Source organism: Pseudomonas sp. GWSMS-1, from assembly GCF_049847425.1.
Taxonomy (GTDB): Bacteria; Pseudomonadota; Gammaproteobacteria; order Pseudomonadales; family Pseudomonadaceae; genus Aquipseudomonas.
This window is the reverse complement of sequence record NZ_JBMHHV010000005.1, coordinates 2054433-2110049: the sequence shown is the minus strand read 5'-3', so window position 1 is coordinate 2110049 and position 55617 is coordinate 2054433. Positions and strand designations below refer to the sequence as shown.

Annotated in this window: 49 protein-coding genes and 10 pseudogenes (1 of these 59 cut by a window edge); 28 read left to right on the top strand and 31 right to left on the bottom strand. The window is 59.1% G+C overall.

What is annotated here, in order from left to right; genetic code table 11:
- The first annotated feature begins 104 nt into the window (after positions 1 to 104).
- A complete protein-coding gene (locus tag ACEPAJ_RS13465; protein ID WP_425915328.1) occupies positions 105 to 989 on the top strand; it encodes a bile acid:sodium symporter family protein in 885 nt (294 codons plus the stop codon).
- Between the two features lie 62 nt (positions 990 to 1051).
- Here the strand turns inward: ACEPAJ_RS13465 and cysB are convergent, their stop codons facing one another.
- The 5 genes from cysB to ACEPAJ_RS13440 all read right to left on the bottom strand — a co-directional run bounded on the left by cysB (position 1052) and on the right by ACEPAJ_RS13440 (position 4997).
- Positions 1052 to 2026 (bottom strand): HTH-type transcriptional regulator CysB, encoded by a 975-nt coding sequence (cysB, locus tag ACEPAJ_RS13460; RefSeq protein ID WP_425915326.1) that lies wholly within the window; start codon positions 2024 to 2026, stop codon positions 1052 to 1054.
- Positions 2027 to 2137: 111 nt separating this feature from the next.
- A complete protein-coding gene (locus tag ACEPAJ_RS13455; RefSeq protein WP_274088403.1) occupies positions 2138 to 2638 on the bottom strand; it encodes a universal stress protein in 501 nt (166 codons plus the stop codon).
- Between the two features lie 145 nt (positions 2639 to 2783).
- On the bottom strand, positions 2784 to 3689 hold the full coding sequence (locus tag ACEPAJ_RS13450; RefSeq protein WP_274088402.1) for a 5'-nucleotidase: 906 nt from the start codon (positions 3687 to 3689) through the stop codon (positions 2784 to 2786).
- A gap of 13 nt (positions 3690 to 3702) precedes the next feature.
- Positions 3703 to 4650, bottom strand: coding sequence for a putative 2-dehydropantoate 2-reductase (locus tag ACEPAJ_RS13445; protein WP_425915324.1), 948 nt, complete (start codon positions 4648 to 4650; stop codon positions 3703 to 3705).
- Positions 4650 to 4997, bottom strand: a complete 348-nt coding sequence (locus ACEPAJ_RS13440; RefSeq protein WP_274088400.1) for a thioredoxin — start codon at positions 4995 to 4997, stop codon at positions 4650 to 4652. The genes ACEPAJ_RS13445 and ACEPAJ_RS13440 overlap by 1 nt, the downstream gene beginning before the upstream one ends.
- 38 nt (positions 4998 to 5035) lie before the next feature.
- Here ACEPAJ_RS13440 and ACEPAJ_RS13435 point away from each other — a divergent pair, with 38 nt between their 5' ends.
- Together ACEPAJ_RS13435 and ACEPAJ_RS13430 are read left to right on the top strand one after the other, a co-directional pair.
- Positions 5036 to 5455: a PilZ domain-containing protein gene (locus ACEPAJ_RS13435; RefSeq protein ID WP_274088399.1), complete on the top strand. Its 420-nt coding sequence runs from the start codon at positions 5036 to 5038 to the stop codon at positions 5453 to 5455.
- Between the two features lie 168 nt (positions 5456 to 5623).
- Positions 5624 to 6700 carry a 3-deoxy-7-phosphoheptulonate synthase gene (locus tag ACEPAJ_RS13430; RefSeq protein WP_425915322.1) on the top strand — a complete coding sequence of 359 codons (1077 nt, stop codon included), beginning with the start codon at positions 5624 to 5626 and terminating at the stop codon, positions 6698 to 6700.
- Between the two features lie 269 nt (positions 6701 to 6969).
- Here ACEPAJ_RS13430 and ACEPAJ_RS13425 read toward each other — a convergent pair.
- From ACEPAJ_RS13425 to istA, 5 genes and pseudogenes are all read right to left on the bottom strand, one after another.
- Positions 6970 to 7080 (bottom strand): annotated as a pseudogene (locus tag ACEPAJ_RS13425) (IS5/IS1182 family transposase); the annotation flags it as partial.
- Between the two features lie 67 nt (positions 7081 to 7147).
- Complete coding sequence (locus ACEPAJ_RS13420; RefSeq protein ID WP_425915320.1) at positions 7148 to 8104, bottom strand: PDR/VanB family oxidoreductase; 957 nt, start codon at positions 8102 to 8104, stop codon at positions 7148 to 7150.
- Positions 8101 to 8460, bottom strand: coding sequence for a hypothetical protein (locus ACEPAJ_RS13415; protein WP_425915318.1), 360 nt, complete (start codon positions 8458 to 8460; stop codon positions 8101 to 8103). Before ACEPAJ_RS13415 ends, ACEPAJ_RS13420 begins: the two co-directional genes overlap by 4 nt.
- 114 nt (positions 8461 to 8574) lie before the next feature.
- The gene (istB, locus tag ACEPAJ_RS13410) at positions 8575 to 9378 is read right to left on the bottom strand and encodes an IS21-like element ISPst3 family helper ATPase IstB (protein WP_003459721.1); all 804 of its coding nucleotides are present in this window, start codon (positions 9376 to 9378) and stop codon (positions 8575 to 8577) included.
- On the bottom strand, positions 9371 to 10870 hold the full coding sequence (istA, locus tag ACEPAJ_RS13405; protein ID WP_139134708.1) for an IS21 family transposase: 1500 nt from the start codon (positions 10868 to 10870) through the stop codon (positions 9371 to 9373). The genes istB and istA overlap by 8 nt, the downstream gene beginning before the upstream one ends.
- Before the next feature lie 115 nt (positions 10871 to 10985).
- Between istA and ACEPAJ_RS13400 the strand changes: the two are divergent.
- The 6 genes and pseudogenes from ACEPAJ_RS13400 to ACEPAJ_RS13375 form a co-directional block, all read left to right on the top strand.
- Positions 10986 to 11444: pseudogene (locus ACEPAJ_RS13400) on the top strand (NAD-dependent epimerase/dehydratase family protein); the annotation flags it as partial.
- Positions 11445 to 11481: 37 nt separating this feature from the next.
- Positions 11482 to 11688, top strand: a pseudogene (locus ACEPAJ_RS13395) (cyclase family protein); the annotation flags it as partial.
- Positions 11689 to 11690: 2 nt separating this feature from the next.
- Positions 11691 to 12386 (top strand): CoA transferase subunit A, encoded by a 696-nt coding sequence (locus ACEPAJ_RS13390; RefSeq protein WP_425915316.1) that lies wholly within the window; start codon positions 11691 to 11693, stop codon positions 12384 to 12386.
- A gap of 2 nt (positions 12387 to 12388) precedes the next feature.
- Positions 12389 to 13018 carry a CoA transferase subunit B gene (locus ACEPAJ_RS13385; protein WP_425915314.1) on the top strand — a complete coding sequence of 210 codons (630 nt, stop codon included), beginning with the start codon at positions 12389 to 12391 and terminating at the stop codon, positions 13016 to 13018.
- A 234-nt stretch (positions 13019 to 13252) separates the two neighbouring features.
- Positions 13253 to 14104: a cache domain-containing protein gene (locus ACEPAJ_RS13380; protein WP_425915312.1), complete on the top strand. Its 852-nt coding sequence runs from the start codon at positions 13253 to 13255 to the stop codon at positions 14102 to 14104.
- A 29-nt stretch (positions 14105 to 14133) separates the two neighbouring features.
- Positions 14134 to 14421, top strand: coding sequence for a DUF2218 domain-containing protein (locus tag ACEPAJ_RS13375; RefSeq protein WP_425915310.1), 288 nt, complete (start codon positions 14134 to 14136; stop codon positions 14419 to 14421).
- A 16-nt stretch (positions 14422 to 14437) separates the two neighbouring features.
- Here ACEPAJ_RS13375 and ACEPAJ_RS13370 read toward each other — a convergent pair.
- A pseudogene (locus ACEPAJ_RS13370) lies at positions 14438 to 15882 on the bottom strand (MFS transporter).
- A gap of 11 nt (positions 15883 to 15893) precedes the next feature.
- Positions 15894 to 16613 (bottom strand): hypothetical protein, encoded by a 720-nt coding sequence (locus ACEPAJ_RS13365; protein WP_425915308.1) that lies wholly within the window; start codon positions 16611 to 16613, stop codon positions 15894 to 15896.
- Between the two features lie 826 nt (positions 16614 to 17439).
- On the opposite strand from ACEPAJ_RS13365, the pseudogene ACEPAJ_RS13360 reads away from it, so the two are divergent.
- The 4 genes and pseudogenes from ACEPAJ_RS13360 to zapE all read left to right on the top strand — a co-directional run.
- Positions 17440 to 17550: pseudogene (locus ACEPAJ_RS13360) on the top strand (IS1595 family transposase); the annotation flags it as partial.
- A 276-nt stretch (positions 17551 to 17826) separates the two neighbouring features.
- Positions 17827 to 18546 carry a protocatechuate 3,4-dioxygenase subunit beta gene (pcaH, locus tag ACEPAJ_RS13355; protein WP_425915306.1) on the top strand — a complete coding sequence of 240 codons (720 nt, stop codon included), beginning with the start codon at positions 17827 to 17829 and terminating at the stop codon, positions 18544 to 18546.
- 13 nt (positions 18547 to 18559) lie between these two features.
- Positions 18560 to 19153: pseudogene (gene pcaG / locus ACEPAJ_RS13350) on the top strand (protocatechuate 3,4-dioxygenase subunit alpha); the annotation flags it as partial.
- Positions 19154 to 20263, top strand: coding sequence for a cell division protein ZapE (gene zapE / locus ACEPAJ_RS13345; protein WP_425918037.1), 1110 nt, complete (start codon positions 19154 to 19156; stop codon positions 20261 to 20263).
- Positions 20264 to 20726: 463 nt separating this feature from the next.
- On the opposite strand, the gene ACEPAJ_RS13340 is transcribed toward zapE, so the two are convergent.
- The 3 genes and pseudogenes from ACEPAJ_RS13340 to ACEPAJ_RS13330 form a co-directional block, all read right to left on the bottom strand.
- Positions 20727 to 22151: an efflux transporter outer membrane subunit gene (locus ACEPAJ_RS13340; RefSeq protein ID WP_425915304.1), complete on the bottom strand. Its 1425-nt coding sequence runs from the start codon at positions 22149 to 22151 to the stop codon at positions 20727 to 20729.
- The gene (locus ACEPAJ_RS13335; protein ID WP_425915302.1) at positions 22148 to 25288 is read right to left on the bottom strand and encodes an efflux RND transporter permease subunit; all 3141 of its coding nucleotides are present in this window, start codon (positions 25286 to 25288) and stop codon (positions 22148 to 22150) included. Before ACEPAJ_RS13335 ends, ACEPAJ_RS13340 begins: the two co-directional genes overlap by 4 nt.
- 14 nt (positions 25289 to 25302) lie before the next feature.
- Positions 25303 to 26450: pseudogene (locus ACEPAJ_RS13330) on the bottom strand (efflux RND transporter periplasmic adaptor subunit).
- A gap of 236 nt (positions 26451 to 26686) precedes the next feature.
- On the opposite strand from ACEPAJ_RS13330, the gene ACEPAJ_RS13325 reads away from it, so the two are divergent.
- Positions 26687 to 27469: an IclR family transcriptional regulator gene (locus ACEPAJ_RS13325; protein ID WP_425915300.1), complete on the top strand. Its 783-nt coding sequence runs from the start codon at positions 26687 to 26689 to the stop codon at positions 27467 to 27469.
- 254 nt (positions 27470 to 27723) lie between these two features.
- On the opposite strand, the pseudogene ACEPAJ_RS13320 reads toward ACEPAJ_RS13325, so the two are convergent.
- The 5 genes and pseudogenes from ACEPAJ_RS13320 to ACEPAJ_RS13300 all read right to left on the bottom strand — a co-directional run.
- Positions 27724 to 27816: pseudogene (locus tag ACEPAJ_RS13320) on the bottom strand (hypothetical protein); the annotation flags it as partial.
- Positions 27817 to 28030: 214 nt separating this feature from the next.
- Entirely contained in the window at positions 28031 to 28555 is a 525-nt protein-coding gene (locus tag ACEPAJ_RS13315) for a cytochrome b (RefSeq protein ID WP_425915298.1), read from the bottom strand.
- 28 nt (positions 28556 to 28583) lie between these two features.
- The gene (locus ACEPAJ_RS13310) at positions 28584 to 28874 is read right to left on the bottom strand and encodes a DUF2218 domain-containing protein (protein WP_425915296.1); all 291 of its coding nucleotides are present in this window, start codon (positions 28872 to 28874) and stop codon (positions 28584 to 28586) included.
- Positions 28875 to 28932: 58 nt separating this feature from the next.
- Positions 28933 to 29727, bottom strand: a complete 795-nt coding sequence (locus ACEPAJ_RS13305) for an SDR family NAD(P)-dependent oxidoreductase (RefSeq protein ID WP_425915294.1) — start codon at positions 29725 to 29727, stop codon at positions 28933 to 28935.
- Between the two features lie 18 nt (positions 29728 to 29745).
- Positions 29746 to 30561: a DODA-type extradiol aromatic ring-opening family dioxygenase gene (locus tag ACEPAJ_RS13300; protein WP_425915292.1), complete on the bottom strand. Its 816-nt coding sequence runs from the start codon at positions 30559 to 30561 to the stop codon at positions 29746 to 29748.
- A 109-nt stretch (positions 30562 to 30670) separates the two neighbouring features.
- On the opposite strand from ACEPAJ_RS13300, the gene ACEPAJ_RS13295 reads away from it, so the two are divergent.
- A complete protein-coding gene (locus tag ACEPAJ_RS13295) occupies positions 30671 to 31600 on the top strand; it encodes a LysR family transcriptional regulator (protein ID WP_425915290.1) in 930 nt (309 codons plus the stop codon).
- 26 nt (positions 31601 to 31626) lie between these two features.
- Here ACEPAJ_RS13295 and ACEPAJ_RS13290 read toward each other — a convergent pair whose 3' ends face one another.
- The 3 genes from ACEPAJ_RS13290 to nhaA form a co-directional block, all read right to left on the bottom strand.
- A complete protein-coding gene (locus tag ACEPAJ_RS13290; RefSeq protein ID WP_425915288.1) occupies positions 31627 to 32493 on the bottom strand; it encodes an ADP-polyphosphate phosphotransferase in 867 nt (288 codons plus the stop codon).
- Between the two features lie 44 nt (positions 32494 to 32537).
- A complete protein-coding gene (locus ACEPAJ_RS13285; protein ID WP_425915286.1) occupies positions 32538 to 33281 on the bottom strand; it encodes a PRC-barrel domain-containing protein in 744 nt (247 codons plus the stop codon).
- A gap of 453 nt (positions 33282 to 33734) precedes the next feature.
- Positions 33735 to 35111 (bottom strand): Na+/H+ antiporter NhaA, encoded by a 1377-nt coding sequence (gene nhaA / locus ACEPAJ_RS13280; RefSeq protein ID WP_425915284.1) that lies wholly within the window; start codon positions 35109 to 35111, stop codon positions 33735 to 33737.
- A 308-nt stretch (positions 35112 to 35419) separates the two neighbouring features.
- Here nhaA and ACEPAJ_RS13275 point away from each other — a divergent pair, with 308 nt between their 5' ends.
- Complete coding sequence (locus tag ACEPAJ_RS13275; RefSeq protein ID WP_425915282.1) at positions 35420 to 36289, top strand: YihY/virulence factor BrkB family protein; 870 nt, start codon at positions 35420 to 35422, stop codon at positions 36287 to 36289.
- Positions 36290 to 36535: 246 nt separating this feature from the next.
- On the top strand, positions 36536 to 37033 hold the full coding sequence (locus ACEPAJ_RS13270; protein ID WP_425915280.1) for a hypothetical protein: 498 nt from the start codon (positions 36536 to 36538) through the stop codon (positions 37031 to 37033).
- A gap of 80 nt (positions 37034 to 37113) precedes the next feature.
- Here ACEPAJ_RS13270 and ACEPAJ_RS13265 read toward each other — a convergent pair whose 3' ends face one another.
- A complete protein-coding gene (locus ACEPAJ_RS13265; protein ID WP_425915278.1) occupies positions 37114 to 37515 on the bottom strand; it encodes a hypothetical protein in 402 nt (133 codons plus the stop codon).
- Positions 37516 to 37623: 108 nt separating this feature from the next.
- Between ACEPAJ_RS13265 and ACEPAJ_RS13260 the strand changes: the two genes are divergently transcribed.
- The 6 genes from ACEPAJ_RS13260 (at position 37624) to ACEPAJ_RS13235 (ending at position 42290) form a co-directional block, all read left to right on the top strand.
- The gene (locus tag ACEPAJ_RS13260) at positions 37624 to 38040 is read left to right on the top strand and encodes a hypothetical protein (RefSeq protein WP_425915276.1); all 417 of its coding nucleotides are present in this window, start codon (positions 37624 to 37626) and stop codon (positions 38038 to 38040) included.
- A 121-nt stretch (positions 38041 to 38161) separates the two neighbouring features.
- Positions 38162 to 38497: a hypothetical protein gene (locus ACEPAJ_RS13255; RefSeq protein ID WP_425915274.1), complete on the top strand. Its 336-nt coding sequence runs from the start codon at positions 38162 to 38164 to the stop codon at positions 38495 to 38497.
- A complete protein-coding gene (locus ACEPAJ_RS13250; protein ID WP_425915272.1) occupies positions 38490 to 39893 on the top strand; it encodes a TolC family protein in 1404 nt (467 codons plus the stop codon). Before ACEPAJ_RS13255 ends, ACEPAJ_RS13250 begins: the two co-directional genes overlap by 8 nt.
- 16 nt (positions 39894 to 39909) lie before the next feature.
- Positions 39910 to 41322, top strand: a complete 1413-nt coding sequence (locus ACEPAJ_RS13245; protein WP_425915270.1) for a multicopper oxidase family protein — start codon at positions 39910 to 39912, stop codon at positions 41320 to 41322.
- Positions 41323 to 41438: 116 nt separating this feature from the next.
- Positions 41439 to 41939: a cupredoxin domain-containing protein gene (locus ACEPAJ_RS13240; RefSeq protein WP_425915268.1), complete on the top strand. Its 501-nt coding sequence runs from the start codon at positions 41439 to 41441 to the stop codon at positions 41937 to 41939.
- Positions 41940 to 41966: 27 nt separating this feature from the next.
- The gene (locus ACEPAJ_RS13235) at positions 41967 to 42290 is read left to right on the top strand and encodes a copper-binding protein (protein WP_425915266.1); all 324 of its coding nucleotides are present in this window, start codon (positions 41967 to 41969) and stop codon (positions 42288 to 42290) included.
- 37 nt (positions 42291 to 42327) lie between these two features.
- Here the strand turns inward: ACEPAJ_RS13235 and ACEPAJ_RS13230 are convergent, their stop codons facing one another.
- A complete protein-coding gene (locus ACEPAJ_RS13230; protein ID WP_425915264.1) occupies positions 42328 to 42699 on the bottom strand; it encodes a glutaredoxin family protein in 372 nt (123 codons plus the stop codon).
- Positions 42700 to 42855: 156 nt separating this feature from the next.
- Here ACEPAJ_RS13230 and ACEPAJ_RS13225 point away from each other — a divergent pair, with 156 nt between their 5' ends.
- From ACEPAJ_RS13225 to ACEPAJ_RS13210, 4 genes and pseudogenes are all read left to right on the top strand, one after another.
- Entirely contained in the window at positions 42856 to 43092 is a 237-nt protein-coding gene (locus tag ACEPAJ_RS13225; protein WP_322948089.1) for a DUF3820 family protein, read from the top strand.
- A gap of 686 nt (positions 43093 to 43778) precedes the next feature.
- Positions 43779 to 44060: pseudogene (locus ACEPAJ_RS13220) on the top strand (PAS domain-containing protein); the annotation flags it as partial.
- 198 nt (positions 44061 to 44258) lie between these two features.
- Positions 44259 to 45344 (top strand): methyl-accepting chemotaxis protein, encoded by a 1086-nt coding sequence (locus tag ACEPAJ_RS13215; RefSeq protein WP_425918035.1) that lies wholly within the window; start codon positions 44259 to 44261, stop codon positions 45342 to 45344.
- Between the two features lie 43 nt (positions 45345 to 45387).
- A pseudogene (locus tag ACEPAJ_RS13210) lies at positions 45388 to 47093 on the top strand (putative bifunctional diguanylate cyclase/phosphodiesterase).
- A gap of 178 nt (positions 47094 to 47271) precedes the next feature.
- On the opposite strand, the gene folE reads toward ACEPAJ_RS13210, so the two are convergent.
- The 5 genes from folE to nhaD all read right to left on the bottom strand — a co-directional run bounded on the left by folE (position 47272) and on the right by nhaD (position 51195).
- A complete protein-coding gene (gene folE / locus ACEPAJ_RS13205) occupies positions 47272 to 47820 on the bottom strand; it encodes a GTP cyclohydrolase I FolE (RefSeq protein ID WP_425915261.1) in 549 nt (182 codons plus the stop codon).
- A gap of 86 nt (positions 47821 to 47906) precedes the next feature.
- Positions 47907 to 48464 (bottom strand): Smr/MutS family protein, encoded by a 558-nt coding sequence (locus ACEPAJ_RS13200; protein WP_274086499.1) that lies wholly within the window; start codon positions 48462 to 48464, stop codon positions 47907 to 47909.
- Between the two features lie 119 nt (positions 48465 to 48583).
- Complete coding sequence (locus ACEPAJ_RS13195; protein WP_425915259.1) at positions 48584 to 48904, bottom strand: hypothetical protein; 321 nt, start codon at positions 48902 to 48904, stop codon at positions 48584 to 48586.
- Positions 48905 to 49019: 115 nt separating this feature from the next.
- On the bottom strand, positions 49020 to 49616 hold the full coding sequence (locus tag ACEPAJ_RS13190; RefSeq protein ID WP_425915257.1) for a cysteine hydrolase family protein: 597 nt from the start codon (positions 49614 to 49616) through the stop codon (positions 49020 to 49022).
- A gap of 289 nt (positions 49617 to 49905) precedes the next feature.
- Complete coding sequence (gene nhaD / locus ACEPAJ_RS13185; protein WP_425915255.1) at positions 49906 to 51195, bottom strand: sodium:proton antiporter NhaD; 1290 nt, start codon at positions 51193 to 51195, stop codon at positions 49906 to 49908.
- Between the two features lie 223 nt (positions 51196 to 51418).
- Here nhaD and prmB point away from each other — a divergent pair, with 223 nt between their 5' ends.
- A complete protein-coding gene (gene prmB / locus ACEPAJ_RS13180) occupies positions 51419 to 52333 on the top strand; it encodes a 50S ribosomal protein L3 N(5)-glutamine methyltransferase (protein WP_425918032.1) in 915 nt (304 codons plus the stop codon).
- Positions 52334 to 52379: 46 nt separating this feature from the next.
- Here prmB and ACEPAJ_RS13175 read toward each other — a convergent pair whose 3' ends face one another.
- Positions 52380 to 55617 carry the 3' portion of a hybrid sensor histidine kinase/response regulator gene (locus ACEPAJ_RS13175; protein WP_425915253.1) on the bottom strand. Its footprint extends 239 nt past the window's final position, so only the last 3238 of its 3477 coding nucleotides appear in the window; the start codon falls outside the window, past its right edge; it ends in the stop codon at positions 52380 to 52382.

Genomic DNA, 55617 nt, shown 5'->3' with positions numbered 1-55617 from the left:
ATATAGGGTTACCCGGTCGGCTGATTGGCCGCTAAAGTCACTGCGAGCATCGTCATGCGCTCGCCAGAATCGTTGCGCTGTCCCGATCCCGGAGTAGAACAATAATGACTGCTGACCCGTTACTGACCCTGTTTCTTCCCATTGCCCTAGGCATCATCATGCTCGGCCTGGGCTTGTCGTTGACTCTGGCGGATTTCGCCCGCGTGGTGAAACTGCCCAAGCCGGTGCTGATCGGCCTGAGCTGCCAGCTAGTGCTGCTGCCACTGGTGTGCTTCTTCTTGGCTAAAGCGTTTGGCCTGGAACCCGCGCTGGCCGTTGGCTTGATGCTGCTGGCCGCCTCGCCAGGCGGTACCACGGCGAATCTCTACAGCCATTTGGCCCACGGTGATGTGGCGCTGAATATCACCCTCACGGCAGTCAATTCGGTGGTCGCGGTGCTGACCATGCCGCTGATCGTTAACTTATCGCTGGCCTATTTTATGGACGGCGATCAGGCGCTGCCATTGCAGTTCACCAAAGTGGTCCAGGTGTTTGCCATCGTGCTCGGCCCTGTGGCCATCGGCATGTGGATTCGCAGCCGTTTCGAAGGCTTTGCCGCCCGCATGGAAAAGCCGGTGAAAATCATCTCCGCGCTGTTTTTGCTGATCATCATTTTGCTGGCTGTGGTTAAGGACTGGCAGACGTTCGTTGACTACGCGCCCCTGGTGGGCGGCGCCGCGCTGGCCTTCAATTTGATCAGCCTGGCGGTGGGCTATTGGGTGCCACGGTTGATGAAGCTGAGCCTGCGCCAGTCGATTGCCATCGGTATGGAAATTGGCATCCACAACGGCACCCTGGCGATTGCCCTGGCGCTCAGCCCGATGCTGCTGAACAACCCGACCATGTCGATCCCGGCGGCGATCTACAGCATCATCATGTTCTTTACCGCCGCCGCGTTTGGCTGGTGGGTGAACTTCGCCCATGGCAAGGAACTGCAGCGCGGCGAGTGAGCGGCCGCTTATAGCGGGCAATAAAAAGCCGGTCATGTGACCGGCTTTTTGTTGAATCGATATTAGTGTAGCGGCAGTTCAACGCCTTCAAACAGTTCTTCCAGCTCGACCTTGCCGTGGCATTGCACGGCTTTGGCCATGACATCGCGGGTCAGGTGTGGGGCGAACTTCTCGATAAAGTCGCACATAAAACCACGCAGGAAGGTGCCGCGGCGGAAGCCGATTTTGGTCACGCTGGATTCAAACAGCTCGCCGGCATCCAGCACCACCAGGTCAGGATCAAGGGTGGCATCGACGGCCATCTTGGCCACGATGCCGACGCCGAGGCCCAGGCGTACATAAGTCTTGATCACGTCGGCATCGGCGGCAGTGAACACCACTTTTGGCGTCAGGCCGCGATGGCTGAAGGCTTCATCGAGCTTGGAGCGGCCGGTAAAACCGAATACGTAGGTGACGATGGAATACTCAGCCAGGGCTTCCAGAGTCAGCTTCGGCAGTTTGGTCAGTGGGTGACCCTGGGGCACCACCACGCAGCGGTTCCAGCGGTAGCAGGGCATCATGATCAGGTCGTTGAACAGCTCCAGGCCTTCGGTGGCAATGGCGAAATCAACCGTGCCATCGGCGGCCATTTCGGCTATCTGCATCGGCGTGCCCTGGTGCATGTGCAGGGATACATCCGGGTACTGCTTGATAAACGCGCTGATCACCGGCGGCAGGGCGTAGCGCGCCTGGGTGTGGGTGGTGGCAATCGACAAGGTGCCTTTTTTCTCGTTGGAGAATTCCTGGGCAATCTGCTTGATGCTTTCAACTTTGCGCAGGATCTCACCGGCGGTGTTGATGATGCGCTCGCCGGCTGGGGTGATGCGGGTCAGGTGTTTACCGCTGCGGGCGAATACTTCCACGCCCAGCTCGTCTTCCAGTAAGCGGATTTGCTTACTGATGCCCGGCTGCGAGGTGTAGAGACTTTGCGCCGTGGCAGAAACGTTGAGGTCGTGATGCGCGACTTCCCAGATGTAGCGCAATTGCTGAAGCTTCATAAAATTCCCTCAAAGCAGAAAGACAGCCGCTCAGGTCGTCGGCGTTTTTATAACCATAATGATTAGTTAAGCATTAAAAATAGACCAAAAAATAAAATCTGCTGCACTTCTTTAAAGATCACCTCGGTTGCGGTGCTGCAGCATCGGCACCAGGTACACCGGTACTTCGGCCAACTGCACCAGGCGGGACGCGGTACGGCCCAGTGGAATGTCCATATCTGTGCCGTGGCTGTGGCTACCTAAGACCAGCAGGTCGACGCCAAGTTGCTGCGCGGCATCGAGTATCACCAGCGGTGGATCACCCTGTACCACCCGTACCGCCTTGATCAGGTCAAGGTCATGCAAGGTCTCGCCCACTTCATCACGAAAGCCTTCCAGCACGCGCTGCTCGATGCTGGCCATCACGGTGCTCAGGCCGTTTTCACGCAGTTCTTTGAGGCGCTCTTCATCCAGATACGTCTGTAACACCGACTCGGCAAACAGGCCCATGGGCTCCACAGCGTGCACCACATAGAGGTTGGCATTGAAGGAGCGGGTCAGCTCCAGCGCGTGTTGCAATATATAAGGCGCGTAGAGGCCCAGATCGGTGGCATAGAGAATCGAACGGATCATGCGGCCTCCTTGACTGCCTGACTGGCGGGCCCGATTTGAGCTTAGCAGTGCAATTGGCAGGTCAATGAAGCTCAGGGTTTTGAGGACGAATGGTTATATGCGCAAGCGGGGCAGCGGGGCGCAGTGCCCCGCTTAGAAGGCTGGGTTAAGGCTGAGGTTCGTTGCTGATGCCATGCGGCACATGCCCGGTGGCGACCACTTCGCGGGCTTTTTCGCAGTGCCCGGCCTGGTCGTCGAAGAACACATCGGCGCCGAAGGTTTCCAGAATGGCGGCTTTCTCCAGACCGCCGAGGAAGTAGGATTCATCCAGGCGAATATTCCACTCGCGCAAGGTTCGGATCACCCGTTCATGGGCCGGGGCCGAGCGCGCGGTGACCAAGGCGGTCCGAATCGGGCATTGCTCTTCAGGAAACTCCTGTTGCAAGCGATGCAGGGCCGCGAGAAAGGGTTTGAACGGGCCGCCGCCGAGCAGCTCACGGGCCGACTGGCGTTCGTGGCTCTGAAAGGCCTCCAGGCCACCCTGCTGATAGACCCGCTCGGACTCATCAGAAAACAACACCGCGTCGCCATCGAAGGCAATGCGCAGTTCATTGCTGGCTGCCCGCCGCGCACCGCCGGAGAGAATGGTCGCCGCACCAAAGCCGGCGCGCAGTGCGCTGCGCACATCCTCAGCATGGGTGGAGAGGAACAGCTGGCAGCCGAATGCTGCGAGATACGGGTCCGGGCTGCGCCCGCCGACAAAGGCGGCGCGGGAAATGCCCAGGCCATAGTGTTGGATCGAGTTGAATGCCCGCAGCCCAGTGTCGGCACTGTTGCGCGACACCAGAATCACCTCTACCCGCTGTTGCTTGAGGGTGGTATTGAGCGCCAACAGCTTTTCGACCAGAGGGAAGGCGTCACCAGGGGCGAGGATCTCGTCCTCATGCTCAATCTGGTATTGGCGATAAGCTGCAACGCCCTGGCTTTCATAGATGTGATGGCTTTCGCGCAGGTCGAACAGCGCCCGCGAGGAGATCGCCAGTACCAGTTTGTCGCCTAATCCCTTGCTCATGGCTGCTCCCGTTTTACGGTTGGCGTTGTTCGAGATAACGCAGGCTCTGGTAGAGCATCTCAGTGCGCGGCATTGCGCAACCGACCTTGGCAGCGGCGGCCAGTGGGACGGCATAAATAGCGTGCAGCTCCAGCGGGCGTTGCAGGGCAAAGTCGTGGTACATGCTCGGTAAATAGTCCGGTGTGCGCTCGGTGGCCGCCAGCAATTTACCGGCAAACTCCGCAGGCAGTGGATAGCCACAGGCGCTGGCAGCTTCTACCACCTCTTGCATGAGGGCGGCGATCAGGGCCCGGCTCTCGGCGTTGCTCATCAGAGCGCTGGTACCGCTATTCAGCAGTACGGCCAGGCCGTTGAAGGGCGCGTTCCACACCAGCTTCTGCCAGCGCGCCTGCTTCAGCTCGGCCATCGCCTTGGAGGCCAGCCCTGCGGTTTGAAACAAGCCGGTGCCTTGCTCAAGGATCAGCTGGCGACTCTCCGTATCCAGCGCCGGGCCTGAGTGATAACCAAGGTTGACGCCGCCCAGGGCCTGATGCTCAACCACACCTGGCGCGCTGCGATGCGCGTAGATGTAGCAAAGGCCGCCGAGCAGGTGCAGCGAATCGGGTAACAGTGGGCGTAGTTCGTCTTCGACATCCAGGCCGTTTTGCATCAGCACCACTTTGGCGCCGGGCGCCGCCGCCTGGCTGATAAGCGGGGCCAGTTCGGCGTTGCTGGTGGTTTTGGCGGCGACTAGCAGCCAGTCGCAGGGCGGCATGTCGGTGACCGACAGGTACGCCTGCACGTTATCCAGATGCAGCGAGCCGTGCACGGTACTGTTGACTCGCAGGCCTTCACTGGCCACGGCCGTGAATTCACTGCGCAGCAGAAAATGCACATCAAAGCCGGCGCGGGCCAGCATCAGGCCATAAAAGCCGCCAATCGCGCCGCAGCCGATAATGCCGATACGGGGTGCTGCAGTCATCAGGGAAGCTCCTCAGCGGGGCGCGACAGGGCAGTGTCCAGCGCCAGGGTTAATTCGCTGCTCAGCAAGCGAGCTTGCACAGCGCCATAAAATTGGCCATCACGCACGGCAAACAGGGCCGGCAGATGGAAGACCTCGTAACGCGTAACCAAACCGCCATTGTTGCCCGCATCGACCCACGCTAGGCGCTGCACGGGCAGGTCCAGCTTGGCCAATTCACGGCGCGCCCAACGGCAACTGGCACAACCTATGCTGGTGAATATCAGCAATGACGTGCCGGGCAGGTCGAGCAGGTGACGATCCGCATCTAAATCGGTGAGTTCCAGTTCAGTCACTATACTGCTCATGTCTGATATCAAATTGATGGCATCTGAGGTCGTAAGCGATGCGTCACTTTCTGCGTCATCCCAGTGATATGCCGGTGGAGTTGGTGTTGCGCAAACAGGCGTGTGTGCCCAAACAGCGGCTCAACAATATCAGCCTCGGCGGCGTGGCTTGCAACTCCAGCCGTGCTTTTCGCCGCGGTACGGCTGTTGAAATGCGCATCCCGCTGTTCGGCGAGCAGGCGCGCTACCCGGGGCTGGTGGCGTGGTGCCGTAAACAGGGTGAGCATTATCTGGTGGGTATCGCCTTTATTGATGAGGACACCTTGTTTCGCGCCCGCATGGTCGAGCAGGTGTGCCACATCGAGCATTACCGCAAGCAATGTGAACAGCAGCAGGGCTGTAGCTTATCGATTGAGGCCGTGGCGCAAGAGTGGATCAGCCAGCACGCTGCCGAGTTTTCCCGCGACAGTTTGAATTAGTCAATCCAACCATCGGCACGGCTCAAGCCGCCAAGCCCATTGTCGAGCCGTGCCTTTACGCGCTAAGGTTCGGCTTCCCCGCAGTGCTCCTATTGCTGTGCTCCGCCACACGGGGATCGCTGGCGGCCGGCACCCGTGACCTGATGACTCTTACTGATGAATAGCACGATGGCTGATTTACCGATTGATGACCTCAACGTTGCCTCCAACGATACCCTGATAACCCCCGCACAGCTCAAGCGTGAAATTCCGCTGACTGACGCTGCCCTGCGCACGGTTGCCAGCGGGCGTGAGGTAATCCGCAATATTCTCGATGGCAAGGATCACCGCCTGTTTGTGGTGGTCGGGCCGTGCTCGATCCACGACATCAAGGCCGCCCATGAGTATGCCGAGCGCCTTAAAGCGCTGGCTGCCGAGGTGTCGGACAGCCTGTATCTGGTCATGCGTGTGTACTTCGAGAAGCCGCGTACCACCGTGGGCTGGAAAGGCCTGATCAACGATCCGTTTATGGACGACTCGTTCAAAATTCAGGACGGTCTGCATATCGGTCGCCAGTTGCTGCGTGACCTGGCGGAAATGGGCCTGCCAACCGCGACCGAAGCCCTCGACCCGATCTCCCCGCAGTACCTGCAGGATTTGATCAGCTGGTCGGCCATTGGCGCGCGCACCACTGAATCGCAAACCCACCGTGAAATGGCTTCCGGCCTGTCCTCCTCGGTGGGCTTCAAAAATGGTACTGACGGCGGCCTGACGGTGGCGATTAACGCCCTGCAGTCGGTCTCCAGCCCGCACCGTTTCCTTGGTATCAACCAGGAAGGTGGTGTCTCGATCGTCACCACCAAAGGCAATCCCTACGGTCACGTAGTGCTGCGTGGCGGCAACGGCAAGCCGAACTATGACTCGGTGAGTGTGGCTGTGTGTGAGCAGGAACTGACCAAAGCCGGCATTCGCCCGAACATCATGGTCGATTGCAGCCACGCCAACTCCAACAAGGATCCGGCCCTGCAACCACTGGTCATGGACAACGTCGCCAACCAGATTCTGGAAGGCAACCAATCCATCGTCGGCCTGATGGTTGAAAGCCACCTAGGTTGGGGCGCTCAGTCGATTCCTAAGGACCTGAGCCAGCTCAAGTACGGCGTATCCATCACCGATGCCTGCATCGACTGGGAAAGCACCGAGAAAACCCTGCGCGGCATGCACGCCAAGCTCAAAGACGTGTTGCCTAAGCGTCAGCGCGGCTAAGCGCAGCGGCTGTAATAAAAAACGGGCTTATGCGTGATGCATAAGCCCGTTTTTTTTGGCTGTGCTTTGCGCTGTCTGATCGGTTTTTCAGTAGGATGTGGTAAGCGTCCGCCAAACGCACAGCCCTAGAAGTCGAACAGATCAAGACATTTGCGAAGTCTGGTACTGTGTAACCATCATCGCCTTGGCGCCGCACTGTGCCGGATCACATCCCTACCAGCGACTGGGTTAAACGCTCGCCCGCACCTCGAAAAATGGAGTGCATCGAAGCCTTCTTTCGTTATTGAATATCGGCGCGCCATCCACAGATTCGACAGCGCAAACAGGGTTATAAGCTGGGAAATGTTATTGGAAAGGCCTGGGAAGTGCGTCTTCACGAAGACCACATTTTTTCAACATTTAGCAGCTTGTAAGCCGGATTAGCATCCGGATTCATAGGCTGAACAGTTAAAGATCCAGCACTAGGTATGGGCTTTTAGCTCTTGAGCAGCAAGGCGTAAATTGGTCGTTGCGGGCATGCTCTGCATCGCTCAAGAATCCGTCCCGGTGATCTGCTTCGCCTTCTAATACTCGTGTCAGGCACGTGCCACAGATGCCTTGGCCACAAGCGATCGGTATATCGAAGCCGGCTGATTCCAGTGCTTCCAGTGCTGAAATGTTTGGTGGTACCTGCAGCACCTGGCCGCTGCTGCGAATGCGTATTTCGAAGCTTTCGTCGTCTGCTCTGTTGGTGCTGGTTGCAGCGCTAAAGTATTCGCGGTGCAGGTGGCTGTCCTCCCAGCCTTGGTCGCGAGCACTGTTTAAAATATGCTCCATAAAACCGTTCGGGCCACAGACATACAGATGGTTGCCGGTTGCTGGCGAGTTGAGCAGGCTGCTTGCATTAAGCTTTTGCTGCTCGGGACCATCGTCGAAATGCAGGTGCACATGTTGGGCAAAAGCGCTGTGACTCAGAAGTTCTATAAAAGCGGCGCGCTCGGCTGAGCGTGCGCAGTAATGTAGCTCGAAGTTTTCACCTTGTTGGTACAGGCGCTGAGCCATGCACAGTATTGGGGTGATCCCGATTCCACCAGCGAACAGCAGGCTACGTCCGCTGTGCGGCGCCAGCGGGAATAGGTTGCGAGGTTGGCTGATTTGCAGGCGCTGCCCTACTCTCAGCGAGTCATGCACACTCTGTGAGCCGCCGCGGGAAGCCGGATCTTTGAGTACGGCAATGCAATAGCGCTGGCGCTCATCAGGATGGTTGCACAAGGAATACTGGCGCACCACATTGCCAGGTAGGTGAATATCGATATGTGCACCCGCCTCGAAGGCCGGTAGCGGCTCCCGGTTGGTTTGCACTAGCTCCAACCAAATAATGTCCTGTGCCTCTAAACGCATCGCGCTGATGGTGGCGTCAATCATGATGTGCTCCTGGCGATCACGGCTTCAGCTTGAGCTGCTTGTTCGCGGGCAATAATGCGTTCGAGAATTCGTCGCGACTGTACGCCGCCGGCATCAATGTTGAGCTTCAGCAGGGGGCGATCGGGGTAGGCCAGAAGGTTGTTTTGTTGCTGTTCGAGCATGTCCAGATCTTCGCCGAAGATCTTCCCCTGTCCTTCGCGAATCTTAGCGGTGAGTTCTGCATCCTCTGGCTTGAAGTCGCGCGCCATGCCCCAGAAGTACCAGATTGAGGTTTCGTGTTGGCGCTGATGGAAAATTGACCCACCCTGCCGATTGAAATTTGACCCAGGGCGGATTGCTGATTTTGTTACCAGCAACTGTGGATAAGTCTACCAGCGCAGCTGCTGTTGCCCCCACTCCTTCGCTAGCCCAGTTCAGTTGTTTAAGACCTGCCACATGCAGCCATGTAGCAGGCCGTCGTCGCCATGAAATCAGAACGGCTCATCGTCCTCCGGTTCTTGGCCGCCCTTACGCTTTCGCTCCCGTGATTTGATCTTGGCCTGGGCCGCCAAGCTACTGTGTTGCAGTCGATAGGACTCGTTACCGGTTTCGACGATGTGGCAGTGGTGGGTCAGCCGATCCAGCAGGGCGGTGGTCATCTTGGCGTCGCCGAACACGCTCGACCATTCGGCGAAGCTCAGGTTGGTGGTGATCACCACGCTGGTGTGTTCGTACAGCTTGGACAGCAGGTGAAACAGCAACGCACCGCCAGCCTGGCTGAACGGCAGATAACCCAGTTCGTCGAGGATGACCAGATCCATGCGCAGCAGTGCCTGGGCGATCCGCCCGGCTTTGCCGTCGTGTTTTTCGCGCTCCAGCAGATTGACCAGATCGACCGTGGAGTAGAAGCGCACGCGCTTACCGTGCCGGGTGATGCCGGACACGGCCAGCGCGGTGGCTAGGTGGGTTTTACCGGTGCCTGGCCCACCGATCAGCACCACGTTCTGCGCGGTGTCGGTAAAGCTCAGATTGGCCAGCTCGCTGATCAAGCGAGCGTCGGCGCTGGAGGCGCTGAAGTCGAAGCCGGCCAGATCGCGGTGCATCGGCAGCTTGGCCATGTTCATCTGGTGGCTCACCGAGCGCATGGCGCGATCTGTGTGCTCTTGTTCCAGCAGGTGTTCGAGCAGCCACTTGGACGAGGCTGTGTTCGACTCACCCTGTGCAGTTAACTCCGCCCAGGCCGTGGCCATGCCGTGCAGGCGCAGCTCCTTGAGTTCCGCCATCAAATCACGCATGACCGACCTCCTCGGCCTGGCCACGCAGGCGGTCGTAGCGCGCCGTGTTAGCGACGGGGGCTTCCTTGAGCGACAAGTGGGTTTCGACGCTGGGTGGTGGTTCGGATGCTGTCAGCCGTGCCACGACATTGAGGATGTGTTCGGCGCTCAGGCTGCCGCTCTCCAGTACCAGCTCAACGGCTACCAGCACGGCATCGAGTCCGGCGACCGGTACGGCAGCCAGGACTTGCGCCATGATCCGGTCACCGCCGGCATGACGCCCCAGACCGTGCTTAAGCTGACGCAGCGGCGCTGGCAGATCAGTAAAGGGCGCTCCGTTGCGCAGCGCGCCGGGCTTGCGCTCAATCAGCGGGATGTAGTGCTGCCAGTCGTAGCTGACCTGTTCGCGATCCAGCAAGCGCGCATGGCTGGCAATCAGCGCATCATCGGCCACCACCTCGATGCGGGTCGGATACAAACGGCTGCTGACCCACTTACCCGCGTACTCACACGGCACCGAGTAACGGTTGCGCCCGACGCTGACCAGGCAGGTGCTGGAGACCCGCGCAGGCCGCTCGACGTAACCGTCGAAGGCCGCGGGCATAGGCATCAGTTCGGCGCGCTCCAACTCCAGTACCTCGGCCACACTGAGCCCGCTGTATTGAGGGTGCGTCAGCTCGTTCCAAAGCGCGCGGCAGCGCTGGCCCAGCCAGGCATTGAGTTCCTCGAAGGAGTGAAACTGGCAGTCCTGGGCGTCTAGCCAGATACGCCTGCGGCTGTCTTGCACGTTCTTTTCAACGATGCCCTTTTCCCAACCAGCGGCGACGTTGCAGAAGTCCGGATCGAACAGGTAATGCGCGCACATCACCGCAAAGCGCGCATTCACCGCCCGGCCTTTGCCCTTATTGACCTTGTCGACGGCGGTCTTCATGTTGTCGTAGATGCCCCGGCGCGGCACGCCGCCCAAGGAGCCGAACGAGCGTGTATGGGCGTCAAATAACATCTCATGGCCCTGGCTCGGATACGCCACAAGCCAGAACGCACGGCTGGCACACAGCTTCAGATGTGCCACCTGCATACGCCGGTAAATGCCGCCGACCAGCAAGCCTTCCTCGCTCCAGTCAAACTGAAACGCCTCGCCAAGAGCAAAGGTCAGCGGCACAAAGGCCTGCGACGCCTTGCCCTGTCCCCCTCGCCAGGCACGGATAAACGCGGTGAGCTGGCTGTAGCCACCGTCATAACCTTCGGCTTTGATTTGCGCCAACAGCGCCTTGGCACTGCGCCGCTGTTGCTTGGGCCGCAGCGAATCGGCTTTTAGCGCCTGCTCCAGCGTGGCGTGAAAAGGGCTGAGTTTGTTGAAGATCGCGCGGCGTTGGTAGACCGGCGGCTTGGCCTCAGGTGCTCTGACCCACTTGCGAATCGTGTTGCGCGCCAACCCGGTGCGCTTGGCTATCTCATGCAGCGACAGCTTGTCGCGGAAATACATCCGGCGAATTTTGCCCATCATTTCCATACTGATCACCCTGTGTTCTCCTGCTCAAAAATTGAGCAGAAGCAGTTGAACACCTGGGTCAGTTTTCAGTCGGCAGAACAGCCTCTACTGGGTCAGTTTTCGGTCAGCGGCAACACCCAATGGCCTGCTTTCGGCGTTTATGAGCGATCTGCTGCGCGCCTTCGCTAAGGGCGAAGCCTATGTCTGTCCGGTGTCAGCACCGGCGACGGCCTGGTGGATGTCGGTGCGCTGCTGTGTCGACAACCTGCTGCATGCCGCTGAACTGGATCGCGCGGCACTTGCGGGCGAGACCGCCTGGCAGTTGCCGTTACTGCATCTCTCGATCAGTCAGGTGCTCGAAGCGCTGAGTAAGGTCTATGGCCAGGAGCGCCGGGAGTTGATTACCTTCGCCCCCGATGCGCGTCTGGAATCACTCTTCGCGAGCCAGCCACCGATGAAGACCCCGCAAGCCCGCGCGCTGGGTTTTCGCCACGACGGTTCGGCCGCCGCGCTGATTCGCAACTCGCTCGATGTACTGCCTATTTCTCGTCGAGCGGTTGCGGCTAAAGCTGCATCTACAGGTGTCATCCTTTAATGAACATCCCAAAAGCCGTTTGCTGGGATTGTTCGTCTCCCGTGGTCGTTTTTCCGAGAGCGGAGATGCCTCAATCATTAGAAAAGCGCACAAGCCTGGGCGCAATAGCGCGCTACGGCCAGGTGAAGAAACTCGCCAACATGGAAGCCCTGACGGCCAATCCCTTCAAGGTTTCCTACTTCCCCTACAAGATCAAACACGCCTCGGCCGACTCGTGCGGACCGTGGCGATTTGTGAGGAATAAACATGAATAAGTTATTTCCCAGTCCCGCCGCTGCCCTTGAAGGTTTACTCGAAGATGGAATGACTCTGGCGGTTGGTGGCTTTGGTTTATGCGGTATTCCAGAGGTACTTATTGCGGCCTTACGCGACAGCGGTGTGCGCAATTTAACCGCGATCAGCAACAACGCCGGAGTTGATGGTTTTGGTTTGGGCCAATTGCTGGAAACCCGGCAAATCCGCAAGATGATTTCTTCCTACGTTGGCGAGAACAAGGAGTTCGAGCGCCAGTATTTAGCTGGTGAGTTGGAGCTGGAATTCACCCCGCAGGGCACCCTGGCCGAGAAGCTGCGCGCCGGTGGCGCGGGCATTCCGGCGTTCTTCACCAAAACCGGTTACGGCACTCTGGTGGCCGAAGGTAAGGAAACCCGTCAGTTCGATGGCCAGTGGTACGTGATGGAAAAGTCGCTGACCGCCGACGTTGCTCTGGTCAAGGCGTGGAAGGCCGACAAGGCCGGCAACCTGTTGTTCAACAAGACCGCCCGTAACTTTAATCCGCTGGCGGCGATGGCAGGGCGAGTGTGCATTGCTGAGGTCGAGGAAATCGTTGAGATCGGCGAACTGGATGCCGACCAGATCCACTTACCCGGCATCTATGTGCAGCGCTTGGTGCTGAACGCCAGCCCGGAAAAACGTATTGAACAACGAACGGTGAGGAGCTGAACATGGCCTGGACCCGCGAACAGATGGCGCAACGCGCCGCACAAGAATTGCAGGATGGTTTCTACGTCAACTTAGGGATCGGCCTGCCGACCCTGGTGGCCAACTACATCCCTGAAGGCATGGACGTCTGGCTGCAAAGCGAGAATGGCCTGCTCGGCATCGGCCCCTTTCCACGAACTGAGGACGTCGATGCCGATTTGATCAATGCCGGCAAGCAAACCATCACCACGCTGCCTGGCAGCAGCTTTTTCAACAGCGCTGACTCCTTCGCGATGATTCGCGGCGGCCATATCAATCTGTCGATTCTTGGTGCGATGCAGGTGTCTGCCGAAGGTGATCTGGCCAACTGGATGATCCCCGGCAAGATGGTTAAGGGCATGGGCGGGGCGATGGACCTGGTCGCCGGAGTCAAGCGCGTGGTCGTGCTTATGGAACACTGCGCCAAGGGCGGAGCGGCGAAAATTCTTCAACGCTGCGACCTGCCGCTCACCGGAGTCGGGGTAGTCGATCGGATCATTACTGATCTGGCCGTGCTCGATGTGACCGCGCAAGGCTTACAGCTGGTCGAGTTGGCCGAGGGCATCTCCCTGTCCGAGTTGCGCGATGCAACCGGGTGCGCGGTGCTGGCATGAAGCTGTGAAGCATAGTGCGTTGCGCTTTCTGCCTGTCTTGGCAAAGCCGCAGGTGATCAAGAGCGGATCGTTCCTCTGCGCAGCCCATTACTGCATGCGCTATCGGGTTTCTGTCCGCGAACGACAGGAAGGCGATCTGGCCACTGCCCATGTGGGCTCTCGTACGATTCGTCGCCTAGGCCTTGAGCCGGTGGCGGCACAACGCTGACTTATGCAGTGAACAAGGTGAGTGTGATGAATGTGATGAAGCGATTCTGTTTAGCGGTAACGCTGTTCTTTGTGTGGGTGGGCACCAGTCAGGGCGAGGTGGCGTCTGACGACGAACAGGCACGGCGGTTGTTGCAGAGCGCGGTGGAGTATTACCGCATGCAGGGCGATACGGCCTTTGCGGCCTTCAGTCGCCAGGGCGAGTTCATCGACGGTGAGCACTATGTATTTGTTGTCGATACCAATGGCACGATGTTAGCCAGTGGAAGCAGCTCTGCCGTATTAATCGGGCGGGATGTTTCCACCGTATTGGAACCCGAGTTGCGTGAGGCGTTTAAGCGTGCCTTGAGCAGCACGGAAGATGATCAGGTTCACAGCGCCGAGTATCGCTGGATGAACCTGCGTGACGGTCGCGTGGAGCGTAAGAAGGTGTTTTATCAGCGGGTTGGTGAGCGCGTGATTGCTGTTGGTCTTTACCTGCCAAGGGCTACGCCAGCGCAGGCTGAGAAGTTTCTTGACCGCGTGGCTGAAGCTTTACGCAAGGATTCAGCGGCAACGATTGAAGCCATCAATGACCTGTCTGCGGCCTATCATGAAGATGATCTCTACGCCTTCGTGATCGATCTCGACACCCAGCGCTTTGTTGCTCACGGCTATAACCGCCGGCTTGTGGGGGTGGATTTTGCAACCATCAAGGATCCCGAGGGCAAGCCAGTAGGAACGCCTATCCTGGCGTTGATCAGCAAAGCTGAGCGGGCAGGTTATGACTATCGCTGGAAGAATCCGGTGACCAGTAAGCTGGAGGACAAACACGCTTTGCTGCGCAAGGTTGGTCACTATTTGGTTGCAGTTGGTTACTACCGCAAGTCGATCGAATGATTGCTTGTAGAGAACAGAGGAGGTGATGGATGAGTGTTTATGAAAGCTATGTGTCCTGTGCCAATCCCAGCCGGCTGATGACGCGCTTGTGCCGTCATTGGGGGTACAAGCTCACCGTCGAGTTGAGTGAGAGCTGTGGGAGCGTGGAGTTTCCGGCTGGTCGTTGTAAGTTCATTGTTGAGCAGGGTTTGCTGCAGGTCTCCCTGGAGATGCCGGAGGATAACCAGGTGCGTATGCAGCAGGTGGTCGCCGAGCACCTACAGCGCATGGCGGGTGAGGAAACCCTAACCATTGAGTGGCGTGCCAGCCTGGAGTAAGTAAAGTTCTGCGGGCTTATTTCTCACTTGCCAGCTTGCGACTTAGTGACCGGTTTTCTAAGCGCAGGGCAATCAGCAATGGCAGTACGGCAATAGCCGCGTCGATGAGTAGTAGCTGATTAAATGCGTGCTGCAACAGACTGTTGCTCACCGTAATCAATGGCTGGGCTGCTGTGACCTGAGGTGTCGCTGAAAGTTGCCAGAATAAACTGGAGAGCAGAGCGGCACCAACCGCGCCACCGAGCCCGCGGAACAAGCCGCAAACACCAGTAGCCGAGCCCATATGCTGTCTGGGCGCCGCACTTTGTACCGCCACTAGTGAAGTGGGAAACTGCAGGCCGAGTGCAGTCCCGCAGAGCAAAAGAATGCCCAGCGTGATGCCAGCATGTCCGCTGGGTAATAGCGCCAGTAGTGTCAGGCTTAATGGCAGCAACAGAGCCCCAGCCACAATCATGGGTTTGTAACGCTGCAGGTGGGCACTCAGCTTGCCACCGGTATAGGCTCCAATCGGCACCCCAAGGCAATGGCCATTAGTTGCGCCGCGCTGCTTTGCGCGCCACCGGTGTTGTGGGCGTGCAGCGGTATCAATACCCCCAAGCCTATAGATTGGAAGCTGGCAAAAAACAGTATCAGCCAGCTCGAGCGAACTGCTGCTATTTGCAGCAGTTCGGGTGGGATCAGTGGCTCGGCTGCGCGTTGCTGTTGCCACAGAAATAGCCCTAGCCCTGCCATTGCAAGAACCAGAACAGTGCCATTGGCCGGCGTCAGCCATTGTGGTTGTTGGCCTAGCTGGTTAATCAACAGCAGTAGGCTGCCGAGCCCCAAAATCAGCAAGACGCTGCCGAGGTAGTCAATCTGCGCGTTACGGCGATTTTCTAGCAAGTGCGCCAGGCGTCGTTGGCACAGCCAGAGCGTCAGAATACCCAGTGGCAGGTTGATCCAGAACACCCATCGCCATGACCACTGGCTGCTCAGCAGGCCACCCAGTGTTGGTCCGATCAGACTGGCAAGTGCGAACATGCCGCTAAACCAGGCTTGGTAGCGGCCCCGTTCGGCCGGAGCGATCAGGTCGCCAATCAGCGCTTGGATAATGGCGAGCAGACCGCCGGCGCCGATCCCCTGCAAGCCTCGCGCAGCAATCAATTGAGGCATGGACTGCGCCAGCCCGCAGAGCAGGGAGGCTAATACGAAAAGACCAACGGCGACTGCCAGTAGCCGTCTACGGCCGAACAGATCGCCGAGCTTGCCAAAGATCGGAGTGCTGACGGTCATGGCCAGCAGGTAGGCGGAAACCACCCAAGCCAGGAGCTCGCTACCTGGTAGCTGACGGGCAATATCCGGCAGAGCCACAGCCACCACAGTCTGGTCGAGTGCGGCAAGGAATAGACCGAGTAACAGGCCAGCCAACACCCGGCGTAACTGTGTTGGGGTGAGCGCCACGGGTACTGTTGTGCTGCTCATTAAACCTTTCCTTACTCGGCGTCGATGCGCGCCAGGCCATCGCTGACTTGACTCAGGTAGTAGGCGGCACTCCCTGGTACCCAGATCAGCTCATGATTAAGTAAGCGAGGGCGGATAAAGTCGTACTTGCGCATGAGCTTGTTAAGCTCGACGCTGTGCTGCGGCCAATCCTGTTTAAGCGTCGTAAAGTTCTGAGTAATTTGCTGATCTAAGTGCGCAAATGTTGTCTCGTCCATAGCCATTACGTAGACGCCTAGTGAACCAAAAGTGCGTGTCTGGTAGAGCAACTGCAGGCGTTCGACGTCCAGCGTCAACTTATGCAGCGTCAGCCGGCGTGGCTCAATAGGTGCTGCGCTGGCATAGAGCATACTGGCCTGCTGGTCGAGACGCGCCTGGGCCTCAAGTAACGGATTGATCCAGGTGGGGTAGAGTTCGGGGCTGCTAGTGGGCTGTTTTTCCAGATCCTCTACACGCTCACGCATATCGCCGGCGAATTTAATCAACAGCGGATCTTTCTCTAGGGTTACCAGGCGCTGCAACTGCTGTAGGGCTTGCCGATAACGCTCGGCATTACGCGGGTCACTGTCATTGTGGTTGGGGTTGTAATGCACCAGTAGGTTGCTACAGGTGCTGAATGCCTGGCTGCGTATGGCTTGGAGACGTTCGGCGTCAGTGTTGGAGTAAGCCAGGTGAGGTAGCAGCAGCAGGATAAAGAATAGTCGGATGGGCATGGCAGAATTCCTTTTTTGTTTTTTTGGCTCATGCAGTGGCGCCGTGCCGGTCCCGCGCGGGTCGGGACCGGTACCGATCTTGACGAGGTGGGTAACGACGTCTGAGCGATAGGCGCATTTAAAAAACGGCGTGTTCTCTCATGAAGAACGCGTCGACAGCCAAGGCTGCGGGCAGAACTTTAGTGGCAGTAATAGTTATTCTGCAATTATATTAAATAAAAATTTTCATTAGGGCCGACTTGATTTTTTAAATATATCAACTAACTGGGTGTTCGTCTAAAATCCCAGGTTGTGAAATGATCTATCAGGATTAGAGATGCCTTGTAGTTGTAAAAAAAATTGGTAATTTCTTGTATTTTAAATTACTAATGATGCTGAGTTTTCAGATTAACATCTAATGATGTGTAGGCGGGTTTTTACGATATTCTGATGTTCTAGGGATATCTTGTTGGTGTATTTTTGCTTTTTAGAGTTGCATGTGTTTGTTTGGAGGTGCAGTTTTTCTGACCCCATGTTGTTTCAGCTGTATATGGTCAGTTGCAGGTATTTGTTGCGCCTAAATGTTTACAGTAATTAACTATAATAGTTGCAAGGTAAGCTAGCTTGCTTTGCCTATATTGGCTGCCGCTGTAGCGGTGATCTAACTTTTCAGAGTCATCTCGTTTGTGTCGATAATGCGGTGAACGCCGAGGATGGTTTGCGCCAGTAATGCATCCTTTGCTGACATCATAAGCCCCGGCATTTTAAGCATTGGTGTATACCCGCAGTACGTAATCGAAGACTCGCCCACTGCCCACTGCCCACTGCCCACTGCCCACTGCCCACTGCCCACTTTGCCAAGGCAGAAGGCATTTAACATAGACCGATCAATCCAAATCAGAAGCGTCGGCATGAAGGCGTTTTCCGCATCCAGAGCGTGAACGCCTGCGCTAGTCGACCCACGCGCTCGACCGAGTTGGATATCGGTCTGCGAGAGCCGGGTGGTTCAGTGGGCATCTGCAGCAACCCGACCACGCCGCCGTCTCTGCCCACGCTATGGTGCTACGAGGTGCTGAGTGCGGAGGCAGTGGACTATCGGGAGAAGCTGAATCCATAACCAATGAGTTATGGATTGATGTGATCTTTTCAATTTCTACGGTGACGACTCTGCTCGAGACTGCTTGAGATACCTGTGCCTGCAGTAGCTCCACTATTCCAACAAGAGAACTTCGACATGTCCGACGCGCAGCACAGCCGTTTCGTCATTCGTGACCGTAACTGGCACCCCAAGGCGCTTACGCCTGACTACAAAACCTCGATTGCCCGCTCGCCGCGCCAGGCGCTGGTAAGTATCCCGCAGTCGATCTCGGAAACCAGTGGCCCGGATTTCTCGCACCTACAGCTGGATCAGCACGACAACGACCTGCTGCTCAACTTCAACCACGGCGGCTTGCCGGTGGGCGAGCGCATCATCGTCGCCGGGCGTGTGTGCGACCAGTACGGCAAGCCAATCCCGCATACCCTGGTGGAAATTTGGCAAGCTAACGCCGGTGGCCGCTACCGTCACAAGAACGACCGTTACCTAGCACCGCTCGACCCCAACTTCGGTGGCGTCGGCCGCGCGCTGAGTGACAGTCAGGGTTATTACAGCTTCCGCACCGTCAAGCCCGGCCCATACCCTTGGCGTAATGGCCCGAATGATTGGCGCCCGGCGCATATCCACGTCTCCATCAGTGGCCCGTCGATCTCTACCCGCCTGATTACCCAGCTGTATTTCGAAGGTGACCCGCTGATTGTCATGTGTCCGATCGTCAAGTCGATCACCAACCCGGACGCAGTCCAGAGCCTGATTGCCAGACTCTACATGAGCGCGGCCAATCCCATGGATTGCTTAGCCTATCGCTTCGATATCGTGCTGCGCGGTCAGCGCCAAACTCACTTCGAAAACCGCTGAGGAGGAACCGAACATGCCTATCCAACTGCTGCCGGAAACCCCTTCGCAAACCGCCGGCCCCTACGTGCATATCGGCCTGGCCTTAGAGGCTGCCGGCAACCCGAGTCGCCCCCAGGAAATCTGGAACCAGATGGCCAAGACGGGTGCGCCCGGCGAGCACATCACCCTGATCGGCAATGTCTACGATGGCAACGGTCACTTGGTGAAGGATTCCTTTCTAGAGTTCTGGCAGGCCGATCATCAGGGCCGTTATGACTATGAGTTTGATCTGGCTAAGCCGTTTAACAGCTTCGGTCGCACTGCCACTACCTTCGAAACGGGCGGGTGGACGCTGCGCACTATTAAACCGGGTGTGGTGAGCAACGCTGCTGGCGTGCCAATGGCACCGCACATCAACGTCTCGCTGTTCGCTCGCGGCATCAACATTCACCTGCAGACGCGTCTGTACTTTTCCGATGAGGCCGAGGCCAATGCGTTGGACCCGGTGCTCAATCTGATCGAGCAACCACAGCGCCGCGAGACGTTGGTAGCGCAGCGTTGCGAGGTCGAGGGCAAGCTGGCTTATCGTTTTGATATGCGCATCCAGGGGGAAGGGGAAACTGTCTTTTTGACTTCTAAGCCACAGGATCCCGAGCGGATAGTCCTTGCCGAGCCAGTCGCGCAGCGCGTCCGGCGGCACTTCACTGATCTGCTGGACGCTCGCGGTTACCGTGCCGATAGCGCGCAGTTGGCTGCCATCGAGCAACTGGGCGCCTGGCTCGACGAGCATTTGCACGGTCGCAAGGGCTGGTTTCGTCGACGCCCCTCCGGGGTTTATCTGTGGGGTGGTGTTGGTCGTGGCAAAAGCTTCGTGATGGATGCCTTCTTTTCGGCGGCGCCGCTGAAGGGCAAGCGCCGGGTGCATTTTCATGCCTTTCTGCAGGAGTTGCAGCTGCGCATGCACGATTTCGCCGGCCAGGCCGATCCGCTCGCTTGCGTGGCGCGTGAGATTGCCACGCAAACCCAGTTGCTGTGCTTTGACGAATTCCATGTGCATGACATCGGCGACGCCATGTTGCTCGGTCGTCTGTTCAAGGTGCTGGAAGAGGAGGGCGTTGGGCTGGTTTGCACGTCCAACTACAGCCCGGATTGTTTATGTCCTAATCCGCTCTATCACGAGCGTTTCAAGCAGACGATAAGCTTGATTAAGAGGCGCTTGATAATCCTCTCGGTGGAGGGGGGCGAAGATTACCGCCTGCACGCCGGCGAGCGGGAGGTTTGGGGCAGTTTTTATTGGCCTATGACGGACGATGGCGAAGTACTGATTCGTCAGCAGTCAGGGTTGGGAGGCTGCGCGCAGTTCGATCATCTGATGGACGTGAATCACCGACCTTTGCGTCTTTACGCCTATCAAGGGCAATGCGCCTGGTTGGATTTCACCGAGTTGTTCGCCACCGCGCGTTCAACAGCCGATTACTTGTGGCTGATTGAGCGCTTTGCGCAGATGGCGATCAGTGGGCTGGGGCCGCTGGGTGATTACCCGCAGGATGTTAGTCAGCGTTTTCTCAATTTTATCGACATCGCCTACGATCGAGGGCTGAAACTGCAGCTGTATTCCAGTGTGGCCATTGAGCAGTTGACGGAGGGCGGCTACGCCCAGGATTTTGCCCGAACCCTGAGCCGCCTGCGCACGCTCAAGGTTATAGCACTGCCACTCACCACGCAGGACAGCGGCTGACAGTGGTGCTCGATCTGTTTTCGCGGCAGGTAATCGGTTGGTCGATGAAGCGCGCCAGGGCCAACACCCAGATGTTAGTGGCGACCGCCGCCAGCACGTTGGACGCGGCGAATTATTTCGACAGCAGGATGGGGCACGCCTGCGTTTCTGGCACGGAAGAGGACGCAACCCTATTGTGGGTCAGTTCCCATGCGAATATGCGCTAATAAGCCCTGGGAACTTGTGCTCGATTCGCCGCGCTGTCGACGGCAGCGTCTTCAAGACCGAAGGTCGCTCAACGTGACCTACGTGCACCGGCTTTATCTGCCTAGTCAAGCTATTAATTACTGATCAAATGACCGGCTTGTTCTATCTCACTGCCGCTGCGCTGATGAACGGCTGTTAGTGCATCAACAAGTGCTGATGCACTAACAGCACTCCAACCCGGACCGATTCACAATCGCCAGAATGGGGCGGTGTCCAATCAGTAGGCAGTGGCGACCGTATCGTTCGGGCTCCAACCACCACCAAGGGCTTTGTACAGTTGGATTTCCCGGTTCAGCTGAAGCAAGTGGTCACTGAGCAGTTGGCGTTGGGAGGCGAAGAGTTCGCGCTGCGCATCAAGCACGGTGAAGTAGGTGTCCACGCCCTCGTCGTAACGCTGGCGGGCCAGTTGGTAGTAAGCCTGGTTGTTGTCGACCAGATCACTCTGTGCCTGTACCTGCTCGCCGAACGTGCCGCGCGCCGCCAAGCCGTCTGCGACCTCGCGGAAGGCGACCTGGATGCTCTTCTCGTACCGGGCGACGTTGATGTCCTTGAGCACCTCGGCGTAGTCCAGATTGGCTTTGTGCCGCCCGGCGCTGAAGAGCGGGATGTTGATCCGTGGCGCAAAGCTCCACAGGCCGGAGCCGCCTTCGAACAGGCCGTCCAACTCACTGCTGGCAGTCCCGGCGGCGCCCGTCAGGCTGATGCTGGGGAAGAACGCCGCCCGCGCCGCGCCAATGTTGGCGTTGGCGGCCAGCAGGCGGTGTTCGGCTGCGCGGATATCCGGCCGGCGCAACAGCAGGTCTGCCGGCAGGCCGGCGGGGAATCCGGCAAGCAGCGCCATGTCGGGCTTACCGCTCTCGGGCCGGTCCGTTGGGATGTCGCTGCCGAGCAGCAGGCGCAGGGCGTTGCCATCTTCGGCGATAAGCCGGGTGAACAGCGCCTTCTGTGTCCGCGCCTGATCGACCAAGGTACGTGCCTGACGTACGTCCAGCTCGGAGGCGGTGCCCACTTCGGCACTGGATGTGATCAGTCTCAGGCTCTTCCGGTAGCTTTCCAGGGTGGCCTCGGTCAGCTCCAGTTGGGTCTGGTTGCTGCGCCAGCTGAAGTAGGCGGTGGCCACATCGCTGACCAGGGCGATGTGCACACTGCGCTGCACCTCTGCGGTGGCCAGGTATTCCTCCAGCGCGGCACGGCTGAGGCTGCGGATGCGGCCGAAGACGTCCAGCTCGTAGGCGACACCAAGCGACGCCTGGTACTGGCTCTGGATTCCCGCCGCGCCGGTCGGCGACAGATCCGCCGGCAGGCGCTGGCGCTGACCGCCGGCACCGGCGTCGATAGTTGGCAACAGCTCGGAGCGCTGGATGCGGTGCAACGCTCGATAGGCCTCGACGTTAAGCGCGGCCTGGCGCAGGTCGCGGTTGTTGTCCAACGCCAGGCCGATCAACTGGCGTAACGCCGGGTCGCGGAAGAACGCCTGCCAGCTCAGTTCGGCGGCACTGCTGCCGCTCCCCTTGACCGTTTCATAGGCTGCACCTTGCGGCCAATCGCCCGCAATGGGCGCCTCGGGGCGTTCATAGTCGGGAATCATGCTGCAGCCGCCCAGCACCAGGGCTACCGCGAGCGTCAGCGGCTTGAGTCTCATACGGATTCTCCTTTGGTAACCGCTGGCGCCTTCTTGAAGCCCTCGAACAGTTTGACCACCACCACGTAGAACAGCGGTACGAAGAATACCGCAAGCACAGTGGCGGTGATCATCCCGCCGACCACGCCGGTGGCGACCGAGTGCTGGCTGCCTGCACCGGCGCCCGTGGCGAGTGCCATCGGCAGCACGCCGAAGGTGAAGGCCAGGGATGTCATGATGATCGGCCGCAAACGCAGCTTGGCGGCTTCGACGGCGGCTTGGGCCAGCGGCATGCCTTGCTTCTCGTAAAGCTCCTTGGCGAATTCGATGATCAGGATCGCATTCTTCGCCGCCAGACCGACGGTGGTCATCAGGCCGATCTGAAAATACACGTCAGCGTTCAGGTCTCGTCCCAGGGTGGCGATCACCGCACCGAGGATGCCCAGTGGCACCACCAACATCACCGAGACTGGCACCGACCAGCTCTCGTAGAGGGCGGCCAGGCAGAGGAACACGATCAGCACGGTCAAGGCGTAGAGCATGGGTGCCTGGTCGCCAGTCTGAATTTCCTCGTACGACAGGCCGGTATAACTCAAGCCGATGCCCGCTGGCAGCTGCTGCATGATCTCGGCAATGGCGATCATCGCGTCGCCGGTGCTGTAACCGGGCAACGGCTCGCCGAGGATCTCCACCGAGGAAATGCCGCCGTAGCGTTCCAGCTTGGGCGAACCGAACACCCACTCGCCGCTGGCGAAGGCCGAGAAGGGCACCATCTCGCCAAGGGCATTGCGCACGTACCACTTGTCGAAGTCTTCCGGCGAGATGCGCGCCGTATCTTCGCCTTGGATGTAGACGCGCTTAACCCGTCCAGCGTCGATGAAGTCGTTGACGTACATCGAGCCCCATGCCGCGGTCATGGTTTCGTTGATCGCCGCGATGCTGACCTGCAGCGCCCGCGCTTTCTCATCGTTAATGTTGACCTGGAACTGTGGCTCGTCGTCCTTGCCGTTGGGCCGCACCGCGCGCAGCTTCGGATGCTCGTTGGCCAGCTGTAGGAAATGATTACGCGCTTCCATCAGCGCCTCGTGGCCAAGGCTCGCACTGTCCTGTAGGTAGAGGTTGAAGCCCATGGCGTTGCCCATTTCCAGGATCGCCGGTGGCACAAAGGCCATCACCGTAGCGTCCTTGATTTGCGCAAAGCGCTTGTTGGCACGCTCAGCCATGCTGAACACATCCTGGCCCTCAGCGCCACGTTCGCTCCAGTCCTTGAGCATGACCAGGCCCAGCCCCGAGTTCTGACCGCGACCTGCGAAGTTGAAGCCGTTGACGGTCAATGCCGAGTTCACCAATTCGGCTTCATCTTCCAGCAGGTACTCCTTAACCTCCGTCAGTACCGCTTCGGTGCGTTCGGCAGACGCGTTCGCCGGCATACGCACCTCGACCATCATCAAGCCCTGGTCTTCATTGGGCAAAAATGCCTTGGGAATTTGGCTGAACAGGTAGCCCGTACCGGCGGTGATCAGGGCGAAGGCCAGCAGGTAGCGTCCGCGGTGCTTGAGCATGCCGCCAACGCGGCGCTCGAAACGCGCTGTACCGCGGTCGAAGGTACGGTTGAACCAGCCGAAGAAGCCTTTTTTCTCGTGATGGGCATCGCCCTTGGGCGCTTTGAGAAGCGTGGCACACAGCGCCGGGGTGAAAATCAGCGCAACCAGCACCGATAGGCCCATGCAAATCACGATGGTGACGGCGAACTGCTTATAGATGATGCCCGCCGAACCGCCGAAGAACGCCATCGGCACGAACACCGCCGACAGCACCATGCCAATGCCGATCAGCGCGCCGGATATCTGCCCCATGGATTTGCGTGTGGCTTCCAGTGGCGACAGCGCTTCTTCGTGCATCAGGCGCTCGACGTTTTCCACCACCACAATGGCGTCGTCCACCAGCAGGCCGATGGCCAGCACCATGGCGTACATGGTCAACACGTTGATGCTGATGCCGAAGTAAGGCAGCAAGGCGAAGGCGCCAAGCAGCACAACGGGCACCGCCAGAGTCGGAATAAGTGTGGCGCGGAAATTCTGCAGGAACAGGAACATCACCAGGAACACCAGCACAACGGCTTCCACGATGGTGGCGACCACTGAGCTGATCGAGGCCTCCACCACCGGCGTGGTGTCGTAGGGATAGAGCACCTCGACGCCTTCCGGCAGATAGGCTTTCTGTTGCTCCATCACGGCTTTCACCGCGGCCACGGTTTCCAGCAGGTTACCGCCGCTGGCCAAGCGTAAGGCCAGACCGGCAGAGGGCGTGCCGTTGTAATTGCTGGAAATGGAGAAGTTGTCGGCGCCCAGCTCAACGCGGGCTACGTCCTTGACGCGAACCTGCGCACCATCTGCCTTAACCTTGATGAGCACTTCCTCGAACTCTGCCGCCGTGGTCATGCGGGTCTTGCCCAGTACGGTGGCGTTGAGTTGCACACCGCGACGGGTCGGCAGGCCGCCGAGCTGGCCAGACGACACCTGGACGTTCTGCTCACGAATAGCCGCAGCCACATCGCCTGGGGTCAGCTGATAGCTGTTGAGTTTGGCCGGGTCGAGCCAGATGCGCATGGCATTCGGCGAGCCGAACACTAGGAAATCGCCCACGCCATTGATGCGCGAAATCGGATCCTGCAGCTGCGCAGAGATCAGGTTGCCAAGGTCGAAGTTGTCCATCTTGCCGGTGTTGTCCAACAGGCCGATGATCAGGAAGAAGTTCTTCTGGTACTTCACTACCCGTAGGCCTTGGCGTTGCACTTCCTCCGGCAACCTGGGCGTCGCCAACTGTAGTTTGTTCTGCACCTGGACCTGGGCGATGTCCGGATCCGTGCCCTGCGCGAAGGTCACGATGATGCTCATGCTACCGTCGGAACTGCTTTCGGCGGACATGTAGAGGAAGCCGTCGAGGCCGCTGAGCTGCTGCTCGATGACCTGGACCACGGTGTCTTGCACCGTCTGCGCCGAGGCGCCGGGGTAGTTGGCCGCGATGGCTACCGCCGGGGCGGCGATATTTGGGTACTGGCTAATGGGCATCTTTACCAGCGACAACGCACCGGCGAGCATGGCGACGATGGCCAGCACCCAGGCGAAGATCGGCCGGTCAATAAAAAAACGGGACATGAACCTCTAGCTCCTCAGTTGGCCGCGGCAGTGGATTTCGGGCCGAACTCGGCAACCAGCTCGACGTTCGTCGCCTCCACCGGCTTGACCGTGATGCCGTTGCGAGCGCGCTGGGTGCCTTCAGTAATCACGCGTTCGCCGTCGGCGACGCCCTTGCCAATCAACCAGGCGTTGCCAACCGTGCGCAGGGTGTCGACTTCACGGCGCTCGACGCTGTTGTCCGGCTTGACCACCCAGACACTGGGTACGCCACGCGTATCACGGCTCACCGCCTGCTGCGGCACCAGAATCGCGTCCTGCTGGGTACCTTCCTTGAGCAGCGCATGCACAAACATGCCGGGCAGCAGCTTGCGATCCGGGTTGGGGAACTCGGCGCGCAGGGTCACCGAACCTGTGGTGGGGGCAACACTGACCTCGGAGAACTTCAGGGTCCCGGCAATGGGTAAGCGCTGCCGTCGTCTAGCGTCAGGCTGACCTGTGCCTGGTCTTCGCCGGAACGCTGCAAACGGCCGGACTCCAACGCGCGGCGCAACTCCAGCAGCTTGGTGACCGGCTGGTTGACGTCGACGTAGATCGGATCGAGTTGGGTGACGGTGGACAGTTCCTGAGCCTGGCTATTGGTTACCAGTGCGCCCTCGGTGACCGCAGAGCGACCGATGCGTCCGGAAATCGGCGCCAGCACCTTGGTGTACTGCACGTCGATGCGCGCCACCTGAGCCACGGCCTGAGCCTGCTTCCAGGCTGCTAGGGCGTCATCGTACTGCTGGCGGCTGACCGCGTTGGTTTTGAGTAGGCGCTCGTAGCGCCTGGCCAGGTTCTGGGCAGTGACCAGGTTGGCCTCTGCCCGAGACAACACCGCCTCATAGGTGCGTGGGTCGATCTGGTAGAGCTGTTGGCCTTTCTTGACCTCGGAGCCTTCGGTGAACAGGCGCTGCTGCACGATACCTGAGACTTGCGGGCGGACCTCGGCGATACGGTAGGCCGAGGTTCTGCCCGGTAAATCAGTCGTCAGGGTCAGCGGCTTTGCCTGCAGGGTATACACGCCAACCTCAGGCGCTGGCGGGGCACTCGCCACCGGCTCCCCTTCCGAGCAGCCGACTAACAGCAGCAGGGTCGTCAGGGGAAGTATCTGCCGCGCACGCAGTGCTTTTGAGTGTTTCACCTGTTTATCTCCTTGGAACGTACAAAGGTCATGTATCGCAATATGGTTTAGTGTATCACTATGCGGTTAAATTCAATCAAGGTAAAAATGGCTGGGGCGAGCGCCCACGTCCTTACCGTTCAGTATTGGTGTGGCAGACGGGCTGCCGGTCAGCGTTGTGGCTGGCATCTACGGCAGGTCCGCTGGACAATGGCGGCGGCACGCATGGCGCGTAGGCACAGATAAGAGAGGACCCCATGACGCAAACAGACCAAGCCAGCGAAGGCGGCAAGCACGTCGGCATTCAAGTGATTGCCCGAGCGGCTGCCGTGATGCGAGCACTGGGCAACCATCCGCAAGGTTTGAGCCTCGCCGCCATCGCTCAGGTTGTTGACCTGCCGCGCTCGACGGTGCAGCGCATCATCAATGCACTGGAAGAGGAGCTGCTCGTCGAAGCGCTGGGTCCTGGCGGCGGCTTTCGTCTTGGCCCAGCGCTCGGGCAGCTGATCAACCAGGCGCAAACAGACATCATTTCGCTGGTCAGGCCCCATCTGATCGCGCTTTCGGAACAGCTCCAGGAGTCGACTTGCCTGTCTTCGCTGGCCGGCGATAAAACCTATGTTCTGGATCGCATCGTTGCCGAGCGCGAATTGCGCGTGGTCTTCCCCATCGGCATCAACGCGCCAGCGACCGCCACCGCCAGTGGCAAGCTATTGCTGGCCGAGTTAAGCGAAGAGGCGGTGCGCGCCTTACTCCCCGATCCCTTACCCGTGTTCACCCCCTTGACCCTGACGCGCGAGGCGCTGTTTGAGCAACTGGTGGAGATCAAGGCATGCGGGCTCGCGGTTGACCGGGGCGAGTACATTGAGGGGCTGTGTTCCTTTGCCGTGTTGCTGGATACCTACCTGGGGCGCTACACCATTGCCATAGTCGCCCCCTCTACGCGCATGGTGTCGCGCAGCGAACCATTCCAACAGGCGCTGCTGGCGTGCAAACACAATATCGAGCGGGCGATCGGGCGCACCCCGCCAAAGTCGTAAGAGCGAACCGAATATGGCCAGAAAGACTGCGGCTGAAGCAGCAAAAACATGAAAGAGAGTGCGCGACGCTGTGGGGGGGGGGGGGACGTATTTCTCGTGATGGTATTCGCTTGCACAGGTCGCACAGCAAGCGGGAGTGCCCCGTGGAGCGGTTACTCACCGTCTTGAATTCGCTGTCATCAATGGCGAGCAGATTTTCGCTAATCCACCTAACGGCTGGCAGAGCAAAACCAACTGACGGCAGACGTCGCGAATAGCGTGGCTAGGTCGAGTTCGTTGACGAAGATATCGACCACGCGTACCGGCGCTGGTAGCGCTACGTAGTCGTCGAGGCTTTCAGCAAGCAAGGTACTTTGACCGCTGCGCTCACCGTTTTATGGGCGTCCCTAACGATGAGATTCTCGCAAACCAACGCAAGGGTTTATTGGGGCGTTTACACGTTCTGGGTTCACTTCAGCCGCTGTTGATAGTGAGCGCGTAGGTTTACCCCAAACGCTCAATATCACTCAGCTATCCAATTACTGAACCGCTATCTGCGCCGCAAAAAGCGCTTTGGCTGACTTAGCCGACCATGCGCTTTAGCGTGTCATCCTTCTTGATGAAGTGGTGAAACAGCGCCGCACCTATATGGCCCACTACCAGCGCCAGCAACAGCCAAGCCAATGGCGAGTGCAGGTTGCCGAGGCTGATCAGCCAGTCGGTTTTCAGGCCGGTTTTGGCGAGCAGTTGTACGCCAAAGACCTTTATGCCGTAACCGTTGCCGAGCATCACACAAAGGCCGGTGAGGGGCATTAGCAGCATGCTGGCATAGAGCAGGCCATGGCCTGCTTTGACCAGCAGCGCGGTCGGGCCGACAGGCTGCGGGCGTTGTTGCCGCTGGCTCAGCGCCCAAAGCAGGCGCACTACGATCAGTATCAGCATCAGGCTGCCGATGGAAACATGCCAGGGCACCAGGGTCTGGCCGACCCAATGTTCACCGTCGTTAATGCGGTCGCCCAGTTTGAGAAGTTGCCAGCCGATCAACAGGGCCATGGCCCAATGCAGAAGCCGAGAAATACCGCCATAACGCTGGGCTGAATCATTCATGTTGCTCTCCTTGTACTACGGGTAAAGGTCACGACGCCTGCCGGTCCCAGATAAATTCGGGCAACGGCGCGGCCGCCATGCGTTGTAAATGCTCACTGACGATTGTTTGCAGGCGCAGAAGTTGCTCGTTGTCAGCGGCCTGCACGCGCACGTGCAAGCTGTCTTGCTGGGCTTCAAGCACACAGGGCCTCAGGCCAAGCTGAATCTCACCGCGCTGTTCATCGAAGCTGACCGGGAACTTGTGGCCCCAGTGCTTGCACAGGCGGGTGATAAGTCGTTGCGGGTTATCGGTGGTGATCTGTGCAGTAGCAATCAACATGCTAACGCTCCTCTGCGTTCGCCCTCGTCGGCTGCTGCGCGACGAAGGCAAGGGGATGTCAGGCAATGCTTTCGACGATACCGCCCTCGACCCGCAAGGCCGACCCCGTCGTCGCGCTGGCCTGTGGCGAGGCGGCATAGACGCAGAGGTTGGCGACTTCCTCGGGGCTGGCAAAGCGGCGGATCAGGCTCGAAGGGCGATTTTCGACGAGGAACAATGCTTCCATTTCTGTCGCCGACACGCCGCGCTCGCGCGCCATATTTTCGATAAAGGCGATAGCGCCCTCGGTACGGGTTGGTCCCGGGAGGATGGTGTTGACGGTCACGCCGCTACCGGCCAATACCTTGGCCAGTCCGCGCGACAGGCCTTGCAGGGCGGCCTTGCTGACGCCGTAGTGGACCATTTCACTGGGAATGTTTAGCGCGGACTCGCTGGAGATGAACTGAATCCGCCCCCAGCCGCGCGCTTGCATGCCCTGTGCGTAGTGGCGGGCTAGACGCACGCCGCTCAGCACGTTGATCTGGAAGATCTCTTCCCAGTCCGCGTCGCTGATATCGAAGAACGCCTTGGCGCCGTAGACACCCAAATTGTTTACCAGAATGTCGGCCTGTGGCTCGGCACTGATCAGCGCTTGGCAGCCCACTGCGGTGCCGAGGTCGGCGACCACACCGCGCGCTTGAGCGCCGGCCTGGGTGAGGTGTAACTGGGTCAGCGCTGCATCGACGTGGTCCTGCTGGCGGCCGCATATGACGACGCTCGCGCCAGCCTCGGCCAGCCCTTTGGCAATGGCCAGGCCGATGCCCCCGGTGGAGCCGGTGACAATCGCGGTTTTGCCGGAAAGGTTGATGATCATGCACAACTCCTGTTGTAACTAGCCAAAACGGAAGGCCGACAGCGCGGTTTCCATCACGTGGTCGGTGAAGATGCAGTGGCCGGCGTCGTCACCTGCCGCACCTGTCGCCAGCATCAGCGGCAGGAGGTGCTCCTCGGCACGCGGCGGATGGCATAGCCGCGCCGAGGGCGCTTGCGCCCAGTCGACCAGGGCTTGCTCGCGTTGCAGCGGCGCGGACTCGACGGCCTGGACCAGCCAACGGTCGAACGTCTCGGAAATCGGCCCGAAACGTGGGTCGCCATAACCGCGCATGTTATGGAAGCTCATGCCGCTGCCGACGATCAGCACGCCTTCGTCGCGCAACGAGGCCAGCGCGCGTCCGGCGTGCAGATGGGCTTGCGGGTCTAAGTCATGGCGCAGGGACAGTTGCACCACGGGAATGTCGGCGCCTGGGAACATCAGCTTCAGCGGGATGAACATGCCGTGATCGAAGCCCCGCGTGGGGTGCTGTTGCGCGGGTAGGTGCGCCTGGCCGAGCAGCGCACTGATGCGCGCTGCCAGTTGGGGCGCACCGGGGGCCGGGTAAGTCAGCTCGTAGGTGTGCTCAGGGAAGCCGTGGTAGTCGTAGATCAGCGCCGGTTGTGCGCCGCTGGTCACGCTAAATGTCGGCTCCAGCCAGTGAGCCGAGACCAGCACGATGGCCGTAGGGCGCGCGGGTAGGGTGGCGGCCAGGTTTTTCAGAAAATCGGCCATGCGGTTCCATGCGGTGGGCGGGCTCCAGTCCATAAAGAAGCAAGGCCCCGCACCATGGGGGACGAACAGCGTCGGCATCCGGGTATTGCTGCGAGTGATCATGGTCGCTTACCGCACGGTGAAATTGGGTGCCGGCAGTATCGCTTGAATCATTTACATTGATAATCCATCAAATAATGCGTTCACTTCCTGCTAATAGGAGGAAATCAATATGCTCGACCGTGTCACTGGCATGCGCATCTTCGTTCGGACGGTCAGCGCCGGCAGCTTTTCTGCGGCGGGCCGGCAGATGGGTATATCGCCGGCGATGGCCACCAAGCATGTGGATGCCCTAGAAGACCACCTGGGGGTCAAGCTGCTCCACCGGACCACGCGCCGCCTGAGTTTGACCGAGGCCGGCGGTGATTATCTGGAGGCTTGCTTGCGCATTTTGCCCGAGATCGACGAAGCCGAAGCCAGCGTCGCCTCGCAACGAATCGAGGCCCGCGGCTTGCTGCGCATGAGTCTGCCGTTGTCGTTCGGGAGTCGGTTTATCGCGCCGCTGCTGCCGGCCTTCAACCGTCGACATCCGGCGCTGAATATCGAGCTGGGGCTGACTGACAGCAGGGTGGACCTGGTTGATGGCGGTTGGGACCTGGCGGTTCGTATCGGCCGATTGGCCGACAGCCCGCTGCGGGCACGCAAGTTGGGTGATTGCGCGATGTTGGTCTGTGCCGCGCCTGGTTATCTCGACGACCACGGCGTGCCCCGGCGAGTGGCCGAGCTGGCCCAACATAATTGCCTGGGCTACACCCTGTCGTCCTGGGCCGGGGGCAAAGAATGGGCGTTTGGTCACGATGGCAGTGTGCGCGTGGCGATCAGGGGGGATCTTGCTGCCAATAATGGCGACGTGCTGCTGGCCGCTGCGGTGGCTGGCCAGGGGGTGATTTATCAGCCGGACTTTATCGTGGCCGAAGCGCTAAAACACGGCCAACTGATTGCCCTGCCACTCGATCATCCGCCGTATGCCCTGGGTGGGGTTTATGCCGTTTATCCGCAGGACCGTCGTCCGCCCGCCAAGGTGCGGATGATGATCGATTATCTTGCCGAGGCATTCGCTCAGGCCCCCGGATTAAACAGTGCGCGAACTTCTGCTGGCTAACGCCGTTGATCGATGCCCGCGCGTAGTTATTTTTCCAGCTGTTTGCGAATCTTTTTCAGCTCTTGCCGCCGCGCTGCGCTGACCGCTGGGTAACTCAACTGCAGACCTTGCAGCGCGTCGAGGACGATCTGCGACACGATCAGCCGCGCGTTGTGCTTGTTGTCGGCCGGCACGATAAACCAGGGCGAGTCCGCCGTACTGGTGGCGCCCAGGGCATGGCCATAGGCTTGCATGTAGGCGTCCCAGTACTCGCGCTCGGCGATGTCGGCCGCGCTGAACTTCCAGTTCTTGTCGGGCTCATCAATGCGCGCCAGCAGGCGCTTGCGCTGCTCCTCTTTCGACACGTGCAGGAACACCTTGATGATGCGCGTGCCGTTGGCGTGCAAGTGCCTTTCCAGGTCAACGATTGAGCGGTAACGGCCGTGCCACACCGATTCGTCGGGCTCAGGGTCGGGCAGGTGCTCGCTGTGCAGCAGGCTTTTGTGCACGCGCACGATCAGCACCTCTTCGTAATACGAGCGGTTGAAGATGCCGATGCGCCCACGCTCAGGCAGGTCGCGGGTGGTGCGCCAAAGGAAGTCGTGTTTGAGTTCGCGCGCGCTCGGGTGCTGAAAGCTGAACACCTGGCAGCCTTGCGGGTTGATGCCCGACATCACGTGGCGGATGGCACCGTCCTTGCCCGCGGTGTCCATCGCCTGAAACACCAGTAATAAGGAATGGCGGTTAGACGCGTACAGCATGCGCTGCTGGTCGCTTAAGCGATCAACGTGGCCTTGCAGCACTTTGTGGTACTTCTTCTTCGACTTGCACAGCGGTTTGACGTCGGTAGGCCAAAGGCCAAGGTCGACCGCGTCGCCTTCGCCGAGTTTGTATGCAGTGGCGTCGATTTTCATGGGGTGTCCTTTTTCGTCGCCGGGCAACCGTGGGGCGTCTCGCGTTAGCGGTTTAGCTCGACTGCTGGGTCGTAGGCGGGGGCGGCCTTCACTGCCTCGCGGCTCAGGTTCACGGTCACGCTTCTGTCGGGCCAATGCACGCCACTGATTTGCTCCGGCGCGATGAGCACCTTGTGCCCGACCCACCAGTTGCTGGTATTGATGATCAGATAGCGGATGGCCCAGCTTTCGTCATCAATCAGAAAGCCATCAACATGGCCCACTTCGCCATCGCTGGCGTGGATGTGGTAGCCGATGACCGCCTGGCAACTGCGCAGGTGCGGGTCGTCGTCACGGTGACTCGCCTGGTCGGCCATTGCGCTTTGTTCGTTGCTCTGTTCCAGCGCTACGTTGCCACCGGGCAGCTCAGCGGAGCCGGGGTACAAGCCCATCGGCAGCATGCCGTTGCCCCACATCCCGGTGCCGCCCCAGTAATTTGGGTAGCCGTAGTAACCCATGTACTGCACCTCATGCTGTCGGGACACGGGCTTGTCGGTGTCGATGATGGGGCTGTGTTTGACTTGTTCCTGGGTGATCGCGACGTGGAGCTTGTTCTGCGCCCAATCGAGGCGGTTGATAGAAATAGGCGAGATCAGCACTTTGCGTTCTGCCAACCAGCTCCCCGTGTCGACGATCAGGTAGCGGGTTGCCCAGGCGTGATCGTCGAAGTAGATGTCCTTAACCTGGCCAATGTCGCCGTCGGCGGCGCTGATAACGCACTTTTCGATGTCTTTCTGGCTGTGCAGCATGGGGAATCTTCCTTTCGGCATGGCGACCACTGCGCATCAACAGGATGCGTGGGTGAACCGTGGGTGGCAGGGACGTCAGCGGGGGCGAGGTGACAGCCGCCGACGCTGATGGATGTGACGGGTTGGCGATGCAACCAATGTGCTGGCCGACAGGGGCTGACGTCTGTTCGTTGGCACACACACCGTGATGGCGCTAAGGCAAAACCGCTGTGCCAGTGCGGGCGTCCCGCTAAGGGCTTTGTGTGGCAGCGAACAGACTCAAGCGGTTGGCGTGGGCAGAGTTTGGCCATGCACTGCCGTGCCGACACCCACGCACGTCCCGTTTAAGCAGCGGCGTCTCGCTGCGCAGCGGGCCGCTGTGGCCGTAACGCAAAAAGGAAAACCAGCATGAAAGCATCAATTACGTTCGCCCTTGCACTGCTGGTGCCGGTCGGCGCGTTGCTAGGTCAGCCCTTACGGCGCATCCGCTGTTTTAGCGGCCTTCGTTGTCAGCAGGATGCTGATGCCGATTGCGGCGGCCAGCAATGAGCCGATCAGGATGGCCAGCTGCGCTTCGCGCTCGAAATGGCTGTCATGGAACGCTAGGCTGCTGATAAACAGCGCCATGGTGAAGCCGATACCAGCCAGAAAAGCGGTGCCAATCAGCTGCCGCCAAGTCGAGCCTTCGGGCAGTTCGGCCAGCCCGGTCTTCACTGCTAGCCAGCTGGCCAGGCTGATGCCGAGCGATTTGCCGAGTACCAGCCCGACCATGATGCCTAGGGGCACAGCGGTGGGTAGCGTGCGCAACACCGTGGCGTCGATGGCCACCCCCGCATTAAACAAACCAAAAATCGGCAGGATGGCGTAGGTGACCCAAGGCTGAACCCCGTGCTCGAAACGCTGCAGCGGTGCGGTGGCTGCATTGAGGCTGCCGTCGAGCGCGCCGATGATCGCGACCCGATCGGGATGCAGCGCGTCGGAGTCGTTATCGAGGGACTTGGCTTCGATGTCGTCGGCGCCGCGGTGAATGACCTCCGGCAATGCACTCGGCAGGATTTTCACCCGCGCCGGCACAAACAACGCCGTTAACACGCCGGCCAGCGTCGCATGCAGCCCGGACATGAAAAAACCGGCCCACAGCCCCAGCCCGAGCAACAGATAGATCGCGCCCCGGCGGGCCCCAAAGCGGTTGGCCACCCCCAGCGCGAGCAGCACGGCTACGATCACGGCGATGCCGCGCCAATCGATCGAGGCAGTGTAGAAAATCGCAATGACCAACAGTGCGCCGAGGTCATCGACGATGGCCAGTGCGACTAGAAAAACCTTCAGGGCTTCAGGGATGCGCGAGCCCAGTACGGCCAGCGCCCCGAGGGCAAAGGCGATGTCGGTGGCCATCGGAATGCCCCAGCCCTTGGCGCCCGGGCCATCGAAATTGAACCCGGCATAGATCAGTGCCGGCAGCACCATGCCGCCCACGGCGGCGACGATGGGCAACATGGCCTTGCGGCGTTCGGCCAATTCACCGACAAGAAACTCACGTTTGATTTCAAGCCCGACGCCGAAGAAAAAGATCGCCATCAGGCCGTCGTTGACCCAATGCTGCAGGTCCAGGCGCAACACCTGATTGCCGAGGGCAATGCTCAGCGGCGCGTGCAGCAACTGCTCGTACGCCGATGCCCACGGCGAGTTGGCCCAGGCCAGTGCCAGGATGGCGCAGCCCAGTAGGACCAAGCCACCGGACGCTTGCCGTTGTGCGAACAGCTGAAACGGGCGCAGCACCAAGTCGCCGGCGTGCTCGGCAGCCGTCGGTTCGCGCAGTTCGTCGTCCCGTACCAAGCTGTCCGGCTTCATGGTCGCAAGGGCAGGTGCAAGCTGCCTGTAGACCGGCTGTGCGGGGTTGCTGGCGGAAAATGAGCGTGTGTGCTGTTCATTCGTTCAGCCTATCGCGGTCTGCACGTATTGCACGGTGCGTTAGCGAACAGTCGAGTGTGCGCTGTCGTACAGACCCGCGCACGCGCACTGGGCAGGCTGCTTGTGATTGGCGTTTGCTCATGCGTGCTGGCTGCCGGCCCGTCTGGGCAGCGGCTGTAGGGCGCGGCAGACACCCGCGAAGGAATCGACATGAAGACCGCTGACACCCTACTCAATAGCGAGCGCCTGTGACGCTGTCCGGCCGACCCGCCGCATGGTGGGGGCTGACTAAGCAGGTCGCGAGTTCCTGGCTCGACGACTATGTGCCAAGCATGGGCGCCGCGCTGGCCTACTACACAATATTCTCGCTGGCGCCGCTGCTGTTGGTGGTGATTTTGATGGCTGGGTTGCTGTTCGGTGAAGACGCCGCTCGCGGTGAGATCCAAGCGCAGTTGCAGAACCTGATGGGTGAGCGCAGCGCGGGCGCGGTGCAGAGCCTGCTGGTCAGCGTGCGCGAGCCCGCTGAGGGGCTGACGGCCACCGCCGTGGGGCTGGTGCTGCTGTTTGTTGGTGCGACCACCGTGTTTGCCGAACTGCAGAACGCGCTCGACCGGATTTGGCGGGTGCCGGAGGGGCTGCGCAAGACGGGTTGGTTCTCGCTTGTGCGCGCCCGCCTGATGGCGTTCGGCATGGTTCTCGCGCTGGGCTTCCTGCTCATTGTGTCGCTGGTCACCAGTGCGCTGCTGGCTGCCGTGGGCCGGCAACTGGAGCCGGTGCTGGGCAGCTGGCAGACCGTGGTGGAGCTCGGCAATGCGCTCGGTGGCTTCCTGCTGGTGGCGCTGATGTTCGGCCTGATCTACAAGATCATGCCGCGCCCGCGTGTGCTGGCGTCCGATGTGTGGCTCGGCGCATTGCTGGCGGCGTTACTCTTCACCGTGGGCAAGGTGGTGATCGGCGCTTACATCGGCCGCAGCGACGTTGCATCAGGCTTTGGTGCGGCGGGCTCGCTAGTGGTGGTGCTGCTCTGGGTGTACTTTTCAGCGCAGATCCTGCTGATTGGCGCAGAGTTCACTTGCGTCTACGCCCGCACATTCGGCTCGCGAAAAGCCAACGATTGATCGATGCCGGCGCAACTGTGCTGCCGCCCAGCGCTCTGTTCACGTGTAGTCCCCGCGTTTGCCATGGCCGCACTGGCTTGAACCGCCGCACTTCGCCTGCGGCGCTTTGGCTCGAACGCGGACGTTTAGCGCGGGGAAAATAAATCTGTGCCCTTGGGCCGTCGAACGCCGCCAAGATTGAATACAATGTGCGCCCGATTATCCCGGGCCATCACAATGGCTGCACCGGACAAGGAACTCGCCTCCATGGCTTCCCCAGATAAACAGCAAAAACGCGCCCGGCGGGCTAAAGCCAAGGCTAAACAGAACCGTTCGGGCCAGTCCAAAGCCCATGTGGTGCATCCGCTGCTGGCCAATCCGTTGATCAACGAGCCGTTCGATGATGTCGAAATCGACCTGAGCACCTTCGACTTCAAAGACATCGAAGAGAACGGCTTCGACCCAGCGCACTTCGACGATTTGTTCCAAACGATGAAAGCCGCCGAAGGCATCAGCCTGCTGGCGATGTGCTTGGTGTTCCTGCAATACCCGGTGTTGGAGTTGGTGGTCGCAGAGGAAGCGGAAGACGCCGCCACCGACTTTATGATGGGCCTGCTGATCACCTATCGCGGGATCTTCCATGATGAAGACGAAGACACGGCAGTCGAGTGGATCGGCGGCAACACCTTCCAGCATGCCTATAACGAAGCATCGATGATCCTGCAGCAGAAGAACGCTCGCAGCACCCCAGGCGCCCGCGCTTAAAGATAAGGCCGGCAGCGGCGCTGAGCCGTCGGCTACAAACAGCTGCACGGGCCACCGCTGCCTTGCTCTTGCGCAGGCGCTTAAATATCGCGAAACAGGTCGTGGGCGTTGAGCAGGCTGTAGGCAATTTCAGGGCGTTTTTCCAGGCCGCGGCGGATGGCGGTGGGGATGGCCTGGCGGGTTTTGCGGCACAGGCCTGGCAGCTCGGCGATATGGATGCCGATACCGCGCATGCTGCGCACTTCATTAAGGCCCGGTGCAACGGTCAGGTGGATGCCGAGTTGTTCGTGCAGGCGCCGTTGCATCTTTTCCAGGTCGCTCAGGCTCTCAAGGTTTTCCAGCCGCTCAAGCAGGCGCTTTTCTTCTGCGCGGGTGAGCAGCAGGATGCGCAAGTCGTTGCCTAATGTATCCAACAGCTGCTCGCGGCCGCAGTCGCAGGCGCCGGGCGGGCAGGGTTGGCGCAGCGGGGGTGTGCTGGTCATGGCCCGATGATAGCCAGCTGTGTGGGCGTTTGCCCATATCAGGCATAGACAAATAACCTATTGGGTGGATAATCCGCCCATCACCTGTGCTGAAGACAACCTCGCACCATGTCTAAAACCCTGCGTACTGCCCTGATCTGGATGCTAATGCTCGCCCTCCCGGCGCAGAGCATGGCCGCCATCAGCATGCAGTTATGTGCGGTCTCGCAGCAGAGTGGCGCAGCCGGCCAGGTTGAGCCGCAAATGGCCGCGCATCACCCGGGCGCGATGCAGATGGCTCAGGCTACTGAGGCCTCTGCCACAAACGCGCATCACACCAGCGACCGCGCCAGCAATACTGCGCCCGCCAGCGATAACAGCTTGTGCAGCCTCTGCGCGTTTTGTGTCGGTGCGGTGGCGTTGAGCGCCGTTGTCGTCACCAGTACGCCGCAGCATGCGGCTGAGCCGTCCATGGCGCGCCTGCAAGAGTTTGTCGGCTTTATCGCCGAAACCCCCGATAGACCCCCACGCCTGTTTCTCGCCTAAGCCAAACCACGCGTTGATCTGCCCGCTGTAGCGACTGCTGTGGCCCGCATGACGCGTATTGAGCTATTTGCCGGTGTTCGCCTGTGCTGCGCAGGCGCGCCGCTGCACGCGAGAGTATTTGATGATGCGTTTTCCCTTATTTCGCCGGCCGGTGCTGATCTGCCTGGCGTTGCTGATGCTGCCTCTGCGCAGTTGGGCCGAACTGCCCGACCCGCTCGATAGCGAGGCCGCCACGCCGGCCTTGCACTATCAATCACCGCTCAAGGCCTATCAGGGGTTTAGTGAGCCACCGCTGAGTGACTGGTCTGAGGCCAATGAACTGGTTGGTCGCATCGGCGGCTGGCGTACCTATGCGCAGGAGCCTTGGGAGCAACCTGCGGATAACGCGGCCATGCCATCTGCTGAGCCAGCGGCGACCAACCCGCATAGCCAGCATGGAGGAATGTCCCATGAGTGATTTCTCACGGGGTGTGCGGGCTGGGCTGTGCGCCGTTGTTGTGCTGCTCGGTGGTTGCGCCAGCTTTACCCCGGATGGTGGCTTCACTGCAGTCGAGCAGGCAGGCCAGCAACTGGACAAACAGGTGACGTGGGTGAAAACACCCGAGCAACGCAGCCAGGTAGACGAACGGGTGAGTGAGTTACTTGCTCAGCCGCTTAGCGTGGATGCGGCGGTGCAGGTTGCCTTGTTGAATAACCGTGGCCTGCAGGCGAGTTTTGATGCGCTGGGGATCAGCGAAGCGGAGCGGGTGCAGGCCGGGCGTATCCCTAACCCTGGCTTCTCCTTCGGGCGCTTGGAAAAAGGCAGCGAGGTGGAGTACGAGCGCGGGTTGCATATCAACCTGGCACGTTTGATTGCCATGCCGCTGACCTCGGGTATGGAAGCCAAACGCTTCGAACAGATGCAACGCCAGACCAGCTTGGCGCTGTTCGAGTTGGCCACGCAAACGCGCAAGGCCTGGTACCGCGCAGTGGCTGCGCAGGAAAGCCTGGGCTTTATGCAGCAGGTGATGGACTCCGCTGAGGCGGGTGCCGAACTGGCGCGGCGCTTGGCGGCAGTGGGCAATTACAGCCTGCTGCAGCAAGCGCAGGAGCAAAGCTTCTATGCCGATGCCGGGCTTAACCTGATCCGGGCCGAGCAGGCGCGGGTGCAGACGCGCGAGCAGTTAACCCGCTTGCTCGGTTTGTGGGGTGAGCAGCTCGACTTCCGCTTACCTGAGCGCCTGCCGCAATTGCCAGCAACGGCCGAGCCATTGCCCGATGTTGAGCGCCTGGCCATGAGTCAGCGCTTGGATATCCAGGCCGTGCGTCTGGATGCCGAGCGCATGGCCAGCAACTTGGGGCTGAGCAAGACCACACGCTTTATCAATGTGCTGGAACTAGGCCTGGTGAATAACCGCTCCAATCAGGAGCCGACTCAGCGCGGCTATGAGATCAGCGTCGAGTTGCCGCTATTCGACTGGAGTGGGGCCGAGGTGGCTAAGGCCGAGGCGCAGTACCGGCAGGTGCTCAACCGCGCTGCCGAGACGGCGATCAATGCCCGTTCCCAGGTGCGCGAGGCCTACCTGGGTTACCAGGCCAGTCATGATATTGCCCGGCATTACCGCGACGAGGTGCTACCGCTGCGTGCGCGCATCGCCGAGGAAAACGTCCTGCAGTACAACGGCATGTTTATCAGCACCTTTGAGCTACTGGCTGATGCGCGCAAGCAGATCCTCTCGGTCGATGGTTACCTGCAGGCGCAGCGCGACTTCTGGATCGCCAACGCAGATTTGCAGATGGCCATGCAGGGTGCGCCGAGCTTGCCCTCCACTGTGGCGGCCACTGCCGTTGCCGACGAGCCCGCTGGGCACTGATCAAGGACTTATTCCCATGGTTTCACGACGTGATTTTTTCCTCGGTGCTAGCGCTATTACCGCGGCTGTCGCCACTTCTGCGGTCAGCCGGGTATCCCTGGCTGGCATTCCCGAGGCAGTGTCGCAAAACAGTGCCGACACCATGCCGCCGCTGCAACCGCAAAACGGTCGGCCTTACAACCCAGTGGTCACCCTAAACGGCTGGACGCTGCCCTGGCGGATGAACAACGGCGTCAAGGAGTTCCACTTGGTCGCCGAGCCGGTGGAACGCGAGTTGGCACCCGGCTACAAGGCCCATTTATGGGGCTACAACGGCCAGTCGCCGGGGCCAACCATTGAGGTGGTGGAGGGCGACCGAGTGCGCATCTTCGTCACCAACAAGTTGCCCGAGCACACCAGCATCCACTGGCATGGCCAGCGCTTGCCCAATGGCATGGACGGCGTATCGGGTTTGACCCAGCCAGCGATTCCGGTGGGTAAAACCTTCGTGTACGAGTTCGAAGCACGCCGCCCTGGCACCTTTATGTACCACCCGCATGCCGACGAAATGACCCAGATGGCCATGGGCATGATGGGTTTTTGGGTCACCCACCCGAAGGGGCATCACCCACTGATCAGCGAAGTGGATCGTGACTTTTGCTTTCTGCTCAATGCCTATGACATCGAGCCGGGCGCTTACACGCCGAAGATCATGACCATGCTCAACTTCAACCTATGGACCTTCAACAGCCGCATCTTCCCCGGTATTGACCCGCTGGTGGTGCGGCAGAACGACCGCGTGCGTTTGCGGGTCGGCAACCTGACCATGACCAACCATCCGATTCACCTGCATGGTCACGAGTTTGAGGTGACGGGCACTGATGGTGGGCCGACACCTGTGGGGTCGCGTTGGCCTGAGGTCACCACTGACATCGCGGTGGGGCAGATGCGCCAAGTCGAGTTCCTCGCTAATGAGGAGGGCGACTGGGCGTTCCACTGCCACAAGAGCCACCACACCATGAATGCCATGGGTCATGACGTGCCGACACTGATCGGTGTGGACCAGAGTGAAATGACGCGCAAGATCGCCAAAATCATCCCCGACTACATGGTGATGGGTGAACGCGGCATGGCCGACATGGCGGAAATGCAGATGCCGCTACCGGCCAATACCGCGCCGATGATGACCGGCGACGGTCCCTTCGGTTCGGTGGAAATGGGCGGCATGTTCACCATGCTCAAAGTACGCAAGGACCAGCCTGCGGGGGATTACCGCGACCCTGGCTGGTTCAAACACCCCGCCGGCAGCGTGGCGTATGAGTGGACAGGCGAAGTCGCCAAACCGACACGCTCAAACGCGGCTGGCGGGCAGTCGATGCCGCTTAAACAGCCGCTCGCTGAGCCGGTTGAAGTACAGGTGCGTAAGCCCGGTAGCCATGCTGAGCATTGAGGCGCAAAAGTTTGTGGGCGTGGCCGGGCGGCGTACCGCTTTAGCCGCGAGCGCGGCGTGCTTCGTCGTAGTTGAAGCCGGCCCAGTCAAATTCGTAATTAAGAGGACGTAGATTAATGAAGCAGATAAAACGTTTGCCCTTAGCGCTGGCCCTGATTGGCGTGCTGGCCAGTGGCGCTGTACTGGCTCACAGCGAAGAGCATGGTATGCAGCACGACATGATGGTGGTTAAAGAGCAAAAGCCCTGGGGCATTGCCGGCGATCGTGAACAGGTCACGCGCACCATCGAGATTGGCATGAGCGATCAGATGCGCTTTAGCCCTGATCAGTTGCAGATCAAACAAGGCGAAACCATCCGCTTTGTGCACCGTAACGCGGGCCAGTTAATGCACGAGTTTGTGCTCGGCACTCAGACTGATCTGGATGCGCACGCCGCGATGATGGCCAAATTTCCCGGTATGCAGCACGACGAGCCCTATATGGCCCACGTTGGGCCGGGCCAGGGCGGGGAAATCATCTGGACCTTCAACCGTGCCGGCGAGTTTGATTTCGCCTGCCTGATCGCCGGGCATTACCAGGCCGGCATGGTCGGCAAAATTCGCGTATTGGCTCAATAACCCCTTAACCAAGCAAGAGGATTGACGATGAAAAACCTACTCAGTGTTATTGCCCTGACCAGCCTTCTGGCCGGCCCCGTCATGGCCAGTGAGCAAGCGGGCACGCCTGCCATCAGCAGTGCGGTGGCCACCAGTCAGGGTGAAGTACGCAAGATCGATACGGTCAACCAAAAGGTAACGTTGCGCCACGGCCCGCTGGCCAACTTGGGCATGCCGCCGATGACCATGGTGTTCAAGGTGCAAGACGCGGCCCAGCTGGAAGGGCTCAAGGTGGGCGACAAGGTGAGTTTTGTTGCGCAGCAGCAGGGCAGCCAGTTCGTTGCAATCGAGTTGCAGGCTGTGCAGCCTTAACGGATTAATCGGGGCCGTTGCGGCCCCGATTGCTTGATCAGGCGGCGGCGAAGCGCTCGTTGAGGTAGGCAATGATTGCCTTAGACTCGTACAGCCAGGTGCTCTGGCCGTTCTCTTCGATGCGCAGGCACGGCACCTTGATCTTGCCGCCTTGCTGTTCCAGGTCGCTGCGCGCTTGGGCGTCGTTCTTCGCGTCACGCAGGGCAACCGGTACATTGAGTTTGTGCAGGGTGCGGCGGGTTTTTACGCAGAACGGGCAGGCGTGGAATTGATACAACGCCAGATTGGCGGCGCTTTGTTCAACCGCCGTTTGAGCCTCTGGCGTACGTTTGAGTTTGGCTGGGCGGCTGATCCAGTCGAGGAAGATGATCAACTGGCCGAGGCCGATGCGCAGTGCCTTGATAATCATGCTGAAGCAAACCTTGGGTCGAGAAACACGGGCGCGCAGCTTACCCGAGTTTGCGCCACTGGCGTAGGCGCTGGCCTGGGTCTAAGCCGAACGGCATAATTTACGGCCTGATGCGCACCCAACCAGAGTGCGTACATACCACCTCGCGAGTGCCTGATGAAGCCCGAAGATCTGCTGTTGCTGGTAACCCGTGAAATGCCCTTCGGCAAATACAAAGGCCGCTTACTCGCCGACCTTCCCGGCAATTACCTTAATTGGTTCGCCCGCGAAGGTTTCCCCCAGGGTGAAATCGGCCGATTGTTGGCGCTGATGCAGGAAATTGATCACAACGGCTTGTCAGGGCTGCTGGATCCATTGCGCACTAAGCCCCGTGTACCGTTTAACGGTCACTAAACTTAGAAACAAATAGATGGCTTTCTCATATCTATAACTTATTGATATTAATAGTTTTTATCAATACCATGGCGCCGCTCCAGTATGTCCACATGCTCTGTGTGCTTTTTGGGTGATTTTGTATACAATTGTTTCGGGCTATCTGCCCGTTTGAGTGCTGGGCGCAGCAGCCGGCGTTCAGCTTCTACCCTCTGCGCTAATGGTCCTGAGGCTTGCGCTAGTCCAAGGCTGCAGGTGACACGCCGCAGGCTTATCGGGCCCTTGCTTCACCGCCTAGGTCTAGAGCTCTTAGTGCGATTGCCGGCTGTTTTGGGCCTTTCACCAGGCTGCCAGCCATTGCTGCGATCCGTTGCTTTACCCCTATGAAGCTGTTTGACCCGCAGCAGGGTGTCAGTGACTTGATCTCGACATGGACTTCCTTGATCCCACTAAGTGCCTAGCACACGGATTGCGCCGTTGCTGGTGCGGGTGTGTGCCTGTGGTTAATAAACCATGGCGAAATATCGATCTAATCCAAGGACGAATTCCACTTTACGAGTATTCACCATGGGTGCACTGGCAATTGTTCGGAAAGATTAGGGGTTACAAACCTGTGCATTGATCTGATGCGCTGTGGTTAAAAATAGCTGTGTGTTCACGACTTATATTGGTATGCCGCGGCCACGTGCCGTCTCAGGAAATAATTTATGCGCAGTAATAGAAATATCACAAATATCGAGCAAACGTTTTCAGGCGACCAGCGTTTGATATCAGCGACTGATATTTCCGGGAAAATAACCTACTGCAATAAAGAATTTATAAAGATAAGCGGTTATTCAGAAGCTGAACTGCTGGGCAGTCCACACAGTCTAGTGCGTCACCCCGATATGCCGGCGGCAGTGTTTGCTGTGATGTGGAACTATTTAAAAGCCGGCAAAAGCTGGATGGGGATTGTAAAAAATCGCTGTAAGAATGGTGACTACTATTGGGTGAGCGCTTATGTGACCCCGGTTGTTGAAAGCGGTAAGTTGGTTGGCTATGAGTCGGTCAGGGTAAAGCCGACCCGTGAGCAAGTTGAGCGTGCACAAGGTGTTTATAAAAGAGTTTTTGCAGGTAAAAAAGCCAATCCAGTATTTAATTCAGTAGCAAAGCTGTTTGAGGTTTTTGCGCTGCCGGTGGCGGCGATCATGGGTGCGGTCTTTTCAATTGGTTATCTTTCCAGTTTCTATGCGCAAGTAGCGATTGTTGCAATATTCTCTCTGTTTAGTTGGTGGGCATATGCTCGGTTAGATAAGCACTTGGTGAAAATACTGCGCAGTGCACCCGATGCATTTTTTGATCCTGTCAGTGCAGCCACCTACAGCGATGCGTCAGGGGCTTCGGCGCAAATGGAAATGGTCTTGATCAGTGAAGATGCTCGACTTAAAACGGCCTTAACCCGGCTGAGTGATTTGACAGTGTTGGTCGCCGACTCAGCTAAACACTCGTCATCGCTATCCAGCCAGACAGAATCTTCATTGTTAGAACAGCGCTCAGAGATAGACATGACCGCCGCAGCCATGACGGAAATGGCCGCATCCATTTCCGAGGTGGCAGGCCATGTGCAGCAAACTGCAACTGAGGCACAAAGAGCCAATGAACTGGCTGCCGAGGGTGATGCTGTAGCTGAAACATTGCGCACGGCCATTCAGTCACTGGCCACCACAGTGTCCAATATCAGCTCTGCCGTTGATCACCTGGCAAATGAGACGCAGCAAATCATGAGCGCTGCTGGAGTTATCCAGACGATTGCCGATCAAACCAATCTCCTGGCATTGAATGCTGCAATTGAAGCGGCAAGGGCTGGTGAGCAAGGCCGAGGTTTTGCTGTTGTCGCGGACGAAGTGCGGGCCCTTGCGAGCAAGACGCGTGAGTCTACTCAGCAAATTCATCATGTTATTCAGGCCTTAAAGCTGGGTGCTGATGACGCGGTCGCCATTGCCAAGCTGGGTATTAACGAGGCCGATCACGGTGTGCAAAAAGTGATCGAAGCGCAACGGGCCTTGCAGGGCATTCGCGAGGCCGTAGACAAGATCAGCGGAATGAGCCAGCAGATGGCCGCCGCTTCGGAAGAGCAAGCGCATGTCGCTGAGGATATATCCAAGCAAATTAATAACGTTGCGGTGACCGTCGAACGGACAGCGGGTAATGCCACGTCTGCTGTGGGTTATGGCAGCGAGTTGGAGCAGTCATCTCGCGGGCTGCGCGCGTTAGTTGATCGTTTTAATCGATAGATTAATCTTTGCTTTGGAGTTTGCCGTGATAGATACCTATCGGATGGCGGTTGATCGCGCAGCCATTTTTCTGAGACTGACCCGAGCGGAACAATCATTTATGTGAATGATATGTTCTGTAAGATATCGGGCTACAACAAAGACGAGTTGATGGGCCAGAATCACCGAGTGCTTAATTCTGGCACTCACACCCCCGTTTTTTTTGAGAACATGTGGCGCACGATTTCTTCAGGCTCGACCTGGAAAGGCGATATCTGTAATCGCGCCAAAGATGGCAGTCTATATTGGGTTTACAGTGCCATCATGCCGATGGTTGATCCTCAGAGTGGCAGAATTGAACGGTATATCTCAATTCGATTTGATGTCAGCGAAAAAAAGGAATTGCTACGTAATTTAGAGTGGCGCGCTGATCATGACGTACTCACAGGGCTACCTAATCGTGCTTTGCTGGCTAAAATAGCTAAAGAAACGTGTCTAGAGCAGCGCTCATCTGGCAAGTCGGTTGTTGTAGGAATGATTGATCTTGATAGTTTTAAGGAGGTCAATGACGGTTACGGGCATGCTGTAGGTGACAAACTTTTAGTTATTGTCTCTGCTCGTATAAAAAGTGTACTGCGTCCCACCGATATAGTGGCGCGAACAGGTGGCGATGAGTTTGTTTTAGTGCTCAAAGACTTGCAGGAGCACTCAGAAATTGGTTCGGCCGTTATACGCATCATGGCGGCCATTCATGCACCCTACATAATACAGGGTGTTGAATTTAGGGTGTCTGCCTGTGTCGGCCTCACGGTTTACCCTAAAGATAATCGAAGTGTTGACACCCTGCTGCGTCATGCTGATCAGGCGATGTATGTGGCGAAGCAAAAAGGGCCGATGTCATATCATATTTTTGATGTCATTCATGACAGCAAGGTCAAGAGCGGCTTTAAGATAATCAATAGGGTTAAAGAAGCACTAAGGCTTGGTGAGCTCTCACTGTTTTATCAGCCAAAGATTTGCTTGAATGACTGCAGTGTCGTTGGTTTTGAGGCGTTGTTGCGTTGGCATGATCCCGAAAGAGGGCTAGTGTCGCCATTGGATTTTTTACCGCAAATCGAAAACGATAAAATAATTTGCGATATTGGTGAATGGGCCATTGAGCAAGCAGTCGCGCAAATCAGTGAGTGGTGCGCCACGGGGCGTAACTGGTCGGTCAGCGTGAATATTGCTGCACGGCATTTTAAAGAACAAAATTTTATTGAGCGTCTGGGGGCAGTACTGCAGAACGCCGGGCACGTTAACGCTGGACTGCTGGATATTGAGATCGTTGAGTCGGTTGCGCTGGATAATATCGAGTATGTGAATAAATGTATTGTGGGCTGCCAAGGCCTGGGTGTGACATTCTCGATTGATGATTTTGGAACAGGTTATTCCTCACTCAACTACTTGAAGCAGTTGCCCACGCAGACGCTTAAAATTGATCAGTCTTTTGTCCGGGATATGTTGGTGGATGCCGAAGATTTTTCGATTACCTCGGCTATTGTCGGGCTGGCCAAAGCATTCAATAAAGTTGTTGTGGCCGAAGGCGTTGAGACGCAAGAGCACTTTTTTGCGCTTAGGTCACTGGGGTGTGATTTTGCCCAAGGCTATTTGATTGCCAAGCCTATGCCCGCGGCCGATGTAGTGCGCTGGGAAGCTGAGTATGTGCAGAGCGCTAAGTATCGCTCCTTGCGGCAGGCCCATGGAGTGGCTGAGGTGGCACCGCAATAAGCACGGTGTGGTGCTTGTTGTACTGATAACGCCGTTGCGCCGCTGGGTGATCGCCAGAGTAGGGTGGCCCAGGTGGGTGCAGTGAGCAGCGCTTATAGCCGATCAGCATCGGCTGTCATGGGTGTTTCAGGCATAAAAAACCGGCGCTAAGCCGGTTTTTTTGTGTGGCAAGTTTTGCTTAGTTATTAACCAGGCTAAGGAACTCGCTGCGGGTTGCTGCGTTTTCGCGGAACTCGCCGAGCATCACCGAGGTGACCATGGAGGAGTTCTGCTTTTCCACGCCGCGCATCATCATGCACATGTGCTGGGCCTCGATAACCACCGCAACACCGAGGGCACCGGTGACTTGCTGGATGGCTTCGGCGATCTGCCGGCTGAGATTTTCCTGGATCTGCAGGCGCCGTGCGTACATGTCGACAATGCGTGCGACTTTCGACAGGCCAAGCACTTTGCCGTTGGGGATATAGGCGACGTGGGCCTTACCGATAAAGGGCAGCATGTGATGCTCGCACAGCGAATACAGCTCTATGTTTTTCACCAGCACCATTTCGCTGTTATCGGAGCTGAACAGCGCGCCATTGGTGACTTCTTCAAGCGTCTGCTGATAGCCCTTGCACAGGTACTGCATGGCTTTGGCGGCGCGCTTGGGGGTGTCGAGCAGGCCTTCGCGGGATACGTCTTCGCCGAGTTGGCCGAGGATCGTGGTGTATTGCTGTTCCAGAGACATGGACACTCTCGTAGGTCTTTGCAGAGCGCGCAGGGTAGGGCGCAGGGATAAGGCTGGCAAGTGCGCCAGCCGCCAGTTGCAGGGGCTTATTCGTCGCGACCATCCATCATGGTGCGCTTGAGCATCACGTAAACCGCGCCGGTGCCGCCGTGTTTGGCCAGGCAAGAGGTAAAGCCGAGTACTTGCGGATGCTGACGCAGCCAGGTGTTGACGTGGCTTTTGATCATCGGCTTGCGGCCGTCCATGCGCACGGCTTTGCCATGGGTGATGCGCACGCAGCGCACCTCTAGCTTGTTGGCTTCAGCGATAAATTCCCACAGGGTGTCGCGGGCTTTTTCCACGGTCATGCCGTGCAGGTCGAGGCTGCCTTCGAAGCTGATCTGGCCCAGTTTGAGCTTACGCATCTGGCCTTCTTGCACGCCATTGGCGGCCCAGTACAGCGGGTCTTCGGCGCCGACATCAATGACAAACTGATCAGACAGGCCATCGACCTTGATCGCGTCGACGCGCGCCGTAGCAGCCTGACGCAGGGTGGCCAGTTGGGCACGGTTGGGTTTTGGCTTGCCGGTGTCCGCACGGTCATGCTTGATCGGTCTGACGCCGTGCAACTGGGCTTTGAACAGGGAGAAATCGTCGTCTTGCATTTGGTGCCTGTTACCGTTTAGTTCATGGCCGCGCCGAAACGGCGGCAGACCCTACACTTGCGCGAAGGCCGCTAGTGTAACCAACCTGTCGGTCTTCGTGCTGTGCGGATCCGTAAGGCTCAGTCGCGCTTTTTCATCAGGTGCGGTGCCATGCTTAGGTCGCTGGGGCGGCGCAGGCGGCGTCGACAACGACGCCAGAGCAGCACGCCGACACTCAGTAGCAGCAAACCGGTGACGACAAACACGCTGGCCGTGGCCGGCGACTCGTTCAGCGGGCCGAGTGCGGCAGGCTGGCCAAGCAGGGTGGCGGTGCCTGCCAGAGTCAGCAGCACGCCGAATGCGGCGAACAACGCCGCCAGCCCAGCCCCCAGACGCAGGCGCCAGTTACTGGCATTGCGCGGGCGCAGGCGGCGGGCGTCAAAACCATCGGAGAATTTCATTCCGATTTACTCATGCCAATTTCCTCAGTGGCTATCGGCGATAAGACCGGTGTGTGCTGGCGTGGTTCAACTGCGGTGGCCAGCACGGGTAAGTGGCGAGTTGCCCCGCAGCCGTTCAGATCATCGCGCTGGCGTGCGGCACAACGGCGGCAAAGTTGTCGGCCAGGGCGATCATCTCGGCGCGGTGCATGTCGGCGGCACTGATGACCTGACCATCGAGGGTCGGCAGGTCACGGGTGGCGCAAGCCGCATCGACGACGGTGCAACGGTAACCATAGTCCTTGGTGGCGCGTACCGTGGTGCTGATGCTCGAATGCGTCATAAACCCGCAGACGATTAGGTCTAGGTGGCCGATGGCTTGCAAACGCTCATGCAGGTCAGTGCCATTAAAGGCGTTGGGCATGCGTTTTTCGACGACGATTTCCCCTGGCAGCGGCGCAACCTCGGGCAGGTGCATGCCGCGTGGGCCGCGGGGATCGAGCAGGCCGTCGGGGATGCCAAGGTGTTTGACATGCACGATGGCACTGCCGAGGGCGCGTGCGGCGGCGAGCAGCTTGGCAATTTCCTCGAGCGCGGCATCCAGTCCTGGTAATTGCAACACGCCGCTGCGGTACTCCTCTTGCGCATCAATGATCAGCAAGGTTGCATTGCTCAAGCTGGCGGGCGCATGGCTGCGGCCAGTGAGGGCGAACATCGTTTTTACGGCGGACATGGCAGGGAACTCCAGGCTGGCATGGACAGTCTGGCCATTGTCCACTTGTGCTGCGCTGCTGTGAACCGTTGTGGTCAATGATCTTGCTGGCGAGCCGGGGCCAGTGGCGACCCAGGCCAGGTTCTTACCAGCAAAGTTACGGCGCCATGGGCCGGATTACCTGGTGTTCCGAACATTTGCAGCAGTTGTTCGGCAAGGTAACTCCATTGCGGTACTGCGGTCATTGCGCCTAAAGCACGACGCGCGGTGTTCCCAGTCCGCGAGTCATGCTTTGACGCCATGGGCACGGTCAGTACAGGCCTAACAATTCGAACTGCAGGTACCAGATACCGAGTGAACCGAAGAAGTTGACCAAGATGGCGGGTAAGAACTTCAGGTGCACAGCGAAGCTGTAAGTCTTATCCAGCGACATCGCCATGACGCCGGCCGCGGAACCCACCACCGTCAGCGAGCCACCGATGCCGACCATCAAGGCATTCAGCGCCCATTGATTCAGGCCCAGCTCGGGGTTTGACATCAGTGCGGCCGCTTCCACCGGCACGTTGTCCATCACCCCGGACGCCACCCCCAGCACCACGTTGACCGCCGTGGGGTGCAGCACTTCAAACAGTCGCGAGATATACGACAACCAGCCTACATGGTTGAGGCACGCTACCGAGGTAATGATGCCGATAAAGAACAGCAGGGCGTTCCACTCGACCTTTTGCAGTTGATCCTGCCAAGGCAGTTCGATGCCACGACGCATCAACAGCCAGGCGTACAGGGCGACGATGCCCAGGCCGATGCCGATGGCGAACTCAATGCTGACTTTCAGCAGGACATTGCACAGTACTGCGCCGAATACCGCGAAGAAGCCGACCAAGGCCAGACCCGCACCGCCGGGCTTGAGGGCGGTTTCTGACTGGTCCGCGAGGTGGATCAACGCTTGGCCATTGAGTTTGCGCAGATAAAAAAAGTGCAAGGTGGCGGCAAACAGTAGCCAGCCGATCAGCGCGGAAGGAATCAGCAGCAACAAACCAGCGATGCTGATTTTGCCGGCCAGCACCACCATCAGGCTGGTCGAGGTGCCGAGGAACCACACCCCGGAGTTGGAGGCGACCACAATGTTGCACAGCGAAATATGGGTGTAACGCTGGTTTGTCGAGATGCTTTTCACCGTTTTGCCGAAGATCATCGCCGTGGTGATGTTGTTGAGAAACGGCGAGAGCATGGCCGACAGTGCCCCAGTAGCCCAGAACATGCCGCGCGCCCCGAGGCCCTTGCGCATCAGGTAGCCGTTGAGTGCGGTGAATACGTTCCGCTCATTGAGCAGCTCGACCACCATCCACATAAACGCCATAAAGGCGATCAGGCCGAACAGTTCTTCCTTGATTTCGCTTTGTGCATGCAGGAAGTACTGGAAGCCGTTCGGGTCATAAAACGCGTAGTGGGCGCCGATAACGATCAGGCCGGACATCATGAACATCGCCGGCTTGAACTTATCCATCTCCAGTTGTGCTTCAAAAATAATCAGCGTCATGCCAATCAGGAATATCGCCAGCACGAGCAAGCCCGTGAGCGAGAAGGGATCTATGACCATTTTTAGGGGGTTCTTAAGAAAAGGGAGGGAAGGGTTAGAAATTGGTAACAAAATTATACTGATGCGCGTAAGCCATAGGCAGGTTTACTTTGTGACTGCAGCGGCTTTTATGGTCAGCAATGCGTCGTGCCGTTAAACAGCCGCTGAGCCTGGGCGCGGGTAAGCGTGACAGGCTGCTAGAATGGCGGACTTTTACCAGCGGAGAGCTGCCGTGACCGACGCCATACATGCCCACCCAACCCGCCTGCGCACTGTGCGCGATTACATTCGCTGGGCGGTCAGTCGGTTTCATGGCGAGGAGCTGTTCTTCGGCCACGGCACCGACAATGCCTGGGACGAAGCGCGCCAGCTGGTACTCGGTGCCCTGCACCTGCCGTATGAAATAGCCGACGGCTACCTCGATTGCCGCTTGGAAGACGACGAGCATGCGCACCTGCAAACGCTGCTCACGCGGCGCATCGATGAGCGTGTACCGACCCCTTACCTGCTGGGCGAGGCCTGGTTTTGCGGCCTGGCGTTTATCGTCGACGAGCGCGTGCTGATTCCGCGCTCACCGATCAGCGAGTTGATCGAGCAGCATTTTGCGCCGTGGCTGGCCGTACAGCCGACACGGATTCTCGACCTGTGCACCGGCTCGGGTTGTATCGGTATCGCCTGTGCCTATGAGTTCCCCGAGGCCGAAGTGGTGCTGGGCGACCTATCGTTTGAGGCGCTGGAAGTGGCCAACCAAAATATCGAACGGCATGGCCTGGATGAGCGGGTTTACACCGTTCAGGGCGACGGCTTTGATGGGCTGCCGGGGCAGCGTTTTGACCTGATCGTGTCTAACCCGCCGTACGTGGACGCCGAGGATTTTGCCGATATGCCGGCCGAGTACCAGCACGAGCCGGAGCTGGGCTTAGCCTGTGGCGATGATGGCCTGGACCTGGTGCGGCGCATGCTGGCTGAAGCCGCTGACCACCTCAGCGAAAAGGGTGTGTTGATTGTTGAAGTCGGCAACAGCCAGGTGCATGTCGAGGCACTGTACCCGGAAGTCGACTTCACCTGGCTGGAGTTCGAGCGCGGCGGTCACGGCGTATTCCTGCTCGCCGCTGCGCAATGCCGCGAGCATCAAGCGCTGTTCCGTCAGCGCCTCTAGCAGGCTGTTGCAAAACCACCGGCTTCGCCAGCGCTTCAATCGCCTGCTAGCGCAGCGTTAAGTGCCGGCTAATCAGGGCGCGCAATGCCGCTGGTTTGACCGGTTTGGGCAGGAAATCAAGGCCGGCGGCATGCACCTGAGCGATCAGCTCAGGGCGGCCGTCGGCGCTGATCACGACACCCGGTAGCGGTTCACCCAGGCGCGTGCGCAGCCAGGCCATCAGTTCGGTGCCGGTTTCACCGTCATCCAGGTGATAGTCAACCAGCGCCAGTTGCGGGCGCACGTCTTCACTGAGCAGGTGTTCGCATTCCAGGCGATTACGCGCGGTCCACACCTGGCAGCCCCAGCGTGAGAGCAGGCTGTGCATGCCCGTGAGGATGCTGTCTTCGTTGTCCACGCAGAGCACCTGGATACCGGCCAGTGGCTGACCGTGATGATCCACCTGAGCAACCGGCACCGGGGCTTCGGCATGCTGGGCGAGCGGCACGGTGACACTGAATACGCTGCCTTTGCCTGGCCAGGAGTGCACTTGCAGGGTGTGGCCGAGCACTCGGCACAGACCATCGGCAATCGCCAGGCCCAGGCCCAGGCCTTTTTCGGCGCGGGTCTGGTGGCTGTCCAAACGTTTGAATTCTTCGAAAATCACCTTGCGCTTGTCGTCCGGGATGCCCGGGCCACGATCCCAGACTTCCAGGCGCAGGTGCCGGCCTTGACGGCGAACACCCAGTACCACGCGCCCCTTGGCGTAGCGGAAGGCGTTGGTCAGGAAGTTTTGCAGGATACGCCGTAGCAGCTTGATGTCGCTGTCCACCCGCAAGCGGCTGCCGCGCAGGCGGAAGTCCACGCCTTGCTCGGTGGCCAGCACCTTGAATTCTGCACCGAGGGTGTCGAACAGGTTGTTCAGCACGAAGGCATGACGATCCTGGGTGATGCGACCGTTTTCCAAGCGTGAGATGTCCAGCAGGTCGCTGATCAGGTCTTCGGCCGAGCGCAGCGAGCTGTCCAGGTGGCGCACCAACTCCCGAGCGTCTTCGGGGAGTACGTCGTCCTGGTGGGACAGGGCCGCGGAGAATAGCCGTGCCGCGTTCAGCGGCTGCATCAAGTCATGGCTGACCGCGGCGAGAAAGCGAGTTTTCGACTGGTTGGCGCTTTCGGCCACGCCCTTGGCTTCGGTCAGCGCCTGATTCAGCTGCGAGAGTTCATAGGTGCGTTCGCTGACCCGTTGTTCGAGGCCTTCATTGGCGGCCTTGAGCGCGCGCTCGGCTTCACGGAACTCGGTGATGTCGGTAAAACTCATGACAAAGCCACCGCCGGGCATTGGGTTGCCGATCAGCTCAATGAACTGGCCATTGGGGAACAGCCGCTCGGAGGTGTGCGCGGTGCCCTGGCGCATCCAGTGCAGGCGCTTGCTGACATGTTCGTCGATATCGCCTGGGCCGAGCAGGCCGCGTTCGGCGTTAAAGCGGATCAGTTCAGCCACCGGCCGCCCGACATAGACCAGGCCTTCGGGGTAGTTGAACAGCTGGATATAGCGGTTGTTCCAGGCCACCAGGCGCAGTGATTGATCGACCACGCTGATGCCCTGGGTGATGTTCTCGATCGCACCTTGCAGCAGTGCACGGTTGAACTGCAGCACTTCGGAGGCTTCATCGACGATGCGTACTACGTCCTCGACCTGCATTTCGCGGCCTTCGATGGCCGCCTTGACCACTGCACGGGTCGACGAGGCACCCAATACGCCGGCCAGTAGGCGCTCGGTGTGGGCGATCCAGTCGCTGTTGGCGGTCTGGCTGGGGTCGAAGCCTTTGCCCTGGCGGTAGGCAAAGCGCATAAAGCTCTGGCGTGCACGGTCTTCGCCGACAAAGCGGTTGGCCAACAGCAGCAAATCGCCGACCTGCACCGCCAGCATGCTGCGGCTACTGGGCTTATTGCCCAGGTCATGGCCAATAAAGCGCCCGGCCTGCCAGTACTCCGCGACCCGCGCGCGGGAAAAGTAGGACACCCAGGCAAACAGCAGGAAGTTACCGGCCAGCGACAGCACCACGCCACGGGTCAGTGGGTCGACCTGAAAACCAATCGGGCCGTAGAGCAGGGTTTGGATACCCGGCAACACATCCACGGGCCAGCCGAGGCTGCGGGCGAGCAACGGCATCACCAGTGTGTAGAACCAGATCAGTGCGCCAAAAAACAGCCCGGCAAATACACCCTGACGGTTAGCCTGTTTCCACACCAGCGCGCCAAACATTGCCGGGGCCAACTGGCCGATGGCGGCAAACGACACCTGGCCGATGGTGGCCAGGCTAGCGTTGGAGCCCAGCAGGCGATAGCACACGTAAGCCAGCAGCAGGATCAGCACGATGCTGACGCGGCGCGCAGTGAGCATCCAGTGACGGAAGGCTTCGAAGGGCCGTTCGGTGTTTTGCCGGCGCAATAGCCAGGGCAGCAGCATGTCGTTGGAGATCATGGTCGACAGTGCCACCGAGGCCACGATGACCATGCCGGTGGCGGCCGACGCACCGCCGATAAAGGCCAGCAGGGCCAGTGCCGGGTGGGCCTCGGCCAGCGGCAGGCTGATAACGAAGGAGTCCGGTGTAACCCCGGCCGGCAGCAGCATCTGCCCGGCCAGGGCAATCGGCACCACGAACAGCGCGGCCAGTATCAGGTAGGCGGGAAACACCCAGCGCGCTAGTTTCAGGTCTTTGGGTTCGATGTTTTCCACCACGGCCACATGGAACTGCCGCGGCAGGCAGATGATGGCGATCATCGCCAGGCCGGTCTGCATCATCATCGCCGGCCAGTTCACTGTTTCTGCCCAGAAACTCTCCAGCGCGGGGCTGGCGTTGGCCTGGCTGAACAGGTCGGCAAAGCCGTTGTACAGGCCATAGGTGACAAAACCGCCGACCGCGAGGAAGGCCAGCAGCTTGACCAGCGACTCGAAAGCAATCGCCAGGACCATGCCGCGGTGGTGTTCGGTGACATCCAGGTTGCGCGTGCCGAACAATATTGTGAACAGCGCCAGCACCAGTGACACGATCAGCGCGGTGTCCTGAGCGCCCGTGCCGTTGGCGCCCGCGCCCGCTCCACTGAGCAGGTTAACGCCGAGCACGATGCCTTTGAGCTGCAGGGCGATATAGGGCAACACCCCGACCAGGCAAACCAGCGCCACCACCACCGCCAGCGCTTGAGATTTGCCGTAGCGTGCGGCAATAAAGTCGGCAATCGAGGTTATGTTTTCCTGTTTGCTGATCATCACCATCTTCTGCAGCACCCAGGGTGCGAAAACC

Coding starts and splice junctions, on each gene's coding strand:
- ACEPAJ_RS13465 (WP_425915328.1), top strand. CDS start 105: ATGACTGCTGACCCGTTACTGACCCTGTTTCTTCCCATTGCCCTAGGC.
- cysB (WP_425915326.1), bottom strand. CDS start 2,026: ATGAAGCTTCAGCAATTGCGCTACATCTGGGAAGTCGCGCATCACGAC.
- ACEPAJ_RS13455 (WP_274088403.1), bottom strand. CDS start 2,638: ATGATCCGTTCGATTCTCTATGCCACCGATCTGGGCCTCTACGCGCCT.
- ACEPAJ_RS13450 (WP_274088402.1), bottom strand. CDS start 3,689: ATGAGCAAGGGATTAGGCGACAAACTGGTACTGGCGATCTCCTCGCGG.
- ACEPAJ_RS13445 (WP_425915324.1), bottom strand. CDS start 4,650: ATGACTGCAGCACCCCGTATCGGCATTATCGGCTGCGGCGCGATTGGC.
- ACEPAJ_RS13440 (WP_274088400.1), bottom strand. CDS start 4,997: ATGAGCAGTATAGTGACTGAACTGGAACTCACCGATTTAGATGCGGAT.
- ACEPAJ_RS13435 (WP_274088399.1), top strand. CDS start 5,036: ATGCGTCACTTTCTGCGTCATCCCAGTGATATGCCGGTGGAGTTGGTG.
- ACEPAJ_RS13430 (WP_425915322.1), top strand. CDS start 5,624: ATGGCTGATTTACCGATTGATGACCTCAACGTTGCCTCCAACGATACC.
- ACEPAJ_RS13420 (WP_425915320.1), bottom strand. CDS start 8,104: ATGATTGACGCCACCATCAGCGCGATGCGTTTAGAGGCACAGGACATT.
- istB (WP_003459721.1), bottom strand. CDS start 9,378: ATGCGTGATTTGATGGCGGAACTCAAGGAGCTGCGCCTGCACGGCATG.
- istA (WP_139134708.1), bottom strand. CDS start 10,870: ATGGAAATGATGGGCAAAATTCGCCGGATGTATTTCCGCGACAAGCTG.
- ACEPAJ_RS13390 (WP_425915316.1), top strand. CDS start 11,691: ATGAATAAGTTATTTCCCAGTCCCGCCGCTGCCCTTGAAGGTTTACTC.
- ACEPAJ_RS13385 (WP_425915314.1), top strand. CDS start 12,389: ATGGCCTGGACCCGCGAACAGATGGCGCAACGCGCCGCACAAGAATTG.
- ACEPAJ_RS13380 (WP_425915312.1), top strand. CDS start 13,253: ATGAATGTGATGAAGCGATTCTGTTTAGCGGTAACGCTGTTCTTTGTG.
- ACEPAJ_RS13375 (WP_425915310.1), top strand. CDS start 14,134: ATGAGTGTTTATGAAAGCTATGTGTCCTGTGCCAATCCCAGCCGGCTG.
- ACEPAJ_RS13365 (WP_425915308.1), bottom strand. CDS start 16,613: ATGCCCATCCGACTATTCTTTATCCTGCTGCTGCTACCTCACCTGGCT.
- pcaH (WP_425915306.1), top strand. CDS start 17,827: ATGTCCGACGCGCAGCACAGCCGTTTCGTCATTCGTGACCGTAACTGG.
- ACEPAJ_RS13340 (WP_425915304.1), bottom strand. CDS start 22,151: ATGAGACTCAAGCCGCTGACGCTCGCGGTAGCCCTGGTGCTGGGCGGC.
- ACEPAJ_RS13335 (WP_425915302.1), bottom strand. CDS start 25,288: ATGTCCCGTTTTTTTATTGACCGGCCGATCTTCGCCTGGGTGCTGGCC.
- ACEPAJ_RS13325 (WP_425915300.1), top strand. CDS start 26,687: ATGACGCAAACAGACCAAGCCAGCGAAGGCGGCAAGCACGTCGGCATT.
- ACEPAJ_RS13315 (WP_425915298.1), bottom strand. CDS start 28,555: ATGAATGATTCAGCCCAGCGTTATGGCGGTATTTCTCGGCTTCTGCAT.
- ACEPAJ_RS13310 (WP_425915296.1), bottom strand. CDS start 28,874: ATGTTGATTGCTACTGCACAGATCACCACCGATAACCCGCAACGACTT.
- ACEPAJ_RS13305 (WP_425915294.1), bottom strand. CDS start 29,727: ATGATCATCAACCTTTCCGGCAAAACCGCGATTGTCACCGGCTCCACC.
- ACEPAJ_RS13300 (WP_425915292.1), bottom strand. CDS start 30,561: ATGATCACTCGCAGCAATACCCGGATGCCGACGCTGTTCGTCCCCCAT.
- ACEPAJ_RS13295 (WP_425915290.1), top strand. CDS start 30,671: ATGCTCGACCGTGTCACTGGCATGCGCATCTTCGTTCGGACGGTCAGC.
- ACEPAJ_RS13290 (WP_425915288.1), bottom strand. CDS start 32,493: ATGAAAATCGACGCCACTGCATACAAACTCGGCGAAGGCGACGCGGTC.
- ACEPAJ_RS13285 (WP_425915286.1), bottom strand. CDS start 33,281: ATGCTGCACAGCCAGAAAGACATCGAAAAGTGCGTTATCAGCGCCGCC.
- nhaA (WP_425915284.1), bottom strand. CDS start 35,111: ATGAAGCCGGACAGCTTGGTACGGGACGACGAACTGCGCGAACCGACG.
- ACEPAJ_RS13270 (WP_425915280.1), top strand. CDS start 36,536: ATGGCTTCCCCAGATAAACAGCAAAAACGCGCCCGGCGGGCTAAAGCC.
- ACEPAJ_RS13265 (WP_425915278.1), bottom strand. CDS start 37,515: ATGACCAGCACACCCCCGCTGCGCCAACCCTGCCCGCCCGGCGCCTGC.
- ACEPAJ_RS13260 (WP_425915276.1), top strand. CDS start 37,624: ATGTCTAAAACCCTGCGTACTGCCCTGATCTGGATGCTAATGCTCGCC.
- ACEPAJ_RS13255 (WP_425915274.1), top strand. CDS start 38,162: ATGATGCGTTTTCCCTTATTTCGCCGGCCGGTGCTGATCTGCCTGGCG.
- ACEPAJ_RS13250 (WP_425915272.1), top strand. CDS start 38,490: ATGAGTGATTTCTCACGGGGTGTGCGGGCTGGGCTGTGCGCCGTTGTT.
- ACEPAJ_RS13245 (WP_425915270.1), top strand. CDS start 39,910: ATGGTTTCACGACGTGATTTTTTCCTCGGTGCTAGCGCTATTACCGCG.
- ACEPAJ_RS13240 (WP_425915268.1), top strand. CDS start 41,439: ATGAAGCAGATAAAACGTTTGCCCTTAGCGCTGGCCCTGATTGGCGTG.
- ACEPAJ_RS13235 (WP_425915266.1), top strand. CDS start 41,967: ATGAAAAACCTACTCAGTGTTATTGCCCTGACCAGCCTTCTGGCCGGC.
- ACEPAJ_RS13230 (WP_425915264.1), bottom strand. CDS start 42,699: ATGATTATCAAGGCACTGCGCATCGGCCTCGGCCAGTTGATCATCTTC.
- ACEPAJ_RS13225 (WP_322948089.1), top strand. CDS start 42,856: ATGAAGCCCGAAGATCTGCTGTTGCTGGTAACCCGTGAAATGCCCTTC.
- ACEPAJ_RS13215 (WP_425918035.1), top strand. CDS start 44,259: ATGGGTGCGGTCTTTTCAATTGGTTATCTTTCCAGTTTCTATGCGCAA.
- folE (WP_425915261.1), bottom strand. CDS start 47,820: ATGTCTCTGGAACAGCAATACACCACGATCCTCGGCCAACTCGGCGAA.
- ACEPAJ_RS13200 (WP_274086499.1), bottom strand. CDS start 48,464: ATGCAAGACGACGATTTCTCCCTGTTCAAAGCCCAGTTGCACGGCGTC.
- ACEPAJ_RS13195 (WP_425915259.1), bottom strand. CDS start 48,904: ATGAAATTCTCCGATGGTTTTGACGCCCGCCGCCTGCGCCCGCGCAAT.
- ACEPAJ_RS13190 (WP_425915257.1), bottom strand. CDS start 49,616: ATGTCCGCCGTAAAAACGATGTTCGCCCTCACTGGCCGCAGCCATGCG.
- nhaD (WP_425915255.1), bottom strand. CDS start 51,195: ATGGTCATAGATCCCTTCTCGCTCACGGGCTTGCTCGTGCTGGCGATA.